At 66.7% G+C, this 56,418-nt stretch carries 48 protein-coding genes (1 of these 48 cut by a window edge); 21 read left to right on the plus strand and 27 right to left on the minus strand.

The window, feature by feature from the left end:
- Window positions 1-108: 108 nt before the first annotated feature.
- Window positions 109-2,118: a vWA domain-containing protein gene (locus HNP98_RS08315; protein WP_246275039.1), complete on the minus strand. Its 2,010-nt coding sequence runs from the start codon at window positions 2,116-2,118 to the stop codon at window positions 109-111.
- Window positions 2,119-2,376: 258 nt separating this feature from the next.
- Here HNP98_RS08315 and HNP98_RS08320 point away from each other — a divergent pair, with 258 nt between their 5' ends.
- Together HNP98_RS08320 and HNP98_RS08325 are read left to right on the plus strand one after the other, a co-directional pair.
- Window positions 2,377-3,033: an RNA polymerase sigma factor gene (locus HNP98_RS08320; protein WP_173809601.1), complete on the plus strand. Its 657-nt coding sequence runs from the start codon at window positions 2,377-2,379 to the stop codon at window positions 3,031-3,033.
- Window positions 3,017-4,189 (plus strand): energy transducer TonB, encoded by a 1,173-nt coding sequence (locus HNP98_RS08325; RefSeq protein WP_173809602.1) that lies wholly within the window; start codon window positions 3,017-3,019, stop codon window positions 4,187-4,189. Before HNP98_RS08320 ends, HNP98_RS08325 begins: the two co-directional genes overlap by 17 nt.
- Before the next feature lie 238 nt (window positions 4,190-4,427).
- On the opposite strand, the gene HNP98_RS08330 is transcribed toward HNP98_RS08325, so the two are convergent.
- From HNP98_RS08330 to HNP98_RS08345, 4 genes are all read right to left on the minus strand, one after another.
- On the minus strand, window positions 4,428-5,510 hold the full coding sequence (locus HNP98_RS08330; protein WP_246275040.1) for a proline iminopeptidase-family hydrolase: 1,083 nt from the start codon (window positions 5,508-5,510) through the stop codon (window positions 4,428-4,430).
- A gap of 57 nt (window positions 5,511-5,567) precedes the next feature.
- Window positions 5,568-6,839 (minus strand): dipeptidase, encoded by a 1,272-nt coding sequence (locus HNP98_RS08335; RefSeq protein WP_173809603.1) that lies wholly within the window; start codon window positions 6,837-6,839, stop codon window positions 5,568-5,570.
- A gap of 85 nt (window positions 6,840-6,924) precedes the next feature.
- Entirely contained in the window at window positions 6,925-9,198 is a 2,274-nt protein-coding gene (locus HNP98_RS08340) for a transferrin receptor-like dimerization domain-containing protein (protein ID WP_173809604.1), read from the minus strand.
- A gap of 270 nt (window positions 9,199-9,468) precedes the next feature.
- Window positions 9,469-9,645 carry a hypothetical protein gene (locus tag HNP98_RS08345; protein ID WP_157887166.1) on the minus strand — a complete coding sequence of 59 codons (177 nt, stop codon included), beginning with the start codon at window positions 9,643-9,645 and terminating at the stop codon, window positions 9,469-9,471.
- Between the two features lie 143 nt (window positions 9,646-9,788).
- Between HNP98_RS08345 and fumC the strand changes: the two genes are divergently transcribed.
- A complete protein-coding gene (gene fumC / locus HNP98_RS08350; protein ID WP_173809605.1) occupies window positions 9,789-11,195 on the plus strand; it encodes a class II fumarate hydratase in 1,407 nt (468 codons plus the stop codon).
- A gap of 306 nt (window positions 11,196-11,501) precedes the next feature.
- Here fumC and HNP98_RS08355 read toward each other — a convergent pair whose 3' ends face one another.
- A complete protein-coding gene (locus HNP98_RS08355; protein ID WP_173809606.1) occupies window positions 11,502-12,170 on the minus strand; it encodes a carotenoid biosynthesis protein in 669 nt (222 codons plus the stop codon).
- 98 nt (window positions 12,171-12,268) lie between these two features.
- Between HNP98_RS08355 and lptB the strand changes: the two genes are divergently transcribed.
- From lptB to HNP98_RS08370, 3 genes are all read left to right on the plus strand, one after another.
- A complete protein-coding gene (gene lptB, locus HNP98_RS08360) occupies window positions 12,269-13,000 on the plus strand; it encodes an LPS export ABC transporter ATP-binding protein (RefSeq protein WP_173809607.1) in 732 nt (243 codons plus the stop codon).
- A 191-nt stretch (window positions 13,001-13,191) separates the two neighbouring features.
- Window positions 13,192-14,742 carry a GH3 auxin-responsive promoter family protein gene (locus HNP98_RS08365; RefSeq protein WP_317171069.1) on the plus strand — a complete coding sequence of 517 codons (1,551 nt, stop codon included), beginning with the start codon at window positions 13,192-13,194 and terminating at the stop codon, window positions 14,740-14,742.
- A gap of 235 nt (window positions 14,743-14,977) precedes the next feature.
- Entirely contained in the window at window positions 14,978-15,199 is a 222-nt protein-coding gene (locus HNP98_RS08370) for a hypothetical protein (protein WP_173809608.1), read from the plus strand.
- 35 nt (window positions 15,200-15,234) lie between these two features.
- On the opposite strand, the gene HNP98_RS08375 is transcribed toward HNP98_RS08370, so the two are convergent.
- The gene (locus tag HNP98_RS08375) at window positions 15,235-16,017 is read right to left on the minus strand and encodes a TIGR00266 family protein (RefSeq protein ID WP_173809701.1); all 783 of its coding nucleotides are present in this window, start codon (window positions 16,015-16,017) and stop codon (window positions 15,235-15,237) included.
- Between the two features lie 159 nt (window positions 16,018-16,176).
- Between HNP98_RS08375 and HNP98_RS08380 the strand changes: the two genes are divergently transcribed.
- Window positions 16,177-16,683 (plus strand): toxin-antitoxin system YwqK family antitoxin, encoded by a 507-nt coding sequence (locus tag HNP98_RS08380; protein WP_173809609.1) that lies wholly within the window; start codon window positions 16,177-16,179, stop codon window positions 16,681-16,683.
- Between the two features lie 14 nt (window positions 16,684-16,697).
- Here the strand turns inward: HNP98_RS08380 and HNP98_RS08385 are convergent, their stop codons facing one another.
- The 6 genes from HNP98_RS08385 to HNP98_RS08410 all read right to left on the minus strand — a co-directional run bounded on the left by HNP98_RS08385 (window position 16,698) and on the right by HNP98_RS08410 (window position 22,494).
- Complete coding sequence (locus tag HNP98_RS08385) at window positions 16,698-17,060, minus strand: hypothetical protein (RefSeq protein ID WP_173809610.1); 363 nt, start codon at window positions 17,058-17,060, stop codon at window positions 16,698-16,700.
- Window positions 17,061-17,177: 117 nt separating this feature from the next.
- Window positions 17,178-18,734, minus strand: a complete 1,557-nt coding sequence (gene gltX / locus HNP98_RS08390; protein ID WP_173809611.1) for a glutamate--tRNA ligase — start codon at window positions 18,732-18,734, stop codon at window positions 17,178-17,180.
- A 186-nt stretch (window positions 18,735-18,920) separates the two neighbouring features.
- On the minus strand, window positions 18,921-19,112 hold the full coding sequence (locus tag HNP98_RS08395) for a hypothetical protein (protein ID WP_173809612.1): 192 nt from the start codon (window positions 19,110-19,112) through the stop codon (window positions 18,921-18,923).
- 30 nt (window positions 19,113-19,142) lie between these two features.
- Complete coding sequence (locus tag HNP98_RS08400) at window positions 19,143-19,526, minus strand: RidA family protein (RefSeq protein WP_173809613.1); 384 nt, start codon at window positions 19,524-19,526, stop codon at window positions 19,143-19,145.
- 144 nt (window positions 19,527-19,670) lie between these two features.
- A complete protein-coding gene (gene glmS, locus HNP98_RS08405) occupies window positions 19,671-21,509 on the minus strand; it encodes a glutamine--fructose-6-phosphate transaminase (isomerizing) (RefSeq protein WP_173809614.1) in 1,839 nt (612 codons plus the stop codon).
- 172 nt (window positions 21,510-21,681) lie between these two features.
- A complete protein-coding gene (locus HNP98_RS08410; RefSeq protein WP_173809615.1) occupies window positions 21,682-22,494 on the minus strand; it encodes a glycogen/starch synthase in 813 nt (270 codons plus the stop codon).
- Window positions 22,495-22,613: 119 nt separating this feature from the next.
- Here HNP98_RS08410 and panC point away from each other — a divergent pair, with 119 nt between their 5' ends.
- From panC to HNP98_RS08435, 5 genes are all read left to right on the plus strand, one after another.
- Window positions 22,614-23,471, plus strand: coding sequence for a pantoate--beta-alanine ligase (gene panC / locus HNP98_RS08415; protein ID WP_173809616.1), 858 nt, complete (start codon window positions 22,614-22,616; stop codon window positions 23,469-23,471).
- Window positions 23,472-23,547: 76 nt separating this feature from the next.
- Window positions 23,548-23,895, plus strand: coding sequence for an aspartate 1-decarboxylase (panD, locus tag HNP98_RS08420; RefSeq protein WP_173809702.1), 348 nt, complete (start codon window positions 23,548-23,550; stop codon window positions 23,893-23,895).
- 116 nt (window positions 23,896-24,011) lie between these two features.
- Window positions 24,012-25,037 carry a lysylphosphatidylglycerol synthase transmembrane domain-containing protein gene (locus tag HNP98_RS08425; protein ID WP_173809617.1) on the plus strand — a complete coding sequence of 342 codons (1,026 nt, stop codon included), beginning with the start codon at window positions 24,012-24,014 and terminating at the stop codon, window positions 25,035-25,037.
- A 257-nt stretch (window positions 25,038-25,294) separates the two neighbouring features.
- Complete coding sequence (locus HNP98_RS08430) at window positions 25,295-26,038, plus strand: LOG family protein (RefSeq protein ID WP_246275049.1); 744 nt, start codon at window positions 25,295-25,297, stop codon at window positions 26,036-26,038.
- A 182-nt stretch (window positions 26,039-26,220) separates the two neighbouring features.
- Window positions 26,221-27,390: a lycopene cyclase family protein gene (locus HNP98_RS08435; protein ID WP_173809619.1), complete on the plus strand. Its 1,170-nt coding sequence runs from the start codon at window positions 26,221-26,223 to the stop codon at window positions 27,388-27,390.
- 159 nt (window positions 27,391-27,549) lie between these two features.
- On the opposite strand, the gene HNP98_RS08440 is transcribed toward HNP98_RS08435, so the two are convergent.
- Both HNP98_RS08440 and HNP98_RS08445 read right to left on the minus strand, forming a co-directional pair.
- Window positions 27,550-27,771 carry a DUF2795 domain-containing protein gene (locus HNP98_RS08440; protein WP_068238128.1) on the minus strand — a complete coding sequence of 74 codons (222 nt, stop codon included), beginning with the start codon at window positions 27,769-27,771 and terminating at the stop codon, window positions 27,550-27,552.
- Window positions 27,772-27,872: 101 nt separating this feature from the next.
- Window positions 27,873-29,186: a DUF349 domain-containing protein gene (locus HNP98_RS08445; protein ID WP_173809620.1), complete on the minus strand. Its 1,314-nt coding sequence runs from the start codon at window positions 29,184-29,186 to the stop codon at window positions 27,873-27,875.
- Window positions 29,187-29,378: 192 nt separating this feature from the next.
- On the opposite strand from HNP98_RS08445, the gene ettA reads away from it, so the two are divergent.
- On the plus strand, window positions 29,379-31,043 hold the full coding sequence (gene ettA, locus HNP98_RS08450; protein ID WP_173809621.1) for an energy-dependent translational throttle protein EttA: 1,665 nt from the start codon (window positions 29,379-29,381) through the stop codon (window positions 31,041-31,043).
- Window positions 31,044-31,125: 82 nt separating this feature from the next.
- Here ettA and HNP98_RS08455 read toward each other — a convergent pair whose 3' ends face one another.
- The 5 genes from HNP98_RS08455 to rpoN form a co-directional block, all read right to left on the minus strand.
- Window positions 31,126-31,491 (minus strand): glyoxalase superfamily protein, encoded by a 366-nt coding sequence (locus HNP98_RS08455; protein ID WP_173809622.1) that lies wholly within the window; start codon window positions 31,489-31,491, stop codon window positions 31,126-31,128.
- A gap of 340 nt (window positions 31,492-31,831) precedes the next feature.
- Window positions 31,832-32,128: a hypothetical protein gene (locus tag HNP98_RS08460; protein WP_173809623.1), complete on the minus strand. Its 297-nt coding sequence runs from the start codon at window positions 32,126-32,128 to the stop codon at window positions 31,832-31,834.
- Between the two features lie 81 nt (window positions 32,129-32,209).
- Entirely contained in the window at window positions 32,210-32,569 is a 360-nt protein-coding gene (locus tag HNP98_RS08465; RefSeq protein WP_173809624.1) for a DoxX family protein, read from the minus strand.
- 37 nt (window positions 32,570-32,606) lie between these two features.
- Entirely contained in the window at window positions 32,607-35,390 is a 2,784-nt protein-coding gene (locus HNP98_RS08470; RefSeq protein WP_173809625.1) for an ATP-binding protein, read from the minus strand.
- 54 nt (window positions 35,391-35,444) lie between these two features.
- A complete protein-coding gene (gene rpoN, locus HNP98_RS08475) occupies window positions 35,445-37,025 on the minus strand; it encodes an RNA polymerase factor sigma-54 (protein WP_173809626.1) in 1,581 nt (526 codons plus the stop codon).
- A 128-nt stretch (window positions 37,026-37,153) separates the two neighbouring features.
- Between rpoN and asnS the strand changes: the two genes are divergently transcribed.
- Complete coding sequence (gene asnS, locus HNP98_RS08480) at window positions 37,154-38,548, plus strand: asparagine--tRNA ligase (RefSeq protein WP_173809627.1); 1,395 nt, start codon at window positions 37,154-37,156, stop codon at window positions 38,546-38,548.
- A gap of 71 nt (window positions 38,549-38,619) precedes the next feature.
- Here asnS and HNP98_RS08485 read toward each other — a convergent pair whose 3' ends face one another.
- From HNP98_RS08485 to HNP98_RS08495, 3 genes are all read right to left on the minus strand, one after another.
- Complete coding sequence (locus tag HNP98_RS08485) at window positions 38,620-39,045, minus strand: hypothetical protein (protein ID WP_173809628.1); 426 nt, start codon at window positions 39,043-39,045, stop codon at window positions 38,620-38,622.
- 232 nt (window positions 39,046-39,277) lie between these two features.
- On the minus strand, window positions 39,278-40,564 hold the full coding sequence (locus HNP98_RS08490; protein WP_173809629.1) for an alginate O-acetyltransferase AlgX-related protein: 1,287 nt from the start codon (window positions 40,562-40,564) through the stop codon (window positions 39,278-39,280).
- Window positions 40,565-40,604: 40 nt separating this feature from the next.
- On the minus strand, window positions 40,605-42,026 hold the full coding sequence (locus tag HNP98_RS08495; protein WP_173809630.1) for an MBOAT family O-acyltransferase: 1,422 nt from the start codon (window positions 42,024-42,026) through the stop codon (window positions 40,605-40,607).
- Between the two features lie 157 nt (window positions 42,027-42,183).
- On the opposite strand from HNP98_RS08495, the gene HNP98_RS08500 reads away from it, so the two are divergent.
- Window positions 42,184-43,809: an FAD-dependent oxidoreductase gene (locus HNP98_RS08500; RefSeq protein WP_173809631.1), complete on the plus strand. Its 1,626-nt coding sequence runs from the start codon at window positions 42,184-42,186 to the stop codon at window positions 43,807-43,809.
- A gap of 88 nt (window positions 43,810-43,897) precedes the next feature.
- Here HNP98_RS08500 and HNP98_RS08505 read toward each other — a convergent pair whose 3' ends face one another.
- Window positions 43,898-44,434: a hypothetical protein gene (locus HNP98_RS08505; RefSeq protein WP_173809632.1), complete on the minus strand. Its 537-nt coding sequence runs from the start codon at window positions 44,432-44,434 to the stop codon at window positions 43,898-43,900.
- Window positions 44,435-44,516: 82 nt separating this feature from the next.
- Window positions 44,517-45,287: a hypothetical protein gene (locus HNP98_RS08510; protein WP_173809633.1), complete on the minus strand. Its 771-nt coding sequence runs from the start codon at window positions 45,285-45,287 to the stop codon at window positions 44,517-44,519.
- A gap of 300 nt (window positions 45,288-45,587) precedes the next feature.
- Between HNP98_RS08510 and uvrA the strand changes: the two genes are divergently transcribed.
- From uvrA to HNP98_RS08540, 6 genes are all read left to right on the plus strand, one after another.
- On the plus strand, window positions 45,588-48,632 hold the full coding sequence (gene uvrA / locus HNP98_RS08515; protein ID WP_246275042.1) for an excinuclease ABC subunit UvrA: 3,045 nt from the start codon (window positions 45,588-45,590) through the stop codon (window positions 48,630-48,632).
- Between the two features lie 170 nt (window positions 48,633-48,802).
- Window positions 48,803-50,143 carry a Fic family protein gene (locus HNP98_RS08520; RefSeq protein WP_173809634.1) on the plus strand — a complete coding sequence of 447 codons (1,341 nt, stop codon included), beginning with the start codon at window positions 48,803-48,805 and terminating at the stop codon, window positions 50,141-50,143.
- 223 nt (window positions 50,144-50,366) lie between these two features.
- Complete coding sequence (locus HNP98_RS08525; RefSeq protein WP_246275043.1) at window positions 50,367-50,891, plus strand: RNA polymerase sigma factor; 525 nt, start codon at window positions 50,367-50,369, stop codon at window positions 50,889-50,891.
- Window positions 50,888-51,580 carry a hypothetical protein gene (locus tag HNP98_RS08530; protein WP_173809636.1) on the plus strand — a complete coding sequence of 231 codons (693 nt, stop codon included), beginning with the start codon at window positions 50,888-50,890 and terminating at the stop codon, window positions 51,578-51,580. The genes HNP98_RS08525 and HNP98_RS08530 overlap by 4 nt, the downstream gene beginning before the upstream one ends.
- The gene (locus tag HNP98_RS08535) at window positions 51,577-52,518 is read left to right on the plus strand and encodes a hypothetical protein (protein ID WP_173809637.1); all 942 of its coding nucleotides are present in this window, start codon (window positions 51,577-51,579) and stop codon (window positions 52,516-52,518) included. The genes HNP98_RS08530 and HNP98_RS08535 overlap by 4 nt, the downstream gene beginning before the upstream one ends.
- Window positions 52,519-52,538: 20 nt before the next feature.
- Window positions 52,539-54,011, plus strand: coding sequence for a hypothetical protein (locus HNP98_RS08540; RefSeq protein ID WP_173809638.1), 1,473 nt, complete (start codon window positions 52,539-52,541; stop codon window positions 54,009-54,011).
- Between the two features lie 28 nt (window positions 54,012-54,039).
- Here HNP98_RS08540 and HNP98_RS08545 read toward each other — a convergent pair whose 3' ends face one another.
- Both HNP98_RS08545 and HNP98_RS08550 read right to left on the minus strand, forming a co-directional pair.
- A complete protein-coding gene (locus HNP98_RS08545; protein WP_173809639.1) occupies window positions 54,040-54,744 on the minus strand; it encodes a TMEM175 family protein in 705 nt (234 codons plus the stop codon).
- Window positions 54,745-54,792: 48 nt separating this feature from the next.
- Window positions 54,793-56,418, minus strand: partial view of a hypothetical protein gene (locus HNP98_RS08550; RefSeq protein ID WP_173809640.1) — the end only. The gene runs 2,046 nt beyond the window's last position; the window shows 1,626 of its 3,672 coding nt (coding positions 2,047-3,672); its start codon lies beyond the right edge, outside the window — the gene reads right to left on this strand; it ends in the stop codon at window positions 54,793-54,795.

Genomic DNA, 56,418 nt, shown 5'->3' on the forward strand with positions numbered 1-56,418 from the left:
CCCGCGTGATGCAGAGACGCATCCTTTCGTTTGAGAATCAATGACTCGCCCAAACATTGTTCACGCCGAAGACGCGAAGAAGCTTACTTACAGCATTTTGCGGACTGCTTAGCGCACGCCCACGGCGGCCGGGCCGCTCAGGCCCTGGGCCAGGCGCACGAGGCGCACCAGCTCGGCGCGGTAGCCGTCGGCGTCGGGGCCCCGGCTGCCGGCGGCCAGGGCGGCGGTGGCGGCCCAGGTGGCGGTGCCGGCCTGCGGGCTCTGGCGCAGCAGCAGCCCAAACTGGGCCACGGCGGCCGCAAACCGGAAGTCGGCCGAGGCCTGCGCCAGGGGCCCGGCCGCGCCGTTCAGCGGCTGGGTTAGGAGCTGGCTGGTGCGGCCCTGGGGCTGCTTGTAGCGCAGCTTCACGGTCAGCACGTCGTTAGCAATGAACTGCTGCATGGTGACGGGCGGCGCGGGCGCGGGCTGATATTTTAGCTTATCCACCAGGGGCTGGGCCGCGCCCACGGGCACGAGTTCGTAGAGGGCCGTGACGGTGTGGCCCGCGCCCAGCTCGCCGGCGTCTTTGCGGTCGTTGTTGAAGTCTTCGGCCGCCAGCAGGCGGTTTTCGTAGCCCACGAGGCGGTAGTGGGCCACGCGGGCGGGGTTGAACTCGACCTGCAGCTTCACGTCCTGGGCCACGGTGAAGAGCGTGCCGCCGAACTGCGCCACCAGCACGCGCTGGGCCTCGGCGAGGTTGTCGAGGTAGGCGTAGTTGCCGTTGCCCTTGTCGGCCAGGGTTTCCATGCGGGCGTCGCGCAGGTTGCCGCGCCCGCAGCCCAGCACGGTCAGGAACACGCCGCTTTCGCGCTCGCTCACAATCAGTTGCTCCATGGCGGCGTCCGAGCTTTCGCCCACGTTGAAGTCGCCGTCGGTGGCCAGCACCACCCGGTTGTTGCCCTCCTTGGCGAAGTACTGCCGGGCCGTGGCGTAGGCCAGGCGCAGGCCCGCGCCGCCGGCCGTGGAGCCGCCCGCTTCCAGCCGGTCGATGGCCCCCAATATGGCCTCGGGCTGGTTGCCGGGCGTGGGGGGCAGCACCAGGCCGGCGGCCCCGGCGTAGGCCACCAGGGCCACGCGGTCGTGGGGCCGCAGCTGGCGCACGAGCAGGCGCAGGCCGGCCTGCACCAGGCCGAGGCGGTCGGGGCCCTGCATCGAACCTGACACGTCGACCAAAAACACCAGGTTGGCGGGCGGCAGGGCGCTGGTTTCCACGCTGCGGGCCCGGATGCCGATGCGCGCCAGCTGGTGCGCGGGGTTCCAGGGGCACACGGCCAGCTCGGTGCTGATGCGCACGGGGTCGGGGCTGGCGGGGGGCGGCGCGGGGTAGTCGTAGTGGAAGTAGTTCAGCATTTCCTCCACCCGCACGGCGTCGGCCGGGGGCAGCTGGCCTTCGGTGAGGAAGCGGCGCACGTTGGCGTAGCTGGCGTTGTCCACGTCGAGGGCGAAGGTGCTGAGCGGCGCTTGCTGCACGGCCTGGAAGGCGTTTTCGGCCATGTGGGCGTAGGTGTCGCCGGCGCCGGCTTCGGGCCGGGCGGGGTAGGGCGCGGGGGCCAGACTCATCAAGTCGGCGCTGCTCATATTGTACCCCTGTTGCTTGCGGCTGGCCCGGCTGCGCCCCGGGCTGGCAGCACCCCGAATGGCCACCCCAGCCACCCGGCCTTGCAGGGCCCGGGTAGCCCCGTAGCCCGTCACCACCACTTCTTCAAGCGCTTTGTTGTCAGGCTTTAATACCACGTTTATCACCACATCCTTCCCTACGCGCCGCTCCTGGGCCACGTAGCCCACAGAACTGAACACCAGCGTGGCCCGCCCACCGCGCGGCACCAGCAGCAAGTAGTGGCCCTGGGCATCGGTGCTGGCGCCGCGCTGGGTGCCTTTGAGGAGCACCGTGACGCCGGGCAGCAGTTGGCCCCGGTCGTCGCGCACGGTGCCGCTGATGGCAATGGCCCGGGCCGTGGTGGTGTCCATCAGCACGATGCCGCTGGGCCGGATGATGGGGGCCGGCAGCGGGGTGGGCTCTTGGGCCCGGGCGGGGGCCCCCAGGGCCAGCGGGAGCAACAGCAGCAGGAAGTTTTTCATGGCGGTGAAGGGGTTAGGCGGTGGAAGCTGCCGGAGAGATGCCGCGCCCGGCCGGATTGCACACGCGCCGCCAAAAAAAATTTCGGGGCCCCGGGGAGCGTGGTCCGAAGACTTTTCGGTCGTCGGGCCACTCTTGATTATTGCCCGGGGCTGCTGTTCCAGGATAAGAGTGGCCCGACGACGAAAAAGTCGTCGGACCACCGCGCTTTTGTCCGTTGCAAAAAAATTTCGGGGCCCCAGGCTACCTTGCCGGGGCCGATGTTTTTCCGCCGCTCCCCGCCCGCCGCCGCCGCGCCGCCCTCCGACCAGGAGCTGCTGGCCCGCTACCGCCTGCGCGGCGACGTGGCCGACTTGGGGGAGCTGTTCGACCGGCACCTGCCGATGGTGTTTGCCACCTGCCGCCGCTACCTGGCCCCGCCCGACGAGGACGCCCAGGACGCCAGCATGCAGTTGTTTGAGTACCTGGTGGGGGCCCTGCACAAGCACGCGCCCGACAACTTCCCCGCCTGGCTGCACGCCACCGCCCGCAACCACTGTCTGATGCAGCTGCGCGCCCGCCAGCGCGCCGGCCCCAGCGCGGGGCCCCTGCTCATCAGCCTGCCCGACGCGGCCGATGTGGAATTGGCCGCCGCCCGGCATCTTCCCGATGCCGCGGCGGCCGACGAAGCCGCGGCGGCCACCGAAACCACCCTGCAAGCCCTGGAACAAGCCCTTACGCAACTGCCCGATGGCCAGCGCCGCTGCCTGGAGCTATTTTTTCTGGAAAATAAATCGTACCAGGAAGTGGCCGGGGCCTTGGGCCTCGACCTCGGCCAAGTGAAAAGCCACCTGCAAAACGGTAAGCGCACGCTGCGCCGCCTCCTCACCGACGACCCGGCCCCGGCCGCCGCCCCCGCCCATGCCCCCCGCCGCTGACCTGCTCCGCGCGGCCCTCGCGGCCCCCCGCGGCCCCCACCCGGCCGCCGACACGCTGCGCCAGTACGCGGCCGGCGCCCTCGCGCCCGCCCAGCAGCACCTGGTAGAAGCCCACGCCCTCGACTGCCCCCGCTGCGCCGACGTGCTCGCCGGCCTCGCCCAAACCGACGCCGCCGCCACCGACCAGGCCCTGGCCACCCTGCGCCGCCGCCTGCACGCCCGCGTGGCCGAAGAAGCCGCCCCCCGCCCCGCCGCTGGCGCCTGGCACTGGCCCCGCCTGGCCGCCGCCGCCGCGGTAGTGGCTGGCCTGGCGGGCGGCGGCCTGTGGGAGTGGCAGCGCCGCGCCGCGCCCGCCGAGGTTGCTACCGTGGCGGCGCCACCCGCCGCAGAAGCTCCGGCCGCAGTACTGGACGGGGCCCCCGCGCCCGCGCCAGCTGCTGCGGCGGCTCCGGCCGCTTCGGCACCCACGGTAGCCGCGGCCCCCGCCAAGCCACGGCCCGCCGCAGTGGTAGCCTACGACCCCCAGCGCCGGGCCACCAGGAAATCAGTGTTATCAAACGCTGACCACGAAGACATTATGGACATGCGGGCAGTCGCGGACGATGCCGCAGCTAGGCCCCCGGCGCCCGCAGCAATGGAGGCGGCAGCCCCCAAAGCAGCCGCCGATTCCGTGCTGCGGCTAAGCAAAGTGGCCGTGAGCCAAGCCCAGCCAGCGTCGGCCCCGGCTGCTAAGTCCAGGGCCTTGATGGGCCGCGTGGCGGGCGTAGCCGTGGTGCCCACCATGCCCACCGAAAGCACCGCCGTGGCGCAACGCCTGGCCTTCACCGCACCCGCCAACAGCGCCGTGGTGGGCGCCATGCCCGCCGGGCCGGCCCTGGCGCCCGCGCCAGTGGGCGGCCTGGGCCCCCTGCGCGAGCAACTGCGCCGCGCGGCCGCCGAGTTCGTGCCCGAAGAAATGCCCCTAAAAGGCAATGTGCGGGTCCGCTTCACGGTGGGCAGCGACGGCAAAATCAGCAACCTGAAAGTGGTGCGCGGCCTGCGCCCCGATTACGACGCCGAGGCCCTGCGCCTGGTGTGCGAGGGCCCCGGCTGGGTGCCGGGCGTAGCCGGGGGCCGCCGCGCTGCCCTGCCGGTGGAGCTGAATGTGGTGTTTTAAGAGGGCAAAAGCACAGCGCTGGCCGCAGTTTAGCGCGCAGCGCCTAACTGCGCGCCACAGCATGGGGCGAGTGTGTAACTCGCAAAGCAGAACGGCCAAATGGCGCAACCCATTGGGCCGCTGCGCGGCCGTGAGTCATAGACTCACCCCGTTTGTCGGCCAGCAGTTGCGCGCTGCGCGCTAAACTGCGGCCAGCGCCTGGCGCGTCGCGGACTTGCAGTATCCTCGGTAAATTGGGCTACATCGCCATGCCGGCTTTGAACGACTTGTCGTCCACGGACTTGAGGAAGGTGAGCAGGCCTTTCATGTACGTTTCCTGGTCGTCGTACATGCTCATGTGGCTGCCTTGGGGGCAGATGAGCGACGCACCTTTTTGCACTTTGGTAGCAATCATGCGCATGTGGGCGGGGTCCATCGTGTCGTATTTCCCGCCGATGGACAGGAACGGCACCACTAGCTTGGGCAGGTCGGGCACCCGGTCCCAGTGCGTGAGCTTGCCCGAGATGCCGAACTCGCTGGGGCCCTGCATGGTCACGTACAGCGACTGGTTGATTTTGCCCAGCGAGCGGCGCACTGGCTCGGGGTTGGGCACGATGCGGCACAGGTGCTCGGCGTAGAAATTGGGTTCGAGCAGGCCCATGTAGCGCGGGTTGCTGAAGTCCTTGGCGGCCTCGATTTTGCGGATTTCGGCCAGCACTGCGGGCTTCATCTGCTTGGCCAGCACCTCGTCGGCGTACTTGCCGTAGGCGGGGCAGCTCATCATCATGTTGCTGATGATGAGGCCTTTCAGGTTTTTCTGGTACTTGAAGGCGTACTCGGCGGCCAGGATGCCGCCCCAGGAGTGGCCCAGCAAGTAAAAGTTGCTGCTGTCGAGCTTCAGGGCCCGGCGCACCTGCTCCACTTCCTCCACGTAGCGCGGCAGGCTCCACATCGAGGTGTCGCGCGGGTTGTCGGAGTTGCCGCAGCCAAGCTGGTCGTAGTAAATGAACTCCACGCCTTCCTTGGGCAGGAAGCTTTCCATGCACTCGAAGTACTCGTGCGTGGCGCCGGGGCCCCCGTTCAGCAGCAACACCTTGATTTTCGGGTTGTTGCCGAAGCGTTTCGTCCACACGTTGAATTTGCCCTTGGGCGTCGTGATGGGAATGACCTGCACGCCGCCGGTTTGCACGCCCGTTTCGGTGGGCGCGAAGTAGGCGCTGGGGGCCCCGGCCGGGGCGGTTTCGGTGGTGGCGGCGGGCGTAGTGGCCGGGTTGCAGCCGGCCACGAGGGCCCCGCCGAGCAGTGCGGTTGCGGCCAAGCGCAGCATATCAAAGTGTTTCATGGGAAGCGGTATGGTGGAAAAAAGAAACTGAGGGCCGGTGTTATGGCGAAAATTCGGTTAATGGCGCGAAGCCGGGGGCGGGCCCTTGCCGCGGGCCACGGCGTCCATTACCCGGAACAGGTTGCCGCCCCAGATTTTGCGCAGGGCGCGGGCGGAGTAGCCGCGGCGCAGCAGCTCCAGGGTCAGGTGGGGGAAGTCGCCCACGTCGGCCAGGCCGTCGAGCACGGAGCCGCCGTCGAAGTCGGAGCCGATGCCCACGTGGTCGATGCCCGCCACTTGCACCAGGTGGTCGATTTGGTTGGCCGCGTCCTGAACGGTGGCCAGGGACACGGGGTATTTGCGCTCAATATCAACGTATTCGGCCAGGGCCTGGGTGCGGTCGGCGGCGGGCAGGGCGTACACGTTGAGAAAGGTTTTGATGCTCCATTTCGTGTAAAACGCTTGCTCGGCCGCTTGCCGGGCGGGCGTTTTCACCTCCGTCTTCACGTAGGGGCTGAACAGGTTGAGCTGCACCACGCCGCCGTGGCGGGCCAGGGCCCGCAGCATGGCGTCGGTGAGGTTGCGGGGCATGTCGGCCAGCACCCGGCTGCCCGAGTGCGAGGCAATGACCGGCACCCGGGACGCCCGCAGCACGTCGTAAAACGTCGAGTCCGAGGTGTGCGACACGTCCACCATCATCCCCAGGCGGTTCATTTCCCGCACCGCCCGCTCGCCCAACGGGCTGAGGCCCTGCCACTCGGGGCCCTTGGGGTCGGTGGCCGAATCGCACAGGTCGTTGTTAGAGGAATGGCACAGCGTGAGGTAGCGGGCCCCCTGGTTGTAGTAGGCTTGGAGCATCGCCAAATCCTGGCCCACGGGGTAGCCGTTTTCCATGCCGATGAAAAGGGCCCGCTGGCCCGCCCGCCGGATGCGCCGCGCCTCCGCCGGCGTGGTGGCCAGCGCCAACTCGGTGGGGTAGCGGCGAATGGCGGCGTGGATGGCATCGAACTGGGCCTGCACCTCCTGGCGGATGGCGGCGTAGCCGGCCGGCGCGCGGGGCCCCTGCCCCACGTATACCACCCAAAACGCAGCGTCGAGGCCGCCGCGTTTCATTTTGGGCAGGTCCACCTGGCCGTCTTCTTTGGCGGCATGGTCGTCCGCCAGGTCAAACCCGGGCTTTACCAGGTGCTTGCTGGGCGTGTCCTCGTGCGCATCGACGACGAAAGCCTTTGCGTGGATGGCGTGGGCTTTGGCTTGCAGCTTCGCCTCCGCCGTTTGGGCGGCAGCGGGCCGCGCGGCAAACAGCAGCAGCAGCAAGGGCAACTGGGCGGCAAAGTGGCAGTCAGGCATTCAGGTAAGGGCGTTTTTCAAGTGCACGGGAAAAAGAAGGTCATGCCCAACGGTTCGTTTTAAAGCAAGCCCCTGGGGCCCCGGGCTACTGCGCCGGGGCCGGCCCCGCCACGGCCGCCGCCCGGTTCACCTGGCCCGCGAAGCGCTCGATGGCCGCGCCCGTGCGCCGGATTTGCTCGTCGGCCTCGGCCCACTTGCGCTCCTCCACGGCTTCGCGGATGCCGGGCAGGGTTTTCACGCCGTAGCCGGTGTAGTAGCCGGGCGCGTAGAGCTGGTGCCGGTACCAGGGGCGGCGCGGCAGGCCTTCGGTGCTCAGGAGCTGTTGCTCAGCTTGGTAGAGCAGCTGGTCCAGCTCCTTTTTGCGGTCGTCCGACAGTTTGTTGGGGCCCCGGCGGGCTTGGGCGTAGGCCTGGGCGCTTTGTTCGAGCTTAGCTAGGGCGTTGTCGAGGGGGGCGAAGTTGAGGTAGGGCACGGCCTCCTGAGCCTTGGGCGGCAGCAGGGGCTGGTCGGGGTTGGCCACCTGGTCGAAGCGCTTGTCGGCCAGCAGCTTGGCTTGCTTCTCGGTGTCGGTGCGCATGGTTTCGGCCAGGGCTTTCACCTCGGTGCCGTACTTGGCCACGGTGTTCGAGAGGTTCTGGAACTCGAAGGGCAGCACGTCGGCGTCGGCCAGGCGCAGGGTGCAGCGGCCCATGGTTTGGGCCAGGGCCACGCCGTAGGCAAACGTGGGGTCTTTGAAGCGGGTGAAGTCGTCGAACGAATCGAAGATGGAGTGGTACTCGCCGCCCGCGCCTTCGCCGCCGAAGCCCACGTTCAAAGACGGAATGCCCAGGTGCTGGAGGTAGGGCGAGTAATCGGAGCCCGCGCCCAGGGCCCCGATGCGCAGGTCGGGCCGGTCGCGGGCGTCCTTCTGGGCCTCGGGCGAGCCGCTCACCAGGTCCAGGCTTTTGCGGCGCTCGATGATGGACACGTTTTTCTCGGGGTCCTGCACGTCGCGCCCCACCTGGTTGAAGAACTTCTCCAGCGTGTGCGAGCCGGCCACGCCCAGGAAGCCCCGGTCGCTGTTGTCGGTGTTCAGGTAGGCCACCACGTGCTTTTGGATGTCCTTGGCGTTGGTTTCGGCCCACTCCGTGGAGCCCAGCAGGCCGGGCTCCTCGCCGTCCCAGGCGCAAAACATGACGGTGCGCTTGGGGCGCCAGCCGGCCTTCACCAGCTCGCCCAGGGCCCGGGCTTCCTCCAATTCGGCCACCAGGCCGCTGAGCGGGTCGCTGGCGCCGTTCACCCAGGCGTCGTGGTGGTTGCCGCGCATGATCCACTCCTCCGGGTACTGGCTGCCCTGGAGGGTGGCGATGACGTTGTACACGGGCTCGGTTTTCCAGTTGAAGGCCAGCTGCAAGTGCACCCGCGCCGGCCCGGGGCCCAGGTGGTACGGGATGGGCAGGGCCCCGCGCCAGTCGGCCGGCGCCATCGGGCCGGCCAGGGCCGCGAGCAGCGGCTGGGCGTCGCCGTAGGAAATGGGCAGCACCGGAATCTGGGTGATGGTGGGGGCCTTGCGGTAGTCCAGGCGCTTGGCGTTTTTGGTCGAGCCGTAGCCGGGCGTGAGCGGGTCGCCGGGGTAGGTGGGCATGTCGAGCACCGAGCCGCGCTGGGCCCCGGTTTCGGGCTTGAAGGGGCCCTTGGGGTACACGTCGCCCTGCCCGTAGCCGTCGTCCTTGGGGTCGGAGTAGATGAGGCAGCCGATGGCGCCCATCTCGGCGGCCACCTTGGGCTTGATGCCGCGCCACGAGCCGCCGTACTTGGCAATCACGATTTTACCCTTCACGTCGATGCCGCGGCGGGCCAGCTCCTCGTAGTCTTTGGGGATGCCGTAGTTCACGAACACCAGCTCGGCCGTCACGTCGCCGTCCTTCGAGAAGCAGTTGTAGGTGGGCAGCTGCTCGGCAGTCTGGCCCGAGGTGGCGTCCTCGGGCACCGGTTTTTCGGCCAGCACGGCGGTGTATTTGGTGGGGCCCACCAACTCCAGCACGCGCAGCTTGGGCGTGGGGAACAGCACGTAGGAGATGTCAATCCGCGCGTCGTAGCCCCAGCTCTTGAACAGGCCGGCCATGTAGTCGGCATTCTCCTTGTCGTAGGGCGAGCCCACGTGGTGCGGGTGGGCCGAGAGCCGCTTCATCCAGTCGCGCAGGTTACCGGCCTTGAGCTGGGCGTCGAACTTAGTTTCGAGCTGGTACTCGGCGGCGGCCGCGGCGGGCGCAAAGCCCAGCAGCGGCTTGGCCTCGGCAGGCGGCGGGGTGGTTTGGGCGCGGGCCCGGGGCCCCAGCAGCAGGCCGGCGGCCAGGAAAAAAGCGTAGCGTTTCAGCATAGAACAGTCTTTTTTCGAGAAATAAAAGCACCGGGGGCCCAGGCGGTCCTGCACAGCCTGGCTTCAGTGCCGCGCAAGATAGCACGGAGCATCAAGCCGTTGGCACGCATTATTCTGTAGCGCGAACTTTGTAGCTCGCGGCGCTGCCCAGTCGCTGCACGGTGACCGGCAGGACGAAGCGAGAGCCGCGGACTACAAAGTCCGCGCTACACGCAAAAAGCGCCGTGCTGGGCAGCACGGCGCTTTTCAGCAACGCAGTTTTTAGGGGCCCTATCCGCTGTAGCCGCCGCCGCTTTCGGGCTCGGTGGCGCTGCCGCCGGGCTTGGTGGGCGTGGGCAGGTCAGTTTCGGTTTCGATGTGGACTTTGCTGTAATCGGGCACGCCGTCGCCCTGCACGGGTACGGGCGGCTCGGTGTGCGGGTCGGGGGTCGGATCGGTCTGGCTCATGGCAGGGGAAAGTTGAGGAAATGGCAACTGCCCGGGTGTACGGCCCAGGGCCTCCAATGGCTGCCCGCAGGGCCGGCCCGCGTACTTTTACAGCCGTTGCCGGTTACTTTTTCTCATATTTTTTTATTCCCGCCCCCGAGGCCATGACGCAGTTCCGCACCGAAAAAGATACCATGGGCACCGTGCAGGTACCCGCCGACGCTTACTGGGGCGCCCAAACCCAGCGCAGCATCGAGAACTTCCCCATCGCGCAGGACATCAACCGGATGCCCAAGGAAATCATCCGCGCGTTTGCCTACCTCAAGAAGGCCGCGGCCCTCACCAACCGCGACGCGGGCGTGCTCGACGCTGAGAAAGCCGCGCTGATTGGCCGCGTCTGCGACGAGATTCTGGCCGGCCAGCTGGCCGATTCGTTTCCGCTGGTGGTCTGGCAAACGGGCTCGGGCACGCAGAGCAACATGAACGTGAACGAGGTGGTGGCCTACCGCGGCCACGTGTTGCACGGCGGCCAGCTCAGCGACGAGAAGAAGTTCCTGGCCCCGAACGACGACGTAAACAAGAGCCAGAGCAGCAACGACACCTTTCCGACGGCCATGCACATCGCGGCCTACAAAATCCTGGTCGAAACCACGATTCCGGGCATCACCAAGCTGCGCGATGCGCTGCAAGCCAAGTCCACGGAGTTCATGGACGTGGTTAAAATCGGCCGCACCCACTTCATGGACGCTACGCCGCTCACGCTGGGGCAGGAATTTTCGGGCTACGTGGCGCAGCTCACCCACGGCCTCAAGGCCATTCATAACACGCTGGCGCACCTGAGCGAGCTGGCCCTGGGCGGCACCGCCGTGGGCACGGGCATCAACACGCCCCCCGGCTACGCCGAGAACGTGGCCCGCCACATTGCCGAACTGACCGGCCTGCCCTTCGTGACGGCCGAGAACAAGTTCGAGGCCCTGGCCGCGCACGACGCCATCGTGGAAGCCCACGGGGCCCTGAAAACGGTGGCCGTCAGCCTGATGAAAATCGCCAACGACGTGCGCATGCTCAGCTCGGGGCCCCGGGCCGGCATCGGCGAAATCTCCATCCCCGACAACGAGCCCGGCTCCAGCATCATGCCCGGCAAGGTGAACCCCACCCAGTGCGAGGCCCTGACGATGGTGGCCGCCCAGGTGATGGGCAACGACGTGGCCATCACCGTGGGCGGCAGCATGGGCCACTTCGAGCTGAACGTGTTCAAGCCGTTGATGATCTACAACTTCCTGCACTCGGCCCGCCTCATCGGCGACGCCTGCGTGTCGTTCACCGACCGCTGCGCCGTGGGCATCGCCCCCATCCTGCCCAACATCAAGAAGCACGTCGATTCGTCGCTGATGCTCGTCACGGCCCTCAACCCGCACATCGGCTACTACAAAGCCGCCGAAATTGCCCAGACGGCCCACAAAAACGGCTCGACCCTGAAGGAAACCGCCCTGCAGCTCGGCTACGTCACGGCCGAGCAGTTCGACGAGTGGCTAAAGCCCGAGGACATGGTGGGCGAAATTAAAAAATAGGGCCCCGAACCGAAGCATTGGCCGGCCAAAAACAGGGCCCTCCCGGAACCCGCCGCAGCGAGCAGCGGGGCCCGGGAAGGCCCTGTTTTTGGCGTCTGGCAAGCAGCAATATTCGTCGGAGGGCAAGCAGGAAAGAGCGCGGGGATGAGGCTTGCCCCTGCCCCTACCGCGTACTGCGGAGAAAACTCACCAAGGAGTTAGCCGAAGGCAAACGCCCATTTACTTCTCGTCAAAAACCTATTAATCAGAGAGCAAGCTAATAGCTAGCAGCTAGCAGCTAGCAGCTAAAAGCTAATGGCTGATTACTCACTTCCCCGGGCCCAGCCATTCAAGGGCGAAGAAAAACAGCAGCTGCACGGCGTAGAGAAAGGGCACCAGCGCGTTGGTTTTAACGAAGCGGGCGCGGTTGAACAGCATCTGGGCCACGCAGGCCAGGATGAACCAGTCGCGGAAGTTGCGGAACGGGATGACGCCGCCGGTCCAGTGCCAGAAGTCGTAGCGGCCGGCGGGCAGCTCCAGGCACAGGTCGAAGCCCACCATGAGGGCGGCCGCCAGCAGGGTGCGGGCCAGCTCGCCCAGGGGCAGGCGGCGGGCCAGGATGCCGGCCAGGTAGGTTATCAGCACCCAGTTGAGGGCCATGAGCGGGGGCACGTCGAGCCACTTGGGGCCCAGCGTGTCGCCGTAGGCGTAGCTGCCGAACACCTTGCCCGTGTGCACGCCCACCACTTCGGCCACGAAGCCCAGCAGGCCCACGGCCAGGCAAAACTGCCAGAACTCCCAGCTGCGCCCGGGCTGAAACGCCAGCAGCAGCGCCGCCGACAGCAGCAGCGTGAGGGGCGTGAAGCGGAGGTAGAAGCCGGGGTCGTGCGAGAACAGCAGCCCCACCAGCCCCGTGGCGTGGAACAGCAGCACCAGCCCCTGCGCCACCCGCAGCCGGGTGGCACTGGCCGCCGGCGGCGGGAAAGAATCGGACATCAGCAAAGAAAGGAAGGTACGCGGGCCCGGGGGCCCCGGCAAAATTAGCGCAATTGCCGGCCGGTTCGGTTCGTTGCTTCTGCCCGACCTTTGCGGGCATGATTCTTCGCGCCGACCACCTGGTGAAAAAATACAAGGCCCGCACCGTCGTCAACGACATGAGCGTGACCGTGGAGCAGGGCGAAATCGTGGGCCTGCTGGGCCCCAACGGGGCCGGCAAAACCACCTGCTTCTACATGATGGTGGGCATGGTGAAGCCCAACGGCGGCCGCATTTTCCTGGATAATACCGAAATAACCACCATGCCCATCTACCAGCGGGCCCGGCTCGGGGTGGGCTACCTGGCCCAGGAGGCCAGCGTGTTCCGCGACCTGAGCGTGGAGGAAAACATCCTGGCCGTGCTGGAAATGACCGACATGCCCAAAAAAGCCCGCCTCGACAAGACGGAGGAGCTGCTGAACGAGTTCAGCCTCACCCACGTGCGCAAAAACCTGGGCAAGGTGCTGAGCGGCGGCGAGCGGCGGCGCACCGAAATTGCCCGCGCCCTGGCCGTGGACCCCAAGTTCGTGCTCCTCGACGAGCCCTTCGCCGGCGTGGACCCCATCGCCACCGAGGAAATCCAGGGCATCGTCTCCAAACTCAAGCACCGCAACATCGGCGTGCTCATCACCGACCACGACGTGAACTCCACCCTCAGCATCGTGGACCGCGCCTACCTGCTCTTCGAGGGCAAGCTCCTCAAGGCCGGCACCGCCGAAGACCTGGCCGGCGACGAAACCGTGCGCCGCGTGTACCTGGGCAAGAATTTCGAGCTGAAGCGCAACGTTTAGGTTTGGTGAATGTGCTGAATATAAGGGGTATAAAAACTAAAAGAACGTCATGCTCATCTGGTGTCCGCGCAGCCGAAGCATCTCTACTGCGGCAGTAATTAGAATTAGTGAGCGGTAGAGATGCTTCGGCTGCGCGGACACCAGATGAGCATGACGTTCTTTTAGCCTTCCTTCAATAAAGCTTCCCTATCGTGCTCGACCAGCTCCTTGCCGCCGCCGTGCAGCTCGAAAGCCGCCCCCGGCTGGCGCGGGTGCGGGCCGAGCCGCACGCCGTGCAGGCGCGGGTGCTGCGCGAATTGCTGCACGCGGCCCGGGGCACGGCCTGGGGCCGGCGCTACGGCTACGGCGAGGGCCCCACGGCGGCCGAATTCGCCCGGCGCGTGCCGGTGAGCACTTACGAGCAGCTCTACCCCGAGCTGGAAAAAGTGCTGCGCGGGGCCCCCGACGTGCTCTGGCCCGGCCGGCCGCAGTGGTTTGCCAAGAGCAGCGGCACCACCAACGCCCGCAGCAAGTACGTGCCCGTGACGCCCGAGAGCCTGCGCCAGGGCCACTACCGCGCCGGGCGCGACATGCTGGCCCTGAGCACCTTCCTGTACCCCGCGCAGCGGCTGCTGGCCGGGCGCACCCTCTCGCTGGGCGGCGCCCACGCGCCCAACCCCTTCCGGCCCCGGGAGCCGGCCTCGCGGGTGGGCGACGTGTCGGCCCTCATCATGGCGCAGCTGCCGGGCTGGGCCGAGAGCCTGCGCACCCCGCCCCTGGCCCTGGCCCTGCTCGACGAGTGGCCCGAGAAAGTGGAGCGCATCGCCCGGCACGCCCTGCGCCAGGACGTGCGCGTGCTGGCCGGCGTGCCCACCTGGATGGTGCTGCTGCTGCGCCGCGTGGTGGAGCTGGCCGGGGCCGACGACATCACCCAGGTGTGGCCCCGCCTGGCGCTGTTCCTGCACGGGGCGGTGGCCTTCGGGCCCTACCGCGAGCTGTTCCGGCAGCTCATCCCCGGCGGGCAGATGCACTACCTGGAAATTTACAACGCCACCGAGGGCTACTTCGCCCTGCAAGACCAGCCCGGCAGCGAGGACCTGCTGCTGCTGCTCGACCACGGCATTTACTACGAGTTCCTGCCCGCCGACCAGTGGGAGGCCCCCGACCCGCGCCCGGTGCCGCTGCACGAGGTGGTGCTGGGGCAGGCCTACGCCCTGGTCATCAGCACCAACGCCGGGCTGTGGCGCTACGTGGTGGGCGACACCGTGCGCTTCACCAGCCGGGGGCCCTACCGGCTGCGCATCACCGGGCGCACCAAGCACTTCCTGAATGCCTTTGGCGAGGAGGTGGTGATTGAAAACGCCGAGGCCGCCGTGGCCGCCGCCAGCCAGGCCACCGGCTGCCGGGTGCACGACTTCACGGCCGCGCCCGTGTACTTCGGCCTGGGGCCCGGCGGGGCCCCCACCCGCGGCGGCCACGAGTGGGCCGTGGAGCTGGCCCCCGGGGCCCCCGCGCCCGACGCGGCCCGGTTCACGGCCGTGCTCGACGCCACCCTGCGCCGCCTCAACTCCGACTACGACGCCAAGCGCGGCCACGACCTGGCCCTGGCCCCGCCCCTGCTGCGGGTGCTGCCGCCCGGCACGTTTGCCCGCTGGCTGGCGGGCCAGGGCAAGCTCGGCGGCCAGCACAAAGTGCCCCGGCTGCTCAACTCGCGGGCGGTGCTGGAGCAGGTGCTGGCGGTGGCCGCCCGGGCCCCGGCCTAGCCCGCCGCGCCGGCGGGGGCACCCGCGGCCGGGGCCCGCCCCATCAGGTTTAGCCGCCGGCGCAAGCACCCGCCCCCGATCATGTTACGGGCTTGTTACGGAACAATCCTTGTCATACATTTGTCCGTAGGTAACTATCAGACAGTAGGGGCGATACTGGATATTTTAAGGTTTTATTAGTTGTTATTCCGGCTGGGCTGCGGCCCGGCTGGGCCGCTTCTTATTCTTCTTATCCGTGCCCACCCTCTCCCCTGCTCGCCCCCCCCGTGACTCGCGCCGCTGGCGCCACGCCGCCCAACGCAACCGCCCCGCCGACGGGCTCGAAAACCGCCGCTTCCTGTGGGTGCTGGCCGCCACCGTGGCCGTGGTGCTGGGCATCGTGGGCGTGCTGCTGGTGCGCTCGGCGAGCGGCAACGGGCTGGCCGACCAGCCGGCCCCGTTCCAGCAGCGCCCCTGAATTAACAGCAGTCCCGGGCCCGCGCCCGCGCTGCGCTACTCGTCGAACAACCCGCCGACGATGCCGCCCAGCACGCTGCCGCTCTCCTTTTGGGCGTTGCCGCCGGCGGGGGCCAGCGCCTGAATCAGCTTTTTGATGGGCATGGACTGGAGCCACACGCGGCCGGTGCCGCGCAGCGTGGCCAGCATCAGCCCCTCGCCCCCAAAAATCATCGATTTCAGGCCCCCGGCGCGGGCAATGCTGAAGTCGAGGCTGGGCTCGAAGGCCACCACGCAGCCGGTGTCCACGCGCAGCAGCTCGTTGTTCAGGCGCTTTTCGATGATGGTGCCCCCGGCGTGCACGAAGGCTTTGCCGTCGCCGGTGAGCTTTTGCAGGATGAAGCCCTCGCCGCCGAACAGGCCCGCGCCCAGCTTCTGGTTGAAGTGAATGCTCATCTTGGTGCCCTTGGCGGCGGCCAGGAAGCCGTCTTTCTGCACGATGAGGCCCTGGGGCATGCCGCCCAAATCGACGGGAATGATGGTGCCCGGGTACGGGGCCGAAAACGCCACCTTGCACTTGCCGGAGCTGCCGCGGTGGGTGAAGTGCGTGAGGAACAGCGACTCGCCCGTGAGCAAGCGCGTGCCGGCCGAGAACAGCTTGCCCATCAGGCCCTGGTCGGGGGCCGAGCCGTCGCCCATCTTCGTTTCGAAGGCAATGGCTTCCTCCATGTACACCATCGCGCCGGCCTCGGCCACCACGGTTTCGTTGGGGTCCAGCTCAATTTCCAGCACCTGGATGTCGGAGCCCAGGATGCGGTAGTCAACGTCGTGCGAGGTCATGGCGGCGGGGCCGGCTGGTGCGCGGCCGGCGGCAAAGGTAGCGCGGCGGCGCACCCGGCAAAACGCGGTCCTTTGCACAATACCGGGGCCCCGGCCAGCGTTTCAACTAAAGTATTAGTTGTCTTGTTCTGTTGTCTCTCCGCCATTATTCATTAGTCAATGCCCGCCCGCCGCCTGTTGTGCCTGAACCTGTTACTCCTCGGCGGGCTGGCCAGCGCCTGCGCCGGCCTCAACCGCACCGACCGCCACGGCCGGAGCCAGGGCCGCTGGCGTACCTACTACGACGAGGCGGCCCGCACCCAGCCCTTCACGGCGGGGCGCTACCGCCACGGCCGGCCCGTGGGCACGTTCCGCTACTACGGCCCCACCGGGGCCCTGGCCCAAACGGAGCGGTACGGCCGCGAAGGGTTTTGCGAGGTTACGTACTGGTACCCGGGCGGGCAGGTGGAGCGCCGCGGCCACGCCCAGTGGGTCACCGGGGCCAAAGGGGCGCGCTTCTACTGGTTTGGGCCCTGGACGCGCTACACCGAAACCGGCCAGGTGCGGGCCGTGGAAACTTACACCGACGGCCAGCACACCGCCACCGACGTGTACACCAACGGCCGCCTCACGACCACCGAAGTTTACAAAGACGGCCAACTGGTGGAAACCCGGCCCGTGCAGTAGCCGGGGCCCCGGTGCTACTCTTCGCTGGGCAGCTCGCCGCGGGTTTCGGCGGCTTCGGCCGCGTCGTCGCCCACGGTTTTCTTGCGCTTGGCCTCGCGGCTGGTGCGCTTCATGAAGTCCTCGTCGGTTTCCTCGGGCTCCGGGGCCAGGTCCTCGTCGTCCTCGGTTTTCTCGCCGAATTGCCCGGCGCGGTCCACCAGCTTTTTGTCGCGCACGTGGCGGCCCAAAAACTGGTTGATTTGCTCGATGCTGTAGTTGGACGTGATTTCGCCTAGCGGGTTCACCCCAATTTCGAAGCCTTCCAGCTCCTTGTGCACGCGGGCTTTTTTGGCGGGGTCGGGGGCCGCTTTTTTGGGCTTGACGGGTTTCTTGGCCATGAGAATCGGAAGTGAGGAGCGGGAGATGGGCAGCGCGGGGCCCGTTGACAAGCAGAAAGGCCGCGCCGTAGTGCATACGGCGCGGCCTTGGGCAAAGGTTCTACGGATGTGGCGTGGCTACGCGGCGGCCGGGGCCCCCAGCCGCGCCACGGCCGTGCGCAGGCGCTGGGCCACCTCCCCCGTGCCCAGGATGGCCAGCGTCTCGAACAAGTCGGGCCCGGCGGCCCCGCCGGTTATGGCCACGCGCAGCATTTGCAGCACCTGGCCGGGCTTCAGGCCCTGGGCCTCCAGGGTTTGGTTGAACAGGTTTTTGAGGCCTTCGGCCGAAGCCCCGGCGGCCCCGGGCAGGGCCCCGGCGTAGGCCGTAAGGGCGTCGGCCACGGCCGGGTTCCACCTTTTGGCCACCACTTGCTCGTCGTAGGCGTCGGGGGCCTGGAAGAAGTACTTGGCCTCTTGCCAGAAGTCCTGCGGGAAGCTCACGCGCTCCTTCATCACGCCCACGATTTGCTCGGCCTTTTCTTCGGCGCAAGCCAGGCCGTGCTCGGCCAGGGCCCCCAGCAGGTAGGGGGCCAGCGCGGCGTTGGGCTGGGCCCGCAAGTAGTGCTCGTTGAACCACTTCACCTTGTTCTGGTCGAACTTGGCGGGCGACTTGCTCACGCGCTCAATCGTGAAGGCCTCGATTAGCTCATCCATCGAAAAAATCTCCTGCGCCGTGCCCGGGTTCCAGCCCAGGAAGGCCAGGAAGTTCACCAGGGCCTCGGGCAGGTAGCCGTCCTCGCGGTAGCCGCGGCTCACGGTCGATTCGCCGGTTTCGGCGTCCACGCCGCGCCACTCCAGCGGAAACACCGGGAAGCCCAGCCGGTCGCCGTCGCGCTTGCTGAGCTTGCCCGTGCCGTCGGGCTTGAGCAGCAGCGGCAAGTGGGCAAACTGCGGCATGGTGGCTTCCCAGCCCAGGTAGCGGTACAGCAGCACGTGCAGCGGCGCGGAGGGCAGCCACTCCTCGCCCCGAATCACGTGCGAAATCTCCATCAAGTGGTCGTCCACGATGTTGGCCAAATGGTAGGTCGGCATGCCGTCCGACTTCATCAGCACCTTGTCGTCCACGGCGCTCGAGTGCACCACCACCCAGCCGCGAATCATGTCCTGGAAGCGGATTTCCTCCTTGCGGGGCACTTTCAGGCGAATGACGTAGGCCGTGCCGGCGTCGAGCAGGGCCTGGGTTTCGTCTTCGGGCAGGGTCAGCGAGTTGCGCATCTGGGCCCGGGTGATGCTGTTGTACTGCGGGTTGGGCACCTTGGCGGCCTGCAGGCGGGCGCGCATGGCGTCCAGCTCCTCGGGCGTATCGAAGGCGTAGTAGGCAAAGCCGTCGGCGATGAGCTGGTCGGCGTAGGCGCGGTACATGGGCTTGCGCTCGCTCTGCTTGTAGGGCGCGTGGGGGCCGCCCACGCCCTGGCCTTCGTCAATCACGATGCCGCACCAGGCCAGGGCCTCCAGAATGTACTGCTCGGCACCGGGCACGAACCGGTTCTGGTCGGTGTCCTCGATGCGCAGGATCATGGTGCCGCCCAGCTTGCGGGCCAGCAGGAAGTTGTACAAAGCGGTGCGCACGCCGCCGATGTGCAGCGGGCCGGTGGGCGAGGGCGCAAAGCGCACCCGAACGGGTCTCTCGGTCATAGGTAATGAGCTGTTAGCTTTTAGCTGCTAGCTGTTGGCTTTTTTGTGATAGACAATTTTTTGTGATAGACAATAAGTTGCGAAGAGCGCAATGTCCATTTAATTTCGCCTGCCTGCTTATCGCTAAAAAAAAGCGCGTTCCGCCAAAGCCGGAACGCGCCCCAAAGGTAAGGCCGGGGGCCCCGGCTAGCCGCGCCGGCCGCCCGCGCGCCACAGCACCAGCCCGAGCAGCGCAATGCCCCCGCGGATGGCCCAGGCCGCGTTGGGGCCCCAGTTGTTAATCCACTGCAAAAAAACGTACTGCACGTTGGGGTTGATGAACGGCAGCGCCAGCGCAACGAGACCGACGAGGAGCAGGAAAAGGCCGAGTTCTTTCATGGCGCTGAAGGTTGAAATAACGGGCCGGCGCTATGCACCCACCGCGATACAGGAGATTTCTATTTCCACATCGCGCGGCAGGCGGGCCACTTCCACCGTTTCGCGGGCCGGTGCGGTCGCATCGTCAAAATACGACCCGTACACTTGGTTGATGGCAGCGAAGTCACCGAGGTCTTTCACGAAGATGCTGCACTTTACCACGTCCGCGAGCTGCAGGCCCGCGGCGGCCAGCACGGCCGTCAGGTTGCGCAGCACCTGGTGGGTTTGGGCGGTCACGTCGCCGGGCACGAGCTGCCCGGCCGCGTTCAGCGGAATCTGGCCCGACACGTACACGGTGTTGCCGGCCCGCACGGCTTGGCTGTAGGGCCCGATGGGCGCGGGGGCCCGGTCGGTAAGGATGATCTGGTGGGGCATATTTTAAGCTGTTAGCTGCTGGCTTTTAGCTGTTAGCTTTTTGTTCTAAAAGTAAGCGGACGCAAAATGCCCACAGAACAAGAGGCGCAAAGCTTCTGAACAAAGCTAACAGCTAATAGCCAGCAGCTAACAGCTCAAAAAAACCTACTCCACCGTCACCGATTTGGCCAGGTTGCGGGGCTGGTCCACGTTGCAGCCGCGCATCACGGCGATGTGGTAGCTGAGCAGTTGCAACGGGATGACCGACACGAGCGGCACCAGGGCCTCCGAGGTGTAGGGCACTTCGATGACGAACTCGGCCATGTCGCGAATCACGTCGTCGCCCTCCGTTACCACGGCGATGATGCGGCCTTTGCGGGCCTTCACCTCCTGGATGTTGCTCACCACCTTCTCGTAGGAGCTGTCGCGGGTGGCGATGACCACCACCGGCATGTTCTCGTCGATGAGGGCGATGGGGCCGTGCTTCATCTCGGCGGCCGGGTAGCCTTCGGCGTGGATGTAGCTGATTTCCTTGAGCTTGAGGGCCCCTTCCAGCGCCACCGGGAAGTTGTAGCCCCGGCCCAGGTACAGGAAGTTGGGCACGTCGCAGAAGGTGGCGGCGATGGCGCGGATTTCGTCGTCCAGCAGCAGCGCCTTTTCCACCTTGGCCGGAATCGTGTCCAGCTCCACCATCAATTCGCGCAGCTTGGTGTCGGTGAGGGTGCCGCGCTTCTGGCCCATGAGCATGGCCAGCAGGGTCAGCACCGTCACCTGGGCCGTGAAGGCCTTGGTGCTGGCCACCCCAATCTCGGGCCCCGCGTGGGTGTAGGCCCCGGCGTCGGTGGCGCGGGCAATGCTGCTGCCCACCACGTTGCAGATGCCGAAAATAGTGGCCCCCTTGCTCTTGGCCAGCTCGATGGCGGCCAACGTGTCGGCCGTTTCGCCGCTCTGCGAGATGGCAATCACGATGTCGCGCTCCGTAATCACGGGGTTGCGGTAGCGGAACTCCGAAGCGTACTCCACCTCCACCGGGATGCGGGCCAGGTCTTCGAGCAGGTATTCGGCCACCAGGCCGGCGTGCCAGCTCGTGCCGCAGGCCACGACGATGATGCGCTGGGCGTTCACGAATTTCTGCTCGTAGGCCCGGAAGCCGCCCATGTTCAGGTGGCCGGCGTTCATTTCCAGGCGGCCGCGCATCGAGTCCATGATGGAGCGCGGCTGCTCGAAAATCTCCTTCAGCATGAAGTGCTCGTAGCCGCCCTTCTCGATGCTGTCCAGCTCCAGTTCCAGCTTCTGGATGTAGGGCGTCTGCTCCACGTCTTCCTTGCTGCGCAGCTCCAGCCGCCCGTCGCGGATGATGGCAATCTCGTAGTCGTTCACGTACACCACCTCGTTGGTGTACTCGATGATGGGCGTGGCGTCGGAGGCAATGAAAAACTCGCCGTCGCCGATGCCAATCACCATCGGCGAGCCCTTGCGGGCGGCGATGAGCTGGTTGGGGGCGTCGCGGCTCATCACCACGATGGCGTAGGCCCCCACCACTTCGTGCAGGGCCAGGCGCACGGCCTCCTCCAGGTTGCAGTGGTTGTGCTGCTGAATCTCCTCGATCAGGTTCACGAACACCTCCGTGTCGGTGTCGGAATGAAACTCGTGGCCCTGCTGCTGCAAGTGCGTTTTCAGGGCCGCGTAGTTCTCGATGATGCCGTTGTGGATGATGGCGATGCGCTCGGAGGTGGAGTAGTGCGGGTGGGCATTGGTGTCGTTGGGCTCGCCGTGGGTGGCCCAGCGGGTGTGGCCCATGCCCACGCGGGCGTGGGTGTCCTTCTCGGCGATGAAGTTTTCCAGCTCCGCCACCTTGCCCTTTTTCTTGTACACGTTCAGCTCGCCGTCGTTCATCAGGGCCACGCCGGCCGAGTCGTAGCCGCGGTATTCGAGCCGGTGCAGGCCCTTAAGGATAATGGGGCAGGCCTGACGGTAGCCCAGGTACGCAACGATGCCGCACATAAGTAAAGGAGGGTAAGAATTGAGGAAATAATTAAAAAAAGTCGGCGGCCCGCCCACAGAAAGGGGCGGGCCGCCGTTTAAAAAAGCGCGTTAAAGGCCGCTTGCCCGCAACCGCACGGCCGGGCCGCCGCGGCGGGTAGCTACGGGCACGGGGGTGGGCAAGGCAGGGCGGCTAGTTGGCCAGTTCATTGTAGAGCGCAAGGTAGGACGAATGCAGGTTTTCGTCGCTGGCCACTTGGCTCAAGGTCTTGCGCGAGGCGTATTCCTGAAACATGCCGTTGAGGTTGTCCGAAAAATCCTCGTCGGAGCGCACCACGATGTCGGCGTAGTCCATGCCCATCTTCACGAAGCCGCTGAAATCGGCCGTTTTCAGCGAGTTCAGCATCTGGTCGTCGATGTCGAGCATCTTGGCTTTTTCCAGGATGTTGCCCTCAAATTTGTCGGGAAACTCGTTGTTATAAATCGAGAAGATCGACTTGGCGTCCTTGAACACCGGGTCTTTCTTGTAAGTCGTTTTCAGGTAGAGCGGAATCAGGCCCGTCATCCAGTCCGAGCAGTGCACGATGTTGGGCGACCAGCCCAGCTTCTTCACCGTTTCCAGCACGCCCTTGCAGAAGAAAATGGCGCGCTCGTCGTTGTCGGCGTGGAAGTGGTCGTTCTTGTCCACCAGGGCCGACTTGCGGTGGAAGTAGTCCTCGTTGTCGATGAAGTACACCTGCAATTTGGCCGTCGGGATGGACGCCACTTTGATGACCAGCGGCTTCTCGTCGTCGCCCACGGCGATGTTGATGCCCGAGAGGCGCACCACTTCGTGCAGGCGGTTTTTGCGCTCGTTGATGATGCCAAAACGGGGCACGAAGATCCGAATCTCACACCCCATTTCCTGCATGCCCGCGGGCAGCCGACGCAGCAGCTCTGCCACTTTCGTCGTGTTCAGGAACGGGTCTATTTCGGTGGCCGCGTAAAGGATGCGCAACTTCGACATACAGGTGGGTTTAAAAAGAAAAAAAGACTGGCCAACACGATGGGCGCACAAAATTACACAATTTTGGGCAAAAATTCAACCCCTTTCGCCCGGGGGCCCGCCCAACGGCCCCTTTTTCCATGCAAATACTTACAACCGCCGCCGAGCTGCGCGATTTTACCGAAGCCGCGCGCCGCGCCGGCCAGCGCCTGGGCCTGGTGCCCACCATGGGGGCCCTGCACGCCGGCCACCTCCAGTTGGTGGCCGCCGCCCGCGCCGCGTGCGACGCCGTGGTGGCCACCGTGTTCGTCAACCCCACGCAGTTCAACAACCCCGACGACTTCCGCCTCTACCCGCGCCTGCCCCGGGCCGACACCGACCTGCTGGCCGCCGCCGGCTGCACCGCGGCCTTCCTGCCCAGCACGGAGGAAATGTACCCCCAGCCCACGGTGCTGCGCTTCGATTTCGGGGCCCTGGAGCAAGTAATGGAAGGGGCCCAGCGGCCGGGCCACTTCAACGGGGTGGCCACGGTGGTGAGCAAGCTGTTTCACCTGGCGCGGCCCCACCGGGCGTATTTTGGGCAGAAGGACTGGCAGCAGGTAGCCATTGTGCGGCAGCTGGTAGCCGATTTGTCGTTCGACCTCGAAGTCGTGGCCTTCCCCACGGTGCGCGAGGCCGACGGGCTGGCCATGTCGAGCCGCAACCGCCGCCTAAGCCCCGCGGCCCGGGCGGCGGCCCCGCGCCTGCACGAGGCCCTGGCCGCCGCCGCTGCCCGGGTGCGCCAGGGCGTGCCGCCCGCCCAGGTGCGGGCCGCGGCCGAAGCTTTCCTGCGCCAGACGCCCGAAATCGAGCCCGAGTACTTCGCCGTGGCCGACGCCCACACCCTGCAGCCGCTGGCCGCCTACGCCCCCGGCCGGGCCGTGGTGCTGTGCCTGGCCGCCCACCTGGGCGGCGTGCGCCTCATCGACAACGTGGTGGTAGACGCTGCGGAATCCTGAGCCCACCGGCCGGGGCCGCTACCTTTGCGGGCCCGTTCTATTTTTTCCCAAAGGTTCCGTCCGACGCGTTATGGCGATGTACATCGAGGTAATGAAATCCAAAATCCACCGGGCCACGGTGACGCAGGCCGAGCTGCACTACGTGGGCAGCGTCACCATCGACGAAGACCTGCTGGACGCGGCCAACATGGTGGAAAACGAAAAAGTAACGGTCGTGAACGTCAACAACGGGGCCCGGTTCGAGACCTATACCATCCGGGGCGAACGGGGCGCGGGCACGGTGTGCCTCAACGGGCCCGCCGCCCGCCTGGTGGCCCTGGGCGACGTGGTCATCATCTTTTCTTACGCCCAGGTTGATTTCGCCGACGCCCGCGCCCACCGCCCCACGGTCGTTTTCCCCGACGCGCACAACCGCCTGGTGTAGCGAACGCGGGCGCCCCGGGGCCGGGGGCCGCAACAAAAACCGGCCCCGGCCCCGTATTACCCCGGCCCGCCCCCGCCCTTTACCCAGTCCGTCGCGCCCCGTTCAGCCACTCCTCGATGAAGCACTTATTCACCATCCTCAAGTACGCGCTGCTGCTGGCCGTATCGGGGGCCCTGATGGCCTACGCGGTGCGCGGCCAGGACCTCTCGCGCATCGGGCACTACATCCGCACGGCCAACTACTTCTGGCTGGGCCTCACGATGGCCCTCTCGGTGCTGGGCTACATGAGCCGGGCCTACCGCTGGCAAATGCAGCTCACCGCCTCGCGCCACCCCACCGCTTATTGGGAGGTGTACCACGCCATGATGGTGGGCTACCTGGCCAACCTGGTGCTGCCGCGCATGGGCGAGGTCATCCGCTGCTCGGTGCTGCGGCGCACCAGCCGCGTGCCGGTGGAGGTGTCGCTGGGCACGGTCGTGACCGAGCGGGTGATTGACGTGCTGGTGCTGCTCGGGCTGCTGGCCGCCACCCTGCTGCTCGACTTCCACACGTTCTGGGCCTTCGTGACGGACAAGGTACTGGGCGGGCGCTTCGACGCCCTGGCCCGCAACCGCACGCCCCTGCTGTGGGCCGCCGGCATCGGCCTGCTGCTGCTGGCGCTGGCCGCCGGAGCCCTGGTGCGCAACCTGGAGCGCCTGCGCCAGCACCAGCTATTTGCGCGGGTGGCGGTGTTCGTGAAAGGGCTGCTGGCAGGCGTGTTCAGCATCCGGCGCCTGGAGCACAAAGGAGTGTTTCTGGCGCACACGGCTTTCACGTGGGGGGTGTACTTTTTGATGGACTACCTGGCGTTTTTCTGCTTTCCCGAAACCGCCGGGCTGGGCCTGCGGGCGGGGCTGGCGGTGCTCACCTTCGGGGCGTTCGGCATGGCCGCGCCGGTGGCGGGGGGCATCGGGCCCTTTCATGTGCTGGTGCAGAGCACGCTGGTGGCCTACGGCGTGGGCCTGGAAGCCGGCATCGCCTACGCCCTGGTGGTGCACGGGGCCCAAACGCTGCTGGTGGTGCTGCTCGGCGGCATCAGCTTCGCCCTGAGCATGGTGCAGGCCGGCAAGGCCCCCCGGCCTGTGGCGGTCGAAGCGGCCTGAGGGCCCCGGGGGCCGGCCGGGGCCGGGCACCGTTTTCCGGCCGCGATGCGGTAACTTTGACGCCCTCCTTTCAGCCGCCCCGCCCGCGGGGCGTTTTTTATTGTTGCTATTTCCCACCCTGTTTTTATATGGCCGAACTTAAAAAAACGCCCAAAACCAGCAAAACCAAGCTGGCCGACGACATCCAGAACGCCGGCAGCGGCAAAACCATCAAGCAGCCCAACGTCAACGACGACAAGCTGACGAGCATTACGGAGATGCGCGAGCAGGCCCACGGCAACACCGCCCTGGCCGTGGACGACGAGCAGCGCCTGCGCAAGGCCTTCGTGGACAAGGACTGGAACGAGATTAAAATTGCCGACAGCTGGCAGATTTTCAAGGTGATGGCCGAGTTCGTGGAGGGCTTCGAGAAGATGTCTAAAATCGGGCCTTGCGTGAGCATCTTCGGCTCGGCCCGCACCAAGCCCGACAACCAATACTACCAGCTGGCCGAGGAAATTGCTTCCAAGCTGGTGCGCCACGGCTACGGCGTCATTACCGGCGGGGGCCCCGGCATCATGGAGGCCGGCAACAAAGGGGCCCGCGCCGAGGGCGGCAAGTCGGTGGGCCTCAACATCGAGCTGCCCTTCGAGCAGACCCACAACGTCTACATCGACCAGGACAAATGCATCGACTTCGACTACTTTTTCGTGCGCAAGGTGATGTTCGTCAAGTACGCCCAGGCCTTCGTGGGCATGCCCGGCGGCTTCGGCACCCTGGATGAGTTATTCGAGGCCATCACGCTGATTCAGACCAAAAAAATCGGCCGCTTCCCCATCGTGCTGGTGGGCACGGCGTACTGGAACGGCTTGTTTGAGTGGATCAAAAACGTGATGCTGAGCGACGAACACAACATCTCGGCCGAAGACCTGAAGCTGGTGCAAATCGTGGACGACGCGAGCGAAGCCGTCAAAATCATCGACGACTTCTACCACAAGTATTCGCTCTCGCCGAACTTCTAGGACCACAGATTTAACGGATTAAGCGGATTATTTAAGAGTTTCGTGCCTGGGGCCTTGCTCCGCTTTTTTAGCAAAGCCGCTTCTTTGGGGGCGGCTTTTTTGTTTGTGGGGCGTTGGCCCACCTTTGCACCCCAATGCCGCCGTCCCCGATACCCGACCCATCCGTTCAATCCGATACCTCCGTGGTTCCGGCAGACTACCTGATTGCGGGCGGCGGGGCGGCGGGCCTGAGCCTGGCGTACCACATCAGCCAGGAGCCGCGGCTGGCCGATAAAACCGTGCTGCTCATCGAGCCCGAGGCCAAGGACCAGAACGACCGCACCTGGTCGTTCTGGACGGCCGAGCCGCACTTGTTTGAGGAAATCGTGGCCCACGAGTGGGACCAGGTTGCGTTTCGCAGCCCGGGCTTCGAGCGGGTCATCGGCCTGGGGCCCTACCGCTACCAGATGATTCGGGGGCTCGATTTCTACAACTTCGTGCGCCGGGCCCTGGCGGCCAACCCGCGCTTCACGCTGCTGCGCGGCACCGTGGACGAGCTAATGGACACGCCCACCGGCGTGCGCGCCCACGGCAGCGCGGGCACCTTCGCGGCCCGCTACGGCTTCGACAGCCGCCCGCCCGCCGTGGTGCCCAACCCCGGCAAGCACCGCTACCTGTTGCAGCACTTCGTGGGCTGGGAAGTGGCAACCGACGCCGACGTGTTCGACCCCGCGGTGGTGGAGTTCATGGACTTCCGGGGCCCCCAGCACCACGAGGCGCGGTTCATCTACGTGCTGCCGTTTGGCCCGCGCCGGGCCCTGGTCGAGTACACTTTGTTCTCGGGCCAGCCGCTGCCCCGGGCCGAGTACGAAGCGCACCTCGTGGCTTATTTGCAGGATACGCTGGGCCTGGCCCCCGGCCAGTACCGCGTGGCGGCCACGGAGGCCGGGGCCATCCCCATGAGCGACCACCCACTGCCGGCCCGCGCGGGCCAGCACGTCATCAACCTGGGCACGCGCGGCGGGCGGGCCAAGCCCAGCACCGGCTACGCTTTCCGGCGCATCCAGGCGCAGTCGGCGCGGCTGGTGGCCGCGCTGGCCGCCACCGGCCGCCCGCCCGCCGACCCCACCGGCGACCGGTGGCAGTTCCGCCTCTTCGACACGCTGCTGCTCGACATCATGCAGCGCCGGGGCGAAACCACGCGCGACATCTTCCGGCAGCTGTTCGCCCGCAACCCGGTGGCCCGCATCTTCCGCTTCCTAGACGAAACCACCACCTGGGCCGATAACCTGCGGGTGATGCGCTCGGTGGCCCCGGGGCCCTTCCTGCGCTCCATCGGCCACGTGCTGCGCGGCCGCCCGGGGCGGCGCTGAAAAAAACAGGGCCCCGCGGGCCGGGCCGCGCTCAGTGGAGCGCGGCCCGGCCCGCGGGGCCCTGTTTTTTAGTTATGAGTTGTAAGTTATGGGTTGCTCAAGCGGTGCCGAATGGCAATTTTCAACTCATAACCCATAACTTTTAACTCATAACTACCCTTAGTATTCGTCCTCGTTGAACATAAAGTCCTCCTTGGTGGGGTAGTCGGGCCACACTTCCTCGATGCTTTCGTAGGGCTGGCCGTCGTCCTCCAGGCCTTGCAGGTTTTCTACCACTTCCATGGGCGCACCCGAGCGGATGGAGAAGTCAATCAGTTCGTCTTTGGTGGCGGGCCAGGGGGCATCTTCCAGGTAGGAGGCCAGTTCGAGGGTCCAGTACATAGTAAAAAGGAAATAAAAGAGGTGAGCGAAGGTAGGCGCAAAGACCGGAAAAAGCAGCGGGGCCGCCCGCGTTTCCGCCAACGTAAAGCCCTCTTCAAAAGTTAAGCCAGCTTGCGGGCCTGCTGGTCGAAAAGTACAATCAAATCGTTTTTGGTCCGCACTTTTCGTTCCAGCGAGCGAATTTTGGTTTGCAGCAGCTGCCGGAAGGCCTCGTTGGCGGGCGTGGCGGCCAGGTTGCCGAAGTTGCCGCGCAGCACCTCCAGCTCTTCGGCGTCGGTTGCGAGCAGCTCGCGCAAGGCGGCGGCCCGCAGCTGGGCGCGGCCGGCGGGGGGCCCTTCGGGGGCCGGGCGCTTGCGCAGGTGGTACTCCAGGGCACTCAGCTCGAACACTTTGTCGCAGGCCAGCATGAAGCGCTGCCAGATGCGGTCCGACTCCTCGCCGCGCACGGTGCCCACCTGCTTCCACTCGGTTTGCAGGTTTTTGGCCTGCTGGATGGCCTCCTGCGGGGGCACGGCCAGCAGGGCCTCGGCCCGCTCGGCCAGGGCCCGCTTGCGGGCCAGCAGCTCCTCGGGCGAGCCGGGGGCCCCGGCGTGGGGCCCCACGGCGCGCTGCGACTCCACGTGCTGCTTGAGGCGCTCGAAGAAGTAGTTGTTGGCCCCCCGGAAGCGGGCCCACAGCTCGGCGGCCTGCTTTTTGGGCAGGTTGCCGCCGATTTCGCGCCAGGTTTGCTGGAGCTGCTTGAGCTGGCGCGAGGCCGCCTCGAACTGCGTCGATTCGCGCAGCTGCTCGGCTTGCAGCACCAAGTCGCGGTAGCGGTTTACGGCGCGGTTGGCCATCGCCTTTTTGTCGGCCTGGAAGGCCCGGCGGCGGTCGAAAAACACCTGAATGGCGGCCTGGAAGCGGGCCTCCAGCTCGTCGGCCCGGGCCTTGTCCACGGGCCCGGTTTTCACCCAGCCCTGGCGCAGGTCCTTCACCTTTTCGCTGGCCGACACCCACTCCACGCTCTCGCGCAGGGCCTCGGCCTCTTCTACGAAGCCGATTTTGGTGGCCAGGTTTTTCTCGCGGTTGCGGGCCACGCCCACGGCCACCTCGGCTTCGGCGGCTTCGAGGCGCTGGCGCAGCGCGGCAAAGTCGCCGAGGGCGTCGAAGGCGTGGGTTTGCTCCTTCAGGTGCTGCACCTTCATCAGAAAGGAGCCCTGGTTGTCGCTGGCCGCCATGCGGGCCAGGAGTTCGTCGACTTTGGCGCGGAAGGCGTCGAAGCGACGGGCGAAGTAAGTGAGGGCGTCGGCGTCCGACTCCTTCACCAGGCCCACGCGGCGGGCGGGCTGGCCCGGGGCGGGGCGCAGCCACACGCCGCCGTCGGCCACGTAGCCGAAGCGCTGCGCGGCCGCCAGCAAGTGGTCGGTTGGTTCCATAAGAAAAGTACAGGCAGGAATTTGAAGCAGAAAGGAAGGGCGGCCGCCGCGCGAAGCGGCATGAACCTACAAGTTTACACGAAAACAATTGCCCGCAAAAGCCGGGCCGCGCCGCGCCGGGGCCCGGTTTCGCCGGTGGGCTGCCGTTCTTTGTTTTTTCCCGTTCACCCCCCATTCCTTCGCCCCCCGCCCATGAGCGACCAGACCATCATCTTCAGCATGGCCGGCGTGAGTAAGATTTACCCGCCGCAGAAGCAAGTTCTCAAAAACATTTACCTCTCGTTTTTCTACGGGGCCAAGATTGGCGTGCTGGGCCTCAACGGCTCGGGCAAGTCGAGTTTGCTCAAAATCATTGCCGGCGTCGACAAGCAGTTCCAGGGCGAAGTGGTGTTTTCGCCCGGCTACTCGGTGGGCTACCTCGAGCAGGAGCCCCAGCTGGACCCCGCCAAAACCGTGCGCGACGTGGTGGAGGAAGGCGTGGCCGAAACCGTGGCCCTGCTGAAAGAATACGACGAAATCAACGAGGCCTTCGGGGCCGAAGACGCCGACTTCGACAAGCTGCTCGACCGCCAGGGCCAAGTGCAGGAGCGGCTGGACCAGCTCGACGCCTGGAACCTGGACACCAAGCTGGAGCGGGCCATGGACGCCCTGCGCACCCCGCCCCAGGAGGCCGTCATCGGCACGCTGAGCGGGGGCGAGAAGCGCCGCGTGGCCCTGTGCCGCCTGCTGCTAAAGGAGCCCGACGTGCTGCTGCTCGACGAGCCCACCAACCACCTCGACGCCGAGAGCGTGCTGTGGCTGGAGCAGCACTTGCAGCAGTACAAAGGCACCGTGATTGCCGTGACCCACGACCGCTACTTCCTCGACAACGTGGCGGGCTGGATTCTGGAGCTGGACCGCGGCGCGGGCATCCCGTGGAAGGGCAACTACAGCAGCTGGCTGGAGCAGAAAACCGACCGCATGGCCAAGGAGGAAAACTCGGAAAGCAAGCGGGCCAAAACCTTGCAGCGCGAGCTGGACTGGGTGCGGATGTCGCCCAAAGCCCGCCAGAGCAAGGGCAAGGCCCGCCTGGCCAACTACGACAAGCTGGCCAGCGAAGAAGCCAAGGACAAGGAGCAGAAATTGGAACTGTTCATCCCGGACGGCCCGCGCCTGGGGGCCCAGGTGATTGAGGCCGCGGGCCTGCGCAAGGCCTTCGGCGACAAGCTACTATTTGAGAACCTGAGCTTCTCGCTGCCCCAGGGCGGCATCGTGGGCATCATCGGGCCCAACGGCGCGGGCAAAACCACGCTGTTTCGGATGATTACCGACCAGCTGCAGCCCGACGCCGGCACGTTTGAAGTGGGCCCCACGGTGCTCACCGCCTACATCGACCAGCAGCACGACTCGCTCGACGGCAGCAAGTCGGTGTTCGACACCATCACGGGCGGCACCGAAACCATGCTGCTGGCCGGCCGGCCGGTGAACTCGCGGGCCTACGTGAGCAAGTTCAACTTCGGCGGCGGCGACCAGGAAAAGAAAGTGGGCACGCTGAGCGGCGGCGAAAAAAACCGCGTGCACCTGGCCATGACGCTCAAGCAGGGCGCCAACCTGCTGCTGCTCGACGAGCCCACCAACGACCTGGACGTGAACGCCATCCGGGCCCTGGAAGACGCGCTGGAGAACTTCGCCGGCTGCGCCGTCATCATCAGCCACGACCGTTGGTTTCTGGACCGGTTGGCCACCCACATCCTGGCCTTCGAGGGCGACTCGGAGGTGGTGTGGTTCGAGGGCAACTTCACCGACTACGAGGAAGCTAAGCGCAAGCGCCTCGGCGACGTGGAGCCCAAGCGCGTGCGCTACAAGAAGCTGGGGTAGGGCCCCGGGGGCCCGTCCAACCGCTGCGAGTAGTGCAGGCCATCGGGTTTGCATTGCTGCTGCGACGCGGTGGGGGCCCCGGCTACACCGGCACTCCTACCGCGTCGCAGAAAATGAGGCGGTTGCTGAAGGGGTCGAGCACGGCCATTTCCAGCACCCGCGCGTTCCAAGGGGCTGGCACCAGGGCGGGGCGCATGTAGGGGTAGTTTTTGTGCAGCAGCCGGGTGTGGTAGGCGGCCAGGCCCCGCACTTCGGCCCGGGCGGTGGCCCCGGGCGAGCCGTCGCCGTGGTGGCCGCTGAGGTGCAGCACCACGTCGCCCCGCGACACTTGCAGGTACACGGGCCCGTCGGCGGGCCGGTCTTCCCAATCGATTTTAAAGTCCAGCCAGTCGATGTAAAACTCGATGGCCTTGGCGTAATCGAAAATTCTGAAAACGGGCGTTACCATGCGGTATTCCTTAAAAACTGCGCTTTTGGCTAAGTTCCTTGCCAGCAAGAACCTCGCCTGCCGCGAGCACGGCACCGGGACGATAATCACTGCTCTACCAGTGAATGTACGAAGCGCCCCCGGTTTGGGGCGGCCCCAAACGGCCGGCGGCGGTTCCTTTTGGCCACGCTTTTCTTCGCCGGATGCGGCCGGCAAGCCGGCCCGGCCCGGGCCGCCTTCGTGCGCCAGGGCCGGTGCACGGCGGCCCGGCTCATTGCCCCGCCGGGGCTGCGGACAGCGGGAGCAGGCGCGGCCATGGCTCGGCCGGCGGCCGGCCTTCGCGGGCTGCCCTGGGCCTCGGCTACCCGGGCGGCTGCACCGCCCGGCCCCAGATTTCGGTGCCCGGCGGCAGGTCCACAGGGCCGCCCAGGTCCAGCAGCAGGCCGTAGCTGCTGCGGCCCCCGCGCTCAACCTCCTCCACCGTGGCCGTGCCGGGCAGGGCCGCGCCGCCGGGCGGCCGGGCTTCCACGGCCAGGGCCGTGTGCAAGGCGTGGGCCCGCAGGGGCGCGGCGGCGGGACCGGCCGGCAGCGCCAGCAGGCCCAGGCCGGGCACGGGCCAGGCGGCGGCCACGCGCAGTAGCAGAACGAGGGGCGGCATGGGGAAGTGGCGGGCGGCAGCGCTACCCGTTAAAAGTAAACTACTGAGCTAGCACCCTGCTCTGCGGCAAGGGTGAACGACTTACTTGCGGGCCGTCCAGGCCCACCACATCAGCAGGGCTTGCAGGGGCAGGCGGCCCCAGGCGGCCCAGGCCGGCATGCGCAGCTGCCCGGCCTGCACCAGCTGGGCCATGTACACGTTGGCCGGAAACACGGCGGCCAGCAGCAGCACCAGGCCCAGGGCCGCCCACCAGCGCGCGGGCCCGTACAGCAGCCCCAGGCCGCCCAGCACCTCGAAAACCCCGCTGAGGTACACCAGGGCCAGGGGGCCGGGCAGCGCGGGCGGCATGATGCGCAGGTAGGTGCCCGGCTTGAGGAAGTGCAGCAAGCCGGCCCCCACGAAGACGGCCGCCAGCACGTAGCGCGAAATAAGGTGTGGCATAGCGGCAAAGAACGGCAGCAAAGAACGGCCCCCCGCGCTAAGCCGGCACCGACGGCGGCAGCTGCTTGAGCAGCGTCGCCAGCCCCTGGATGAGGGCCCGGGCCGCCCGGTGCGCCGCCACCGAATCGGCGTCGGCGTCTTCCAACACGGCCAGGTGCGGCGCGAGCGCCTGGGCCCCCAGCAGCCGAAGCGACGGCCGCAGGCGGTGCGCCAGGGCCGCCAGCACCGGCCGGTCGGTGGCGGCCTGGGCCGTGCGCAGCTCGGCCAGCGTGCCCGGCATGTTGGCGTGGAAAGCGACCAGCACGCGGTTGATGAAGTCGAGGCTGCCGTGCGCGGTTTCGCGCAGCAGGGCCAGGTCGTAGGGCAGCACGTCGGCCGGCAGGGGCCCCGGGGCGGGCGGGGCATCGGCCACCAGCGCGGGGCCCGGGCCGACGACCGCGCCGGGCAGGGGCTCGCCGAGCAGGGCGGCCAGCTTGGCCAGCAGCTCGGCCTCGACGTAGGGCTTGGCCAGCGTGTCGTTGAGGCCGGCGGCGCGGTACTTCTCGGCGTCGGCCCGGAAGGCGTTGGCCGTGAGGGCGAGGATGGGCGTGGCGGCCCGCACCGGGTCGGGGTGGGCGCGCAGGCGGGCGGTGGCCTCCAGGCCGTTCATGCCGGGCATCTGGATGTCCATCAGCACGGCATCGTAGGGGCGGGCATCGAACAAGGCCAGGGCCGCCGCGCCGGTGGCGGCCACGTCCACCGTCACGCCGTGGGCGGCCAGCAGCAGCTGGGCCACCTCGGCGCTCACGGGGTTGTCTTCGGCCAGCAGCACCCGCCGGCCGCGCACGGCCCGGTGGCCGGGGGCCGCCGCGGGCGGCACCTGGGCCGCCGCCCGCGCCGCCGCACTGGCCCTGGGCAGCGTCACGGCAAAAGCAAAAAGGCTGCCTTTGCCCACCTCGCTCTGCACGCGCAGCGTGCCGCCCATCTGCCGCACCAGGGCCCGGCTGATGCTCAAGCCCAGGCCCGTGCCCCCGAACTGCCGGGCCGTGTCGGCGTAGGCCTGGGTGAATTCCTTGAAAATGACTTCCAGCTTGTCGGGGGAAATGCCGATGCCCGTGTCCGACACCCGGAACTCGGTGGTGCTGGTGGTCTCGGTTTCGGCCACCAGGTAGCCCCCCACCGCGATGGTGCCCCCCGGGGGGGTAAACTTGATGGCGTTGGACAGCAGGTTGAGCAGGATTTGGTTGAGCCGGTAGGGGTCGCCCACCACCCACGGCAGGGGGCACGAGTCGCTCAGGCGGGTGCCCACCACCTCGATGCCTTTCTGCTGCGCCAACGCCGCCAGGGGGGCCGTGGCCGCGGCCATGCTCTCGCAGAGGTTGAAGGCCAGCTGCTCCAGCTCCAGCTGCCCCGAGGTAATTTTGGCCATGTCGAGCACGTCGTTCACCACCGCCAGCAGGTGCTGGCCCGTGTGCTGGATGGTGCCCACGAAGCGCCGCTGGTCGGCCGCCAGCGGGGTTTTGGCCAGCAGCGACGCCATGCCCAGCACCCCGTGCAGCGGCGTGCGAATCTCGTGGCTCATGTTGGCCAGGAAGTTCTCGCGGGCCGTGGCGGCAGCCTCGGCCGCCAGCTGGGCCTGCTTGAGGGCCGTGATGTCGGTGCTCACGCACAGCACCTGGGTGGTGCCGTCGGGCTGCACCAGGGGGCACTTCATCGACTGGTACCAGCGCACCTCGCCGCTGGGCAGCGTCAGGCGGTCCGAAGCCATCAGCGGGCGGCCCAGGGCCACCACTTCGGCGTCGGACGCGTCGAACGCGGTGCGTTCAACGCTTTGGATGCCCGCCGTGGCCGTGGCCGTGCCGGCCTGCGCGCGCACCAGCTGGCGCAGCTCCCGCATGGCCCGGTTCTGAAACACCACCTCGGCCTGCGGCTTGCGCACGTAAATCAGGTTGGGGTTGAGGTCGAGCACCTGCGCCGTGAACGCCTGCTGGGCCAGCACGGCCGCTTCGGCCTGGCGGCGCAGCGTCACGTCGAGGCCGTAGCTGATGACCACCCGCAGGCCGCCGTCGGGGTCGAACACGGGCTGGTACGAGCGCAGCCAGTGCACCGCCGCGTGGCCTTCGTAGGCCGGCCACTCCTCGTCCCAGTCCACGGCCGTTTGCAGCGCCACGGCCCGGCGAAACAGGCGCTTGCGGCGCTCGGCCAGCGTTGCGGGCATGCCCACGTCCTGGCAGTAGTCGGCAAAGCTCTGGCCCAGGCTGGGGGAGCGGCGGTGCGCGTTTTCCCGCGCGGCGGGGTTGCGGTAGCGCAGGCGCTGGTCGGCGTCGAGCACCGACACGGCGGCCGGCATGTACTGGAGCACGGTGTCGTAAAACTGCTGCTGCTCCTGCACTTCCGCTTCCACGGCCCGCAGCGTGGTCACGTCGGTGAGGTAAAACAGGGTGTGCTGCTCGTCGAGCACGGGCACCACGCACACCAAAAAATCGTGCCCGGCCACCGACAGTTCCTGCTGCACCGCTTCGCCCACGGCCCATGCGGTGTTGGCGGCCTCGGTCATCCACTGCCGCACCGGCGTGTCGGGCAGCCCCACCAGCTCCGGCACCAGAAACGAGGACGCGTTGGCGTATTGCAGCTGCCCGTGGCGGCCCAGGCGCACCAGCGGGTTGGGGCTGCGCTCGGCCAGGTGGGCCGTCAGGCGCAGGTGGGTGGCCTCGGCTTCGGCCTGAACGCGGCCCTCGCGCTCGGCGGCCAGCTGCGCGTGCAGCTCGGCAATAGTGGCCACCGCATCGGCGTCAGCCTTGGCAATTAACCCAGATAAAGTAGCAATCACGGCGATAGGCATTAGCAATAAAGTCCTAAACAGGACGTAAATGTAAGCCGCCGCCGCCGTTATTTACTACAGCTCTTTTCGCAGCCGCGCCACCGGAATGTTGAGCTGTTCGCGGTACTTGGCCACCGTGCGCCGGGCAATGTTGTAGCCCCGGGCGTTCAGCATCTTTTCCAGCTTGTCGTCGGCCAGCGGGCGCGACTTATTTTCCTTGTCGATCAGGTCTTTGAGAATGCTCTTCACCTCGCGGCTCGACACGTCCTCGCCCGAATCGGTGGCAATGCCTTCGGAAAAGAAGTATTTGAGCGGGTAGATGCCGAACTCCGTCTGCACGGATTTCGAGTTGGCCACCCGGCTCACGGTGCTGATGTCCATGCCTATCTGCTGGGCAATGTCTTTCAGAATCATCGGCCGCAGCTTGGTTTCGTCGCCCTCGATGAAGAACTCGCGCTGCAAGCTCACGATGGAGTTCATGGTGCGCAGCAAGGTGTTCTGGCGCTGCCGGATGGCGTCGATGAACCACTTGGCAGAATCCAATTTTTGCTTGACAAAAGTCACGGCCTCTTTCATTTTCTGGTCCTTCTTGGCCGCCTTGTCGTAGGTCCGAAACATCTCGGAATACGCCGGGCTCACGCGCAGCTCGGGGGCGTTGCGGGCGTTCAGGGTCAGGGTCAGCTCGCCGTTGTCGTTGGTGAGGATGAAATCGGGCATCAGGTACTGCGTTTTGCCAGGGCCGCTGGGGCCGCTGCCGCCGGGCTTGGGGTTCAGCTTGAGGATTACGTCCACGGCCTCCTTCAGCTCGTCGTCCTCCAGGTCCAGCTTCTGCTGGATGCGGGCGTAGTGCTTCTTGCTGAACTCGTCGAACATGGTGCCGATGATTTGCTCGGCGTGGGCGGTGGCCGCGTCCGGGGGCCGGCGCTCCAGCTGCAGCAGCAGGCACTCGGGCAGGTCGCGGGCGGCAATGCCGGCGGGGTCGAAGCCCTGCACCACGCGCAGCACGGCCTCAATTTCCGCCACCCGCACCTCCAGGTTCTGCGAAAAGGCCAGGTCGTTGGCAATGGCCGCCAAGTCGCGCCGGATGTAGCCGTCGCCGTCGATCGAGCCAATGAGCTGCTGGCCAATGGCTTCCTCCCGCCCGTTCAGGCCGGTGAAGTGCAGCTGGTCGAGCAGCGAGTCCAGGAGCGAGCCGCTGGTATCGGCCAGGGGCATTTCGCGCTCTTCCTCGTCGCCGGGGCCGTCGCCCTGCATCTTGTAGCCCGCAATCTCGTCGTCGTTGAGGTAGTCGCTCAGGTCGAGGTCCTGGTTGTCGGGGGCCTCGTCCTTGGCGGGCTCGGCGTCGGCCGGGGCCTCGGCGGGCTCGTAGTCGTCGGGCTCGGCGGGGGCCTCGAAGTCCTCGTCCAGGGTGGCGTTGTCGCTGTCGAACTCGGCGTCCGGGTCGTCGCCCTCGGGCTCGTCGTCGCGGTCGTCGTCGGCGCTGTCCTGGTCCTCGGGCTCGTCGGTGTCGCCTTCCTCCAGGGCGGGGTTCACCTCCATCTCCTCCTTGATGCGCGTTTCCAGCTCCGCCGTCGGGATTTGCAGCAGCTTGATGAACTGAATCTGCTGCGGGCTAAGCTTTTGCGAGAGGAGCTGTTTTAAATCGAGGCGTTGCATAAGGGCAAAAGTAGCGGGCGTGGCGCAGGACGTGCCACGTAAATACGCAGGGGCCCGGGCAACGGATGAAGTTTGGCCCGGCCCCGGGGGCCCTACCTTTGCCCGGTATTCCGCTTTCTTTTACCATTATGTCCCTCAAACGGTCCACCGTTCAGAGCCTGCTGGCCAGCCAGGAGCTCGACCGCGAAGTGCTCGTCAAAGGCTGGGTGCGCTCGCGCCGCGGCAACAAGTACGTGCAGTTCATCATCGTCAACGACGGCTCCACCATCCACACCATCCAGGCGGTGGCCAGCGCCGAGCTGTTCCCCGAGGAAAGCCTGAAAGACGTGGCCAACGGCGCCAGCGTGGCCATCCGGGGCCAGCTGGTGGCTTCGCAGGGCAAGGGCCAGGCGGTGGAGGTTCAGGCCCTGGAAATCACCGTGCTCGGCAAGGCCGACCCCGAAACTTACCCGCTCCAGAAGAAGGCCACGTCGCTGGAGCACCTGCGCGAAATTGCCCATTTGCGGCCCCGCACCAACACGTTTGGAGCGGTGCTGCGCATCCGGCACGCGCTGGCGTTCGGCATCCACCAGTACTTCAACGACCACGGCTTTTTCTACGTCCACACGCCCATCATCACGGGCTCCGACGCCGAGGGCGCGGGCCAGATGTTTCGGGTGACCACGCTGCCGCCCGAGCACCCGCCCCGCACCGCGGACGGCTCGGTGGACTTCAGCCAGGACTTCTTCGGCAAGCAAACCAACCTCACCGTGAGCGGGCAGCTCGAGGGCGAGCTGGCGGCCATGGCCCTGGGCAGCGTCTACACGTTCGGGCCCACCTTCCGGGCCGAGAACTCCAACACGGCCCGCCACCTGGCCGAGTTCTGGATGATCGAGCCCGAGGTGGCCTTCAACGAGCTGGCGGAGAACATGGACCTGGCCGAGGACTTCCTCCAGTACCTGGTGCGCTACGCCTTGGAGCGGTGCGCCGACGACCTGCAATTCCTCAACGACCAGTACGACCAGGAGTTGCTGAGCCGCCTGCGCTCGGTGACCGACAACGCCTTCCAGCGCCTGACCTACACCGAGGCGGTGGAAATCCTGAAAGCGGCGAAGCAGAAGTTCGAGTTCCCCGTGGATTGGGGCACCGACTTGCAGAGCGAGCACGAGCGCTACCTGGTGGAGAAGCACTTCCAGAAGCCCGTCATCCTCACCAGCTACCCCAAGGAAATCAAGGCCTTCTACATGAAGCTGGACGACGACGGGCGCACCGTGCGGGCCATGGACGTGCTGTTTCCCGGCATCGGCGAAATCATCGGCGGCTCGCAGCGCGAGGAGGACTACGACAAGCTGCTGGCCCGCATGGCCGAGATGCACGTGCCCGCCGACGAGCTGGACTGGTACCTCGACACGCGCCGCTTCGGCACGGTGCCGCACGCCGGCTTTGGCCTGGGCTTCGAGCGCCTCGTGCTGTTCGTGACCGGCATGGGCAACATCCGCGACGTAATCCCCTTCCCCCGCTACCCCAAAAACGCGGCGTTTTAGGGCCCCGGCGCAGACGCAAAAAAGGGCCCCGGCAAGGGCCCTTTTTTGCGTCTGCGCCGGGGGGCCTGCGGCTAGCGCACGCGGCGCGTCACCTTTGTGACGCGGCCCCGGGCATTGACCCGCTTGGTTACGACGACCTGCTTCCGGGCCGGGGCCGGGCGGTAGTAGCGGGCGTGGTGGTCGCGGTACTGCGCCCAGGGCTGGCGGCCCCGGTAGTCGACCACCACCGGGTGGAAGGCGGCGGTGTTGTAGCCGGGCACGGTGGCCACCGGCACCCAGCCGCCGTTGCGCTGCACGATGTAGTTGCGGGCGGCCAGGTCGTAGTACCCGTCAATCTCGGGGATGTAGTAGTACTGGGCCCCGGCGGGCGCGGCCGGCCCCCAGGCTGGGTGGCCCAGCCGAACGTTCACGGCTATTTGGGCGTGCGCGGCAACCGGGGTGGCCAGGGCGGCGAACAGGCCGAAAACAGATGCGAGGAGCAGCGTGTGGTTTTTCATGGTGAGAGGAGAAAAGAAAGAAGAAAATAAAAATGAGAAAAAGCTTCGGGGTCTAGCCCGCCGGTTGTTGTACTGCAAAACCGGGGCCCGGTAAGCGCCGGATTCGCAGAAAGCCGGATTGCCTGGACCAACCCGCGAATTGCCCCGACCAACTCCGTCGAAAAGCCCGTTTGGGCCCTCAATCCTGCCCCGGCGCACGGCGCTGGGGCAGGCGGTGCCGCCGCGCAGGCCCTCACGGGCACCGTTCCCGGTCCAGAATGGCACTGGCCTTGGCGCCGATGCGCTGCTCGAAGCCTTCCTGGGCCTGCTCCTCCCAGGTGGCTTTGCGGCGAAATTCGTCCACCAGGGCGTTGAAACGGGCGTTGTCGGCGGCGGTGGTGGGGTGGAAGACATTGAACACGTCCCGGCTGAAGCCCTTGTCGAAGGTCACCAGGTTGCGCTCGTTGAACATCACCACAATCACGTCGCGGGCCAGGTACTGCGCCCGGGTTTTGAGCTGGGCCAGGTCGCGGCCCTCCGGCGTTTGTTCAACGTCGGGCCAGGCCACCTCCGCGTTGTAGTACCAGTAGCGGGTCTGGTCGGAAAAGCAGTTGGGGATGTGGGTGTACATCCACGTCCAGCCGAAGCTGTCGGCCACGAGCAGCAGGTTGGGCTTGGCCTGGCCGGGCCCCAGCGGCGGAAACTCCAGCTGCGGGTAGGCCAGCGGCTCGGACGCCGGGGCCACCAGCAGGTTCAGGGCGGTTACCAGGTCGGCGTCGGTTTCGCGGGGCGTGGTGGACTGCTCGTAGCCGGTGATGCGCAGCGGCGCGGGCCGCACCCCCAGCGTGTGGCGCAGGTAGGCCAGCAGGCTGTCGGCGGCCCGCACGCCGCCGTACATGCTCCAGTGGGTGCCGCCCTTCGTGAAGAGCGGGTACGGGGCCGTGCGCCGCCACTGCCGGAAGGCCCGGCTGAAGTCGAGCACGTGCACGCCGGCGGCCGGCAGGGCCGCGGCGTAGGCGGCGTAGTTGGTGCGGGCGCGGGGCTGGGCGCGGGCGGCGCGGGGCAGGTTCTCGGGCATGAAAGTGGCCTTGCTCGGGGCAATGACGAACACCACCTGCACGCCGTGGCGGGCCAGCGAGTCCTGGGCCGAGCGAAACCGCCGGGCGTTGAAGCGCACCTCCTCGTCGCCCACGTAGTCGCGGCCCAGGTAGGCGTCGATGGGCTCCTGCTCGAACAGCACGCCGCCGCGGCCCACGGCAAAATTGCCCGCCCACGACTCGTGGAACACGGAGTAGCCCAGCTGGTTGCGCAGCCGCACAAAAAAGCCCCGGAAGCCGATGCGGTCCTCCAGGTAGCGCTCCAGGGCGGGCTGAAAGGTGTTATCAACCAAGCTGGCCCAGCTGAATTCGGGCCGGGGGGCCACCGTGTAGGCCCCGCCGAGCGGCACCTCGTCCAGCCAGTGGAACTTGGCCTGCAGAGCCGGCACGAGCAGCAGCAGCAGCAAAAAACCGAAGAGCAGGCGCTTGGCAGCAGTTGGCATAACGGAAGTGGCCGGCCGCAACGGCCCCGGGGCCGCCGGGCTAAAAGCGGAAGTAGATGAAGGGATTGAAGGAGTTGCCGGCCAAAAAGCACATGCTGAGCACCAGCAGGGCCGCCGACACCAGCGTGACGCCCACGGCGCGGCGCGCCGAGAAGTGGCCGGTGGCCAGCACGGCCAGCTCCCAGCGCTCCACCCGCGGCACGGCGGCGGCAAACGCCACGAGGGCCGCCACGCCGAGCGTGAACCAGAACTTGGCCTCGAAGGGCAGGTGGGCCGGGCCCGCGCCGCCCGCCAGCCGGCCCAGGTAGGCCAGGGCCCCGGCCAGGGTTTCGGCCCGGAACAGCACCCAGCCCACCACCGTGACGAGGAAGGTGGGCACGATGCTCAGGGCCCCGAGGCGCTGGTACACGCGCAGCAGAAACAGCCGGTCCAGAATCAGAAACAAGCCGTGGTAGGCCCCCCAGGCCACGAAGTTCCAGGCCGCCCCGTGCCAGAAGCCCGAGAGGATGAACACCGTCCACAGGTTGAGGTAGAGCCGGCTGGGCGCCACGCGGTTGCCGCCCAGCGGAATGTAGAGGTAGTCGCGCATCCAGCGGCCCAGCGTGATGTGCCAGCGCTGCCAGAACTCGGTGATGGAACGCGCCACGTAGGGGTTGTTGAAGTTTTCGGGGAACTGGAACCCCATCATCCGCCCCAGCCCGATGGCCATGTCGGAGTAGCCCGAGAAGTCGAAATAGATTTGAAACGTGTAGGCCAGGGCCCCCAACCAGGCCAGCGACGCGGGCAAGGTGGCGGGCTCCATTTTGAAAATAATGTCGGCCTGCTCGCCCAGGGCGTTGGCAATGAGCACCTTCTTGGCCAGGCCCAGCACGAACCGGAACAGCCCCGCCAGCTTCTGGTCCACGGTGTCGAAGGCGGTGCGGTCGGTGAGCTGGCCGGCAATTTCGTGGAAGCGCACGATGGGCCCGGCAATCAGCTTGGGAAACAGCATGATGTAGAGCAGAAAGTCCCAGAACGAGCGCAGGGGCTTGTTCACGCCCCGGTACACGTCGATGGTGTAGGTGAGCTTTTCGAAGGTGAAAAACGAGATGCCGATGGGCAGCACCACCTTTTCCCAGGCGAGGGCCCCGCCGCCGAAGTAGCCGCGCACGGCGCTGGCGTTGTCCAGGAAAAAGTTGGCGTACTTGAAGTAGAACAGCATCCCCACGTTGAGCACAATGCTGAGCACCAAAAAGATGCGCTGCCGGCCGCGCGCCGGCGCGGCGGCCATGAAGCGGATGAGCACAAAGTTGGCCCCCACCGACAGCAGGAACACGCCCAGAAAATGCAGGCCGCCCCAGGCGTAGAACAACAGGCTGGCCCCCAGCGCCGCCGCGTTTTTGAAGCGCGCGGGCACCGCGTAGTAGAGGAGCAAAAAGCCGGGCAGGAAGTAGAAGAGAAAGATCTTGCTGCTGAAAACCATGCCGGGTGGAAAAGAACGGGCTGCGGAGGCCCGCAGGGCGTTTCAAAACTACGTAATCCCGGGCAGAGGCCCCGTGCCCGGCCGCCTGCCCGGGCCGGGGCCAACCCGCCGGGGGCTTCCCGTGTTGCTAACCAACCATTCTTCCCCTGCCCGCCCCATGCCCGAAATTGACCTGACCGCCGCCGCCAGCCTGCCCGAGGGCGTGCTGCAATCCTTTCCCACGCCCCACGACGGCCCCGAGGTGCTGCTGGTGCGCCACGCGGGCGCGGTGCACGCCTTTGCCGCGCATTGCCCGCACTACGGGGCCCCGCTGGCCAAGGGCCGGCTGGTGAACGGCAAAATCGTGTGCCCCTGGCACCACGCCTGCTTCCGGGTGGCCGACGGCCACCTGTGCGAGCCCCCGGCCCTCGACGACTTGCCCGCCTTCGCCGTGCGCGAGGCCGCCGGGCGGGTGCTGGTGCAGGTGCCCGAACAGCCCGCTGCCAGCACCGACGACCCCAGCGCCACGCCCACGGCGGAAGTGGGCGGCACCCCGCCCGCCGATGCCGCCGGGGCCCCGGCCGATACGCGCACGTTCGCAATCGTGGGCGGCGGGGCGGCCGGCCAGTACGCGGCCCAGACGCTGCGGCAGCAGGGCTTCGCGGGCCGCATCGTGCTGGTGACGGCCGACGAAAAAGCGCCCTACGACCGCACCAAGCTCAGCAAGCCCTACCTGGCGGGCAAGGCCCAGCCGGCGGCGCTGCCCCTGCGCACGCCGGATTTTTACGAGCGGCACCGCATCGAGCTGCGGCTGAACACCCGCGCCACCGGCCTCGACCTGCAACGGCAGGAAATACAGCTCGATAGCCAGCCGCCGCTGCGCTACGACCAGCTGCTGCTGGCCCCCGGCGGGGCCCCCAACCGCCTGCCCAAACTGCCCGGCCACGACCTGGCCGGGGTGCTGCCCCTGCGCACCCAGGCCGACGCCGACGCCATCCTGGCCGCCACCAAAACCGCTCAGCAGGTGGTCGTTATCGGCTCTAGCTTCATCGGCATGGAAGCTACCAGCAGCCTCGTGGGCGAAGGCCGTACCGTGACGGTGGTGGCCCAGGACAAGGTGCCCTTCCTGCGGGTGCTGGGGCCCGAAATCGGGGCCATGTTCCGGGCCCTGCACGAGGAGAGGGGCGTGCGCTTCGAGGCCGACGCCGAGGTAACGGCCCTGCTGGGCGAGGCTGGCCGCGTGACGGGCGTGCAGCTGAAAACCGGCCGCGTGCTGCCCGCCGACGCCGTGGTGCTGGGCGTGGGCGTGCGCCCGGCCACCGGTTTTTTGCAAGACGCTTTGCCGCTGGAAAGAGACGGCGGCCTGGCCGTAAACGAGTACCTGCAAGCCGCCGAAAACGTATACGCCGCCGGCGACATTGCCCGGTTTCCGCTGGGGGCCCCCGCCGTGCCCACGCGCATCGAGCACTGGCGCGTGGCCCAGCAGCACGGCCGCACGGCGGCCCGCAACATGCTGGGCCAGCGGGAGGCCTTCACCGCGGCCCCGTATTTCTGGACGCAGCAGTACGGCAAGAGCCTGCGCTACGCCGGCCACGCCGAAAATTGGGACCAAATCATCTACCACGGAGAGGTCGCGAAGCAAGAATTTCTGGCCCTGTACGTGCTGGACAACCGCATTGTGGCCGCCGCCGGCATGAACCGCGACGCCGACATGATTTACGTGGCCGAGCGGCTGGAGCAGGGCCGAATGCCCGCCCCGGCGCAGGTGCGCGAGGACATGGACTGGGCCGCCGGGGCGAACTAGCACCGCGCAGTCAGCTGGGCTTTAAGGCGTAAAAAAACCGCCGGGGTCGGCGGTTTTTTTATGCAGTTTTTCGAGTCAGGCGGGCGTGCTAGTCGCGGCCCCGGCCGTGGCCGTTATCGTCCCGGTCTCGGCCGTGCCCGCGGTCATGGTCCTGGTCACGGCCATTATTATAGCCCTCGCGGTAAATCTTTTTGGCCTGGCCGGGCGGCAAGCCCCGGTCGCGCACGATGACCCGGGTCGGGGCTTGGCGCACAATAACCGGGCGCGGGGCGGGGCGGTACACCACCGGCCGGAACCGGTCGCGGTGGGCCCCCACGTAGGTCCACGGCTGGCGGCCGCGGTAGTCCAGCACCACCGGGTGGAACTGGTAGGGGTCGTAGCCGCTCAGCGAAGCCACCGGCAGCCACTGCCCGTTGCGGAGCACGATGTACTGCTGGGCTTGCAGGTCGTAATAGCCGTCGATTTCAGGGATGTAGTAGTACTGCGCGCCCTGCGGCACGGCGGGCCCCCAGGCCGGGCGGCCAATGTTCACGTTGACGCGGACCTGGGCCTGGGCGGCCGGTGCAGCGGCCAGGGCAAAGCCGCTCAGCAGTGCGGCGCAAAAGGTGGTTTGAAGGAATTTCATGGCGTTTGGACAGTAAAGAAGTAGATGGTTTAAAAACAATGGGCGCGGCGGCTGCCACATTCACCCTCGTGGGCTACCAGGCCTAGTGGCCGCGGCGGCCGCCCCCGTCGCCGTGACCGCCCCCGCCCCCGTCGCCGTGGCCCCCGCCTTGCGGGCCCTGGCCGCCGCGGCCCGGGTTGAAACCGCCGCCGGAACCGCCCGGACCCCGGCCCCCGCCCTGGGGACCCTGGCCGCCGCGGCCCGCGTCAAAGCCGCCGGGGCCACGGCCCCCGCCTTGCGGGCCCGGGTTGCCGCGGTTGTCGCCGCCGCGGTTGTCAAAGCCGCCGGGTCGGTTCCCGCCGGGGTACTGGCCGGGGCCCCGGTTGTCGAAGCCGCCGCGGTGGTCGCCGCGGCCGTGGTTGTCGTAGCCGCCGCGGTTGCCGTAGCCCCGGGGGTCGTAGCCGCGGCCCCCGAAAGCGCGGTTGTCGTAGCCCCGGCCGTAGAAGCCGCCGCGGCCGTAGGGCACGTAGGGGCGGTAGGCGTAGTGGCTGTGGTAGTATTCGCCTTGCAGCCAGGGCTCGCGGCCGCGGTAGCTAATCACCACGGGGTGAAACTGGTAGGGGTCGTAGCCGTACAGCTCGGGCAGCGGCACCCAGTAGCCGTCCTGGTTCACGATGTACTGCTGGGTGTAGAGGTCGTAGTAGCCGTCGATTTCGGGGATGTAGTAGTACTGCGCCCCCTGGGCCACGGGCGGGCCCCAGGCCGGGGCCCCGAAGTTGAGGCTGATTCCCACCTGGGCCTGGGCGGCCGGGGCGGCCAGCAGGGCAAACGCCCCAATCAGCGAAGCGCCAACAAATTTCGTGAGGGTTTTCATGGGAAGACGAGTTTATGGGTAAAGCGGGCCGCCAGCGGCGGTGCTTGTGGGGGTAATTGCAAGGCAAGTGCCAATCTGCGCCGGGCCCCCGGGCCGGGACCCAAATACCGACCAACGGGCCCAAAGCGACGGCGGAACGGCATTAAATAAAAAGCCGGGCACAAACCGGGGGCGTTCGGGGTTGTACCCGGCCGCCCGGGCTTATACGGCCGAGGCCCAAATCGGGCGAACGGGGGCCGCAACCCCGGCCGTTGGGCAGCATCTTCCGTACTTTTGCGCACTTACCCGCTGCTTTCCTGCATGGCCAAAAAATCACCGGCTACTCCCGTCGCTACCGTACCCAAACCGGCCGCCGCCGCGCTGAAAAAACAATTGGAAGGCACTGCCACCGAGGCCGCCGCGGCCCGGGGCAGCCAGCCCAGCGCCGCCGGCCTGGCCGTGGCCGCGCAGCACCAAACCCCCGACACCCTGCCGCCCACCACGGCCGCCGCCCCCGGCGGCCCGGCGGTGTTCGACGTGCCCTACATCGAGGTGTACGGGGCCCGCGAGCACAACCTCAAAAACGTGTCGGTGCGCATCCCGCGCAACCAGTTGGTGGTGTTCACGGGCATCTCGGGCTCGGGCAAGAGCAGCTTGGCCTTCGACACGATTTACGCCGAGGGGCAGCGGCGCTACATGGAAACGTTTTCGGCCTACGCCCGCAGCTTCATGGGGGGCCTGGAGCGGCCCGACGTGGACAAAATAGAAGGCCTCTCGCCGGTTATCAGCATCGAGCAGAAAACGACCTCGCGCAACCCGCGCTCCACGGTGGGTACCATCACGGAGATTTACGATTTCCTGCGCTTGCTCTACGCCCGCACGGCCGAAGCCTTCAGCTACGCGACGGGCGAGAAGATGATTCGGCAGAGCGACGACCAGATTATCAACTACATCCTGCGGCACTTCGACGGCAAGAAGCTCGTGGTGCTGGCCCCCGTGGTGAAGGGCCGCAAGGGCCACTACCGCGAAGATTTCCAGAAGATTGCCAAGCTGGGCTTCACCAAGGTGCGCGTCGACGGCGAGCTGCTCGACATCACGGCCAAGATGCAGGTGGACCGCTACAAAATCCACGACATCGAAATTGTCATCGACCGGCTGGTGGTGAAGGAGGAAGACCGGTTCCGCCTCTCCGGCTCGGTGCAGAACGCGCTGACGCACGGCAAGGGCACCATGCTCGTGCTCGACCCCGACGGCAAGGGCGAGCGGGCCAAGCCGCAGTTTTTCTCGCGCTTCCTGATGGACCCCGCCACCGGCATCGCCTACGACGACCCGGCGCCCAACACGTTCAGCTTCAACTCGCCCTACGGGGCCTGCCCCACCTGCCACGGCCTGGGCGAGGTGCAGGAAATCACGGAGGACGCCGTGCTGCCCGACCGCAAGCTCAGCATCAGCCGCGGCGGTATTGCGCCGCTGGGCGAGTACCGCGACATCTGGATTTTCCAACAGCTCCAGGGCATCCTCAAAAAGCACAAGGCCACCCTGAACACGCCCCTCGACAAGCTGCCCGAGGAGCTGCTCACCCGCCTGCTGCACGGCATCACGGAGGACGAGGCCGACGACCGCAAAAGCGTGTACACCGAGCCCTTTGAGGGCCTCATCCCGTTCCTGCGCCGGCAGATGGACTCGGAATCCGACAACATCCGCGAGTGGATTGCCCAGTACGCCCAGGCCCAGCCCTGCCCCGAGTGCCACGGCTACCGCCTCAAGAAGGAAAGCCTGCACTTTAAAATGGCCGGCAAGCACATCGGCGAGCTGTCCACGATGGACCTGACGGAGCTGGCCGCTTGGTTCGAGGGCCTGGAAGAACGCCTCACCGAGCGCCAGAACGTCATCGGCCGCGAGCTGTTGAAGGAGATTCGCAAGCGCATCGGCTTCCTGCTCGAAGTGGGCTTAGACTACCTGAACCTGCACCGCCCGGTGCGCACGCTCAGCGGCGGCGAGAGCCAGCGCATCCGCCTCGCCACCCAGATTGGCACCCAGCTCGTGGGCGTGCTCTACATCATGGACGAGCCCAGCATTGGCCTGCACCAGCGCGACAACGAGCGGCTAATCAAAGCCTTGCAGCACCTGCGCGACATCGGCAACTCGGTGATTGTGGTGGAGCACGACAAGGACATGATCCTGCACGCCGACTTCGTGCTCGACATCGGGCCCGGGGCCGGCATCCACGGCGGCCACATCGTGGCCCACGGCACGCCGCAGGAAATCCTGGGCTCCGGCTCGCTCACCTCGCAGTACCTCAGCGGGCAGAAGCACATCGAGCTGCAAAAGAAAAAGCGCAAGGGCGAGGGCACCGAGCTGGTGCTGAAAGGCGCAAAAGGCAACAACCTCAAAAACGTGACCCTGAAAGTGCCCTTGGGCAAGCTCACGGCCGTCACGGGGGTGAGCGGGTCGGGCAAGAGCACGCTCATCCACGACACGCTGTACCCGATTCTCAACCAGCACTTCTTCAACGCCAAGCGCGAGCCGCTGGCCTACGGCACCATCGAAGGGCTGGAGCTGCTCGACAAGGTAATTGAGGTGGACCAGTCGCCCATCGGCCGCACGCCGCGCTCGAACCCAGCGACTTACACCGGCGTGATGACGGAAATCCGCAGCTTGTTTTCGGAGATGCCGGAGGCGAAAATCCGGGGCTACGGGCCCGGGCGCTTCTCGTTCAATGTGAAGGGCGGGCGCTGCGAAACCTGCGAGGGGGCGGGCATCCGCACCATCGAGATGAACTTCCTGCCCGACGTGCACGTGCCCTGCGAAACCTGCAAGGGCCGCCGCTACAACCGCGAAACCCTGGAGGTGCGCTTCAAGGGCAAGTCCATCACCGACGTGCTCGACATGACGGTGGAAAAGGCGGTGGACTTCTTCGAGTTCCAGCCCCGCATCGTGCGCAAGATTCGGACCCTCAACGACGTGGGCCTCGGCTACCTCACCCTGGGCCAGCAGGCCACCACGCTGTCCGGCGGCGAGGCCCAGCGCGTGAAGCTGGCCACCGAGCTGGGCAAAAAAGACACCGGCAAGACGTTCTACATCCTCGACGAGCCCACCACCGGCCTGCACTTCGAGGACATCAACCACCTCGCCGCCGTGCTCCAGAAGCTGGCCGACAAGGGCAACACCGTCCTCATCATCGAGCACAACCTGGACCTGATCAAAGTGGCCGACCACGTCATCGACATCGGGCCCGAGGGCGGCGGGGGCGGCGGCAACATCGTGGCCCAGGGCACGCCCGAGCAGGTAGCCAAGAGCGGCAAAGGCCACACCAGCCGCTTCCTGGCCGAGGAGTTGCGCACGAGCAAGTACGCCACCGCGTAGCAGGATTGGTTGACAAGGAAAAGCCCGATAACGTCACAGTTGTCGGGCCTTTTTTGCTCTAGACTTTATATACAGCCTAACTTAAATGTTATGCTCAACGCAGCAATGGCCGCATTACTTATGCAATCAAAAGAAATTGGTAGCTTTTAGTAATGCTTTTACATTTGCATATGAGCCTACCCGAGTTACCACCTACTGCCTCTGATTTAGCAGCTATTGCCCCCGAGAGAATTGCCGCTTGCCTGCTTGAGCCGGTTCTTGTAGAGGCCATTGGTAAGATAAATGATCAGTATTTTTATTGGTCTGAGATGCGCCGACGCCTGTTGCCTGCTGGCACAGATGCAGTGCTGCTGTGGCAGGTAGCACGGCAACTGCGTAGACAATCTGCTTGGAAATGGACTTGGAAAAGCGGGTCGGAGCAATGGCATTTCAGCTATAATTTGCCCAAGTCTTTGCAGCAAGTGCTGTATGCACTCGATGAGCAACTGGGCGGTGAGCGCCGCTCAGTACAATCGTTGCTCACGGGCACCGAGCGCCAGCATCTATTGGTAAATGCGCGCATGGAAGAAGCCATTGCTTCGAGCCAGATGGAAGGGGCTAGTACTACGCGCGAAGCCGCGAAGCAATTGTTGCGTGCTCGGCGCAAGCCCTTAAATAAGTCGGAGCGCATGATTGTCAACAATTATCAGACCATGCGGCATCTTCAGGACAGCATTCACCGTCCGCTGAGTATTGAAAGTCTGTTGGAAATTCAAGCGTTAGTAACACACGGTACCCTCGATGCACCGCATCAAGTCGGTCAGTTGCGTACAAACGACAACATCTCCGTAGTAGACCACAGCACCAGTGAGGTGGTTCATTATCCCCCTGGGTGTCAGCATTTGCCCGCTCTCCTCACTCAACTGTGCGACTTTGCTAACGCTAGTGATGCAACTCATCACCCGTTAGTAGCAGCTTGCCTGCTTCATTTTTTAATAGGCTTTATTCATCCATTTGTTGATGGAAATGGACGAACCGCACGGGCTGTTTTCTACTGGTACTTGCTTAGGCGAAATTATTGGCTAGTAGAATACATGCCGCTGTCGCGCATCATCAAGCGGTCAGCCGTGCAGTACGGCCGGGCTTATCTATTTACAGAAGCTGATGACAATGACATTACCTACTTTATCAAGTATCATCTGCACGTTCTGGCGCAAGCGTATGCCGACTTACAGGAGTATGTAGCCCGGCAGAAACAGCAGGTGTACCAAACTCGCCAACTGTTGCTGACCGGATTGAATGGGCGTCAGATTCAGATAGTACAGTGGCTACGCGATAAGCCTGAAACCACCCTGACAATTCGGGACGTGCAACACCGATTCGGAGTGGTATACGACACGGCCCGCACCGACCTGATGCACCTCGAAAAACTGGGCTTGCTGGACAAGCGCCGCGAAGGCAAAGTCAAGATTCTGTATCTGCGCGCGGAGAACTTTGACGAAGTGGTAGCTGGGTTGAAGGGCGGCCGGTGATGGCCAACCACGCCGCCGAATTAGGGCCCCAAAGCCCCTAATGGCCATGCGCCGCTAAATTTATTTCCTGGGAAAGCCCGTTGTGTGCCGCGCAGCGGGCTTTTTGTGGGAAATGGGGCCTCGGCGAAAAAAATATTTGCCCGGTCAACCAACCTTTCTTGCGCCGCCCGGCACTTTGGGCCAACGAATAAGAAAACGGTCCGTGCCCGACTCGCCGCCCCACTTGCTTGCCGAAGAACAGCACCTGCTGGCGGGCTGCCTGGCCCAGGACCGCCAGGCGCAGTACCGCCTGTACCAGCAGTACAAGACGGCCATGTTTTCCTCGGCCCTGCGGATTCTGGGCGATAGGGCCCTGGCGCAGGACGCGCTCCAGGAAGCCTTCGTGGAAGTGTTCCAGCACTTGGCCGACTTCCGGCAGCAGTCGACGCTGGGGGCCTGGGTGAAGACCATCGTGGTGCGGCGGGCCTTGCGCACGCTGCGCCGCGAGCAGCGCATGGAAGTGTACGACCAGGACCGCCACCCCGAACCCCTGGTGGCCTGGCACGACAACCTCACCGGCGAGGCCCTGGACAAGGCCATCGGCGAGCTGCCGGCCGGCTACCGGGCCGTGTTCTGCCTGGTGGAGGTGGAAGGCTACGCCCACCGCGAGGTGGCCGGGCTGCTCGGCATCAGCGAAGGCACCAGCAAGTCGCAACTCTACCACGCCAAGCGCCTGCTGCAACGCAAACTTCAGTTCCTCTACGAATGAGCCAGACCCCCGAAACGCCCGAACCCGGCGAATCCAACCTGCGGCGGGCCCTGCACCAGTTGCCCGCCCACGCGCCCGACCCGGCCACCTGGTCGCGCGTTGAAGCCCTGCTGGCGGTTGACGCCGCCCTGGCGCGGGCCGTGCCCGCCCTGCCCGTCCACGCGCCCGACGCCGCCGTGTGGGGCGCCATTGTCGCGCAGCTGGATGCGACCGGCGCCCCCGACGCGCCCGTGGCCCAACCGGCCGCGCCGGCGGTGGTGCGGCCCCTGTGGCCCGCCCGCGCCGTGCGCCGCGTGCTGGCCGTGGCGGCCAGCGTGCTGTTGCTGCTGGGCGCGTGGTGGCAGCTGCGGCCCGTCGCCCTGGTGCCGGCCGCGCCGCACGAAACGCTGACGTTCAGCGAAGAGGAAAGCGGGGCCCCGCTGCCCGCGCCGCTGCCGGGCCCCGACCCGCTGGAGCGGCAAGGCCTGGCGTTCATCGATGCCCATTGCTCGTCGCTGCCCGCGGTGTGCGGGTCGGGCCAGTTTTGCTCGCTGCGCACGCAGCTGGCGGAACTGGAAACCCAGGAAACGCAGCTGCGCCAAGACGCCCGCCGCTTCGGCGCGTCGCCGGAGCTGCTGCGTGAGCAGGCGCGGCTCGTCCGCCTGAAAGCCACCGTTACCCGCGAACTGGTTCAACTCCTTATCTCATGAAGCAGCTCATTCGTTCGGCCCGGGGCCGCTGGCAATCGGGGGCCCTGGCCGTGCTGCTGGGGCTGCTGGCGCTGCCCGCCGCGCAGGCCCAGCAGCGGGTGCAGGTCGTGGCCCGCACCTTGGAGCAAAGCTGGAGCTGCCCGCCCGGCCGGGTGGTGCGCATCCGGGCGGAAAAAGCCAGCGTGCAAGTGCGCGGCTGGGACCGGCCCACGGTGCAGGTCACGCTGCGGCTCAGCGCCCGCCACCCCGAGCGGGCCGTGGCCGAGCAGGACCTGCCCGTGGCGCAGTACCGCCTCGAACAAAACGGCAACGTGCTGGACCTCGTCAACCTGTTTGTGCTGCCCGCCGGGGCCCCCGCCGTGCGCAGCGACCTGCGCGCCGAGTACACCGTGTGGATGCCCGCCGGCAACCCCCTGCAAGTGGTGAACGCCTACGGCCAAACCGAGCTGGCCGACCTCACGGGCCGGCTGACGCTGGAGCAGAGCTTCGGCCAGATTACGCTGCGCAACCTGCGCGGCACCCTCGCCGCCACCGCCCGCTACGCCGACCTGACGGCCACCAACGTGCAGGCCGATTTCACCTGCCAGGCCAACCGGTCGGCGGTGCAGCTGCTGGGGCTGGGAGGCAGCTGCTTTGTGCGCAACTACTACGGCAGCGTGCGGGTGCAGCCCACGCCGGACTTGCGCCAGCTGACGGTGGAAGCCGACCGCACGGAGGTCGTCATCAGCGCCCCGCAGCCCGAGCGGTTCGCCTACCAGCTCAGCGTGCAGCAGGGGGCCCTGGCCGTGCCGCTGGCCTACGCCGCCGCCAAAAAAGGCAGCGCCAGCCGCGCCTCGCTAACGACGGCCCCGGCCAGCCCGCCGCGCCCCTTGGTGCGGGTAAGCACGTCCTACGCGTCCCTGACTTTGCAAATGCAGCTCCTTTCGACGCAATTCTAATCTTTCTACATTTCCTTTCCATGCCTGATTTCTACTGCTTTCGGGGCCGGCACCTGCTGCTCGGGGTTGGCCTTGGCCTGCTGGTGAGCACCACGTTTGGTACCGCCGCCCAAACCCTGCCAGCCGATGCCCCGCGCCTCCACTACAGCGAAGAAGTGGCCACCCCGCCGACCACCGCCCCGCCGCTGCGGGTGCAGCGGGAAGAGCGCAGCCTGTGGAAGCTGGGGCTGAACAACTTCCTGCCCGGGGCCCGCACGTTTGGGCCCAACGCGTACTACACGCGCTACGGCCTGCACCTGGCCTACGAGCGCCGCCTGGGCCGCCCCGGCTGGTCGGTGCTGGGCGAAGTGAGCCCGGCCGTTACCCACTTCCGCCTCGGCCCCGGCGGCCCCTTGCAGCAGGGCCTGAGCGTGCGGGCCCAGGTAGCCGGCCGCTACTACTACAACCAGGAGCGGCGCCTGCGCCAGGGGCGCCGGTCCGGCAATTTTTTGGCCAATTACGTCTCCGTGGCCCTGGGGGCCGGCCTGGGCCGGAGCGCGCACGAAACGCCTTTCTACCAGTTTGCGCTGCCCCGCGGGGGCGTGGCCGCGGCCGATGCGGCCGTGCTCTACGGCTTGCAGCGCCGCCTGGGCCGCTACGGTTTCGTGGATGCTAACCTGGGCGTAACCACATTGCTGTCATCGTCTTCGGGCATCAGCAGCGTGGACCTGAGCGGCAGCCTGCGCGTGGGCCTGACGCTGGGGGCCCCGCCCGAACTTTACGCGCCACGGCTCGTGCCCGCCGGCGAAGTGGTGACGTTGCGGCCGCGGTTTTACGTGGGAGCCGAGGCAGGCCTGTACGATTACCGGCTACGTTACCCCGAACAGAATCCCTACCCGGAATCGGTGGTGAAAACTTCTCCCGGAGAGACGCAAACCACTAACTATCCGGCGTTCTCCGGGCGTGGTTTCGGCACTTATAGCCAAACCATTGCGTGCGCGCAGCTGCCTTACCTGTACGTGGGCTACTACGTAGCCCCGCGCCTGGCCGTGCAGCTCGGCGTGCAGCGCGAAGCCAACACCAATCGGAAGTACGGCACTTTTTTCGATACGCCCCAAGGCACCTTTGTAGTCCCCAACTGGGTCGATAGCCGGCGCGACCTGGCCGTGCCCGTGCTGCTGCGCTACTCGCTCGTCGCTTCTTTTCTGCGCCGGTTGCAACTCGACGCGCTGGGGGGCCTGGTGCCCGTGTGGTCGTCAGAAGATTTTCGGGAATACCAGATTGTCAACCGCCAAACCACCGGCCAGGAGACGTTCGGGTTTCAGCGCAGCACCTTTGGCCTGCACGCCGCCGCGGGGCTGGCGGCCAGCTACGGGTTCGGCCGCCGCCAGCGGGTGCAAGTCACGGCCGAAGGCGTCGTCAACAAAGACCTGCGCACCGTTTTCCGCGACGGCCGGGAAGATTTGCAAGGCGGCGCCAGCGTGGGCCTGCGCTACCGGTTCGGCTACCGGTAGCGCAGCCTCCGCCGCATCAAAAAGACGCTCAGTGGGTGGCTGTTTGGGGCGCCAGCCGGGCTTCGTGCAGAGCCTGCAGCCGGCGGTAGCGGTGCCGGTGCAGCCGGGAAAGCGGGATGGTAACCAGCAACAGGAAGGGCGTGAAATAATTCAGTACGCTGTCGTGTGCCACGAACTGCATGACCAGCAGCGCTAGCAGGAAACCCGACGCCGGCACCAGGGGCCGCCACCAGTCCAGGTCGGGGTGGGTGGCGTCGGCGGGGCGGATGAGGCCGTGGGCCGGATTGGCCAGGTAGCGCATTAGCCACACCTGCGCCAGGGCCGCCAGCGTGATGTTAGCGGCGTAAACGGCAAAGGGGGCCCTCACGGTGGCGTACGAGCTGAACAGCCCCGACGAAAATGGCATCAGCACAATAAAAAGTAAAAACAATGTATTGAGCCACAGCAGCTTGCCGTCGTAGTTGCGCAAAAAGCGGAAAATGCGGTGGTGCGCCATCCAGTACAGGGCAATGACGGCAAACCCCGTCAGGAAGCCGATGAACTTGGGTATCAGCCGTACCAGTTGCTGCCAAACCTGGTCGTCGGTGGGCCGGCCTTCCATTTCCGGGAGCTTGATTTCGATGGCCAGCAGCGTGATGGCAATGGCAAACACGGCGTCGGTAAACAGAATCAGCCGCTCGATTTGAAATTCGGTGCGGTCGTGGTGAACCAAAATGGTGTCGTGGTGGGGCATAGCAAACGGGCCGGATGGGGTTACTAAAATAAGGCCGCCGGGCGCCAATCAGTCGTCCGCCGCCGCTTCCGGGGCCCCGGTCCCCGCAAACCGCGCCTTGAAGCGGGCGTACAGCGCGTTCATGCCCAACAGGAGCAGGCCCATGAAAATGAAGACGATGGCCCGCGTGACGGTGCCGCTCTGGCTGAGGTCGAAAAACACCAGCCGCACCAGGCAGCCGAGCATGCCGGCCAGGGCCCCGTAGCGCAGGTCTTGCCGGCGCAGCAGCAGGCTGGTGCTGAACACGGCCACGACTTCCAGCATCAGCAGCACGGTGAGCACCGAGCGGTCGAACGACTGGATGAGCAGCAGCGCGAGGGCCCCGAACGCGGGGTAGAGCAGCCAGGCTTCGAGCTGGCGGCGCGTGGGCCGGGCCAGCCGGGACCAGGCCGGCGGCAGGTCGGCGAAGGGCGCGTTGCCCACGCGCAGGCCCAGCCCCACGTACCCAAACAGCAAGCCCACGGCGGCGGCAATCACCCACCAATCGAGGCTAAGCAGCTGGCCGGGCGCGACGTAGCGCAGGCACGCGGCGCTGGCGGTGGCCGCCGCCAGCCAGTAGTAGAGCCGCCCGTAGAGGCCCAGCCGCCGGAAGCGGGCCGGCAGCCCGGCCGCCGCCCGGGTGAGGGCCAGCGCGGCGGCCGCCCACAGCAGCGGCAGCCAAGGCGTGCGCACGTGGTGGGCCAGCGTGGCGGTGCCAAACAGCAGCGCCGCCTCGGGCAGCCACGGGTGCAGCACGCGCCACGAGCGGTACACCGGCGCCGTGGCCGGCGGCCGGGCCGCCGCCAGGGCCCCCAGCAACCCGAATAGTAAGGCCGCCGTGAAATACTCGGCGGGCTGTCCGAAGAAGGTTTCGGCGCGGGCCAGCAGCCAGCCGTGGGCCAGCAGGCTGCCCGCCAGCAGCCAGTAGCCCAGGTGCAGCAGGTAGCGGTCGGGCTGGCCGGCGCGGGCTACGGCGGCCGCGTCGGCCAGGGTAAGCCGCCACGCCAGGGCCCCCGCGAAGGCCGCGCCCGCCAGCGCCAGCAGCCCCAGCGCGTCGTACGCCGCGTGGCCCGCCGGCACGGCGGCCCCCAGCGCCACTAGCAGGTGCAGCCCCAATAAGTACAGCCCCGGCCACCGCACAAACTGCCCGCCCGCCGGCCACCACGCGGCCCGCAGGCTCACCAGCGGCACGGCCAGCGTGGGCAGCAGGTACAGCAGCGCCGGGCCCGCGCCGAGCGCCCGCGCCGGCAGCAGCACGTGGCCCCATTGCAGCACCAGGTAGCCGGTGCCCGCCAGGGCCAGCCCGGCCCACAGGCCCGGCGCGGGCACCCGCATCCGCAGGTACAGCAAGGCCCCCAGCAGCCCGGCCACTGCCCAGCCCGCCCACGGCCGCGCGTACACCAGCGCGCCCGCGCCCAGCAGCAGCCAGCCAATGGCCAGGCCCAGCGCCGGCACCCGGGCCGCCGCGCTCAGCGGCAACCCGGCGTATTCGGGGGCGTTGGCGGTGCGCGGCCACCACTGCCGGCGCGCCTGGTACGCCAGCGTGAGCCCGGCCGCGGCCAGCCCCAGCCCGGCCCGGCCCAGGGGCCCCGGGGCCCCCGGCGAGGTGTAGCGCAGCAGCAGCGGCAGGAGCAGGGCTTGCAGTACCAGCAGGTA

Origin of the sequence: Hymenobacter caeli (assembly GCF_013294115.1) — a bacterium.
Classification (GTDB): domain Bacteria; phylum Bacteroidota; class Bacteroidia; order Cytophagales; family Hymenobacteraceae; genus Hymenobacter; species Hymenobacter caeli.

Excerpts from the sequence above, each read along its gene's own strand:
- lptB (WP_173809607.1), top strand. The coding sequence starts at position 12,269 with ATGATTCTTCGCGCCGACCACCTGGTGAAAAAATACAAGGCCCGCACC.
- HNP98_RS08320 (WP_173809601.1), top strand. The coding sequence starts at position 2,377 with ATGTTTTTCCGCCGCTCCCCGCCCGCCGCCGCCGCGCCGCCCTCCGAC.
- HNP98_RS08520 (WP_173809634.1), top strand. The coding sequence starts at position 48,803 with ATGAGCCTACCCGAGTTACCACCTACTGCCTCTGATTTAGCAGCTATT.
- HNP98_RS08465 (WP_173809624.1), bottom strand. The coding sequence starts at position 32,569 with ATGCCACACCTTATTTCGCGCTACGTGCTGGCGGCCGTCTTCGTGGGG.
- HNP98_RS08425 (WP_173809617.1), top strand. The coding sequence starts at position 24,012 with ATGAAGCACTTATTCACCATCCTCAAGTACGCGCTGCTGCTGGCCGTA.
- HNP98_RS08540 (WP_173809638.1), top strand. The coding sequence starts at position 52,539 with ATGCCTGATTTCTACTGCTTTCGGGGCCGGCACCTGCTGCTCGGGGTT.
- HNP98_RS08395 (WP_173809612.1), bottom strand. The coding sequence starts at position 19,112 with ATGAAAGAACTCGGCCTTTTCCTGCTCCTCGTCGGTCTCGTTGCGCTG.
- HNP98_RS08430 (WP_246275049.1), top strand. The coding sequence starts at position 25,295 with ATGCGCGAGCAGGCCCACGGCAACACCGCCCTGGCCGTGGACGACGAG.
- panC (WP_173809616.1), top strand. The coding sequence starts at position 22,614 with ATGCAAATACTTACAACCGCCGCCGAGCTGCGCGATTTTACCGAAGCC.
- HNP98_RS08495 (WP_173809630.1), bottom strand. The coding sequence starts at position 42,026 with ATGGTTTTCAGCAGCAAGATCTTTCTCTTCTACTTCCTGCCCGGCTTT.
- HNP98_RS08470 (WP_173809625.1), bottom strand. The coding sequence starts at position 35,390 with ATGCCTATCGCCGTGATTGCTACTTTATCTGGGTTAATTGCCAAGGCT.
- HNP98_RS08445 (WP_173809620.1), bottom strand. The coding sequence starts at position 29,186 with ATGGAACCAACCGACCACTTGCTGGCGGCCGCGCAGCGCTTCGGCTAC.
- glmS (WP_173809614.1), bottom strand. The coding sequence starts at position 21,509 with ATGTGCGGCATCGTTGCGTACCTGGGCTACCGTCAGGCCTGCCCCATT.
- HNP98_RS08490 (WP_173809629.1), bottom strand. The coding sequence starts at position 40,564 with ATGCCAACTGCTGCCAAGCGCCTGCTCTTCGGTTTTTTGCTGCTGCTG.
- HNP98_RS08335 (WP_173809603.1), bottom strand. The coding sequence starts at position 6,839 with ATGCCTGACTGCCACTTTGCCGCCCAGTTGCCCTTGCTGCTGCTGCTG.
- HNP98_RS08535 (WP_173809637.1), top strand. The coding sequence starts at position 51,577 with ATGAAGCAGCTCATTCGTTCGGCCCGGGGCCGCTGGCAATCGGGGGCC.
- gltX (WP_173809611.1), bottom strand. The coding sequence starts at position 18,734 with ATGACCGAGAGACCCGTTCGGGTGCGCTTTGCGCCCTCGCCCACCGGC.
- HNP98_RS08510 (WP_173809633.1), bottom strand. The coding sequence starts at position 45,287 with ATGAAAACCCTCACGAAATTTGTTGGCGCTTCGCTGATTGGGGCGTTT.
- HNP98_RS08355 (WP_173809606.1), bottom strand. The coding sequence starts at position 12,170 with ATGTCCGATTCTTTCCCGCCGCCGGCGGCCAGTGCCACCCGGCTGCGG.
- HNP98_RS08340 (WP_173809604.1), bottom strand. The coding sequence starts at position 9,198 with ATGCTGAAACGCTACGCTTTTTTCCTGGCCGCCGGCCTGCTGCTGGGG.
- HNP98_RS08440 (WP_068238128.1), bottom strand. The coding sequence starts at position 27,771 with ATGTACTGGACCCTCGAACTGGCCTCCTACCTGGAAGATGCCCCCTGG.
- fumC (WP_173809605.1), top strand. The coding sequence starts at position 9,789 with ATGACGCAGTTCCGCACCGAAAAAGATACCATGGGCACCGTGCAGGTA.
- panD (WP_173809702.1), top strand. The coding sequence starts at position 23,548 with ATGTACATCGAGGTAATGAAATCCAAAATCCACCGGGCCACGGTGACG.
- HNP98_RS08330 (WP_246275040.1), bottom strand. The coding sequence starts at position 5,510 with ATGAAACACTTTGATATGCTGCGCTTGGCCGCAACCGCACTGCTCGGC.
- HNP98_RS08315 (WP_246275039.1), bottom strand. The coding sequence starts at position 2,118 with ATGAAAAACTTCCTGCTGCTGTTGCTCCCGCTGGCCCTGGGGGCCCCC.
- HNP98_RS08500 (WP_173809631.1), top strand. The coding sequence starts at position 42,184 with ATGCCCGAAATTGACCTGACCGCCGCCGCCAGCCTGCCCGAGGGCGTG.
- HNP98_RS08485 (WP_173809628.1), bottom strand. The coding sequence starts at position 39,045 with ATGAAAAACCACACGCTGCTCCTCGCATCTGTTTTCGGCCTGTTCGCC.
- asnS (WP_173809627.1), top strand. The coding sequence starts at position 37,154 with ATGTCCCTCAAACGGTCCACCGTTCAGAGCCTGCTGGCCAGCCAGGAG.
- HNP98_RS08505 (WP_173809632.1), bottom strand. The coding sequence starts at position 44,434 with ATGAAATTCCTTCAAACCACCTTTTGCGCCGCACTGCTGAGCGGCTTT.
- HNP98_RS08325 (WP_173809602.1), top strand. The coding sequence starts at position 3,017 with ATGCCCCCCGCCGCTGACCTGCTCCGCGCGGCCCTCGCGGCCCCCCGC.
- HNP98_RS08375 (WP_173809701.1), bottom strand. The coding sequence starts at position 16,017 with ATGACCTCGCACGACGTTGACTACCGCATCCTGGGCTCCGACATCCAG.
- HNP98_RS08385 (WP_173809610.1), bottom strand. The coding sequence starts at position 17,060 with ATGGCCAAGAAACCCGTCAAGCCCAAAAAAGCGGCCCCCGACCCCGCC.
- rpoN (WP_173809626.1), bottom strand. The coding sequence starts at position 37,025 with ATGCAACGCCTCGATTTAAAACAGCTCCTCTCGCAAAAGCTTAGCCCG.
- HNP98_RS08400 (WP_173809613.1), bottom strand. The coding sequence starts at position 19,526 with ATGCCCCACCAGATCATCCTTACCGACCGGGCCCCCGCGCCCATCGGG.
- HNP98_RS08530 (WP_173809636.1), top strand. The coding sequence starts at position 50,888 with ATGAGCCAGACCCCCGAAACGCCCGAACCCGGCGAATCCAACCTGCGG.
- HNP98_RS08455 (WP_173809622.1), bottom strand. The coding sequence starts at position 31,491 with ATGGTAACGCCCGTTTTCAGAATTTTCGATTACGCCAAGGCCATCGAG.
- HNP98_RS08460 (WP_173809623.1), bottom strand. The coding sequence starts at position 32,128 with ATGCCGCCCCTCGTTCTGCTACTGCGCGTGGCCGCCGCCTGGCCCGTG.
- HNP98_RS08345 (WP_157887166.1), bottom strand. The coding sequence starts at position 9,645 with ATGAGCCAGACCGATCCGACCCCCGACCCGCACACCGAGCCGCCCGTA.
- HNP98_RS08410 (WP_173809615.1), bottom strand. The coding sequence starts at position 22,494 with ATGTCGAAGTTGCGCATCCTTTACGCGGCCACCGAAATAGACCCGTTC.
- HNP98_RS08545 (WP_173809639.1), bottom strand. The coding sequence starts at position 54,744 with ATGCCCCACCACGACACCATTTTGGTTCACCACGACCGCACCGAATTT.
- ettA (WP_173809621.1), top strand. The coding sequence starts at position 29,379 with ATGAGCGACCAGACCATCATCTTCAGCATGGCCGGCGTGAGTAAGATT.
- uvrA (WP_246275042.1), top strand. The coding sequence starts at position 45,588 with ATGGCCAAAAAATCACCGGCTACTCCCGTCGCTACCGTACCCAAACCG.
- HNP98_RS08380 (WP_173809609.1), top strand. The coding sequence starts at position 16,177 with ATGCCCGCCCGCCGCCTGTTGTGCCTGAACCTGTTACTCCTCGGCGGG.